At 69.4% G+C, this 45191-nt stretch carries 44 protein-coding genes; 18 read left to right on the plus strand and 26 right to left on the minus strand.

The window, feature by feature from the left end:
- The 8 genes from QMK34_RS32200 to QMK34_RS32235 all read right to left on the minus strand — a co-directional run.
- The coding region (locus QMK34_RS32200; protein ID WP_326418410.1) for an ABC transporter permease at positions 1–497 on the minus strand (497 nt) is incomplete at its 3' end.
- Entirely contained in the window at positions 490–1185 is a 696-nt protein-coding gene (locus QMK34_RS32205) for an ABC transporter ATP-binding protein (RefSeq protein ID WP_326418411.1), read from the minus strand. The genes QMK34_RS32200 and QMK34_RS32205, both read right to left, overlap by 8 nt.
- On the minus strand, positions 1182–2585 hold the full coding sequence (locus QMK34_RS32210) for a peptidoglycan-binding protein (protein ID WP_326418412.1): 1404 nt from the start codon (positions 2583–2585) through the stop codon (positions 1182–1184). Before QMK34_RS32210 ends, QMK34_RS32205 begins: the two co-directional genes overlap by 4 nt.
- Before the next feature lie 31 nt (positions 2586–2616).
- A complete protein-coding gene (locus QMK34_RS32215) occupies positions 2617–3558 on the minus strand; it encodes a hypothetical protein (RefSeq protein ID WP_326418413.1) in 942 nt (313 codons plus the stop codon).
- 111 nt (positions 3559–3669) lie between these two features.
- Positions 3670–3963: a hypothetical protein gene (locus QMK34_RS32220; protein WP_326418414.1), complete on the minus strand. Its 294-nt coding sequence runs from the start codon at positions 3961–3963 to the stop codon at positions 3670–3672.
- Between the two features lie 382 nt (positions 3964–4345).
- Entirely contained in the window at positions 4346–7321 is a 2976-nt protein-coding gene (locus tag QMK34_RS32225; protein ID WP_326418415.1) for a patatin-like protein, read from the minus strand.
- A 209-nt stretch (positions 7322–7530) separates the two neighbouring features.
- The gene (locus QMK34_RS32230) at positions 7531–8763 is read right to left on the minus strand and encodes a DUF445 domain-containing protein (protein WP_326418416.1); all 1233 of its coding nucleotides are present in this window, start codon (positions 8761–8763) and stop codon (positions 7531–7533) included.
- A gap of 11 nt (positions 8764–8774) precedes the next feature.
- A complete protein-coding gene (locus tag QMK34_RS32235; RefSeq protein WP_326418417.1) occupies positions 8775–9569 on the minus strand; it encodes an Abi-alpha family protein in 795 nt (264 codons plus the stop codon).
- Positions 9570–9670: 101 nt separating this feature from the next.
- Here QMK34_RS32235 and QMK34_RS32240 point away from each other — a divergent pair, with 101 nt between their 5' ends.
- Positions 9671–10513 carry a maleylpyruvate isomerase family mycothiol-dependent enzyme gene (locus QMK34_RS32240; protein ID WP_326418418.1) on the plus strand — a complete coding sequence of 281 codons (843 nt, stop codon included), beginning with the start codon at positions 9671–9673 and terminating at the stop codon, positions 10511–10513.
- 98 nt (positions 10514–10611) lie between these two features.
- Here the strand turns inward: QMK34_RS32240 and QMK34_RS32245 are convergent, their stop codons facing one another.
- Genes QMK34_RS32245 through QMK34_RS32260 form a run of 4 tightly spaced genes read right to left on the minus strand, consistent with a single transcriptional unit; the run spans position 10612 to position 13823 of the window.
- Positions 10612–11016 carry a LapA family protein gene (locus tag QMK34_RS32245; protein WP_326418419.1) on the minus strand — a complete coding sequence of 135 codons (405 nt, stop codon included), beginning with the start codon at positions 11014–11016 and terminating at the stop codon, positions 10612–10614.
- A 46-nt stretch (positions 11017–11062) separates the two neighbouring features.
- Positions 11063–12202: a dipeptidase gene (locus QMK34_RS32250; RefSeq protein ID WP_326418420.1), complete on the minus strand. Its 1140-nt coding sequence runs from the start codon at positions 12200–12202 to the stop codon at positions 11063–11065.
- 38 nt (positions 12203–12240) lie between these two features.
- Positions 12241–12849, minus strand: coding sequence for an alpha/beta hydrolase (locus QMK34_RS32255; RefSeq protein WP_326418421.1), 609 nt, complete (start codon positions 12847–12849; stop codon positions 12241–12243).
- Positions 12846–13823, minus strand: coding sequence for a ring-cleaving dioxygenase (locus QMK34_RS32260; protein WP_326418422.1), 978 nt, complete (start codon positions 13821–13823; stop codon positions 12846–12848). The genes QMK34_RS32255 and QMK34_RS32260 overlap by 4 nt, the downstream gene beginning before the upstream one ends.
- Positions 13824–13919: 96 nt before the next feature.
- On the opposite strand from QMK34_RS32260, the gene QMK34_RS32265 reads away from it, so the two are divergent.
- Complete coding sequence (locus tag QMK34_RS32265; protein WP_326418423.1) at positions 13920–14384, plus strand: MarR family winged helix-turn-helix transcriptional regulator; 465 nt, start codon at positions 13920–13922, stop codon at positions 14382–14384.
- 691 nt (positions 14385–15075) lie between these two features.
- Here the strand turns inward: QMK34_RS32265 and QMK34_RS32270 are convergent.
- From QMK34_RS32270 to QMK34_RS32290, 5 genes are read right to left on the minus strand one after another with little or no spacing between them, the layout of a single operon-like run.
- Entirely contained in the window at positions 15076–16653 is a 1578-nt protein-coding gene (locus QMK34_RS32270) for a benzoate-CoA ligase family protein (protein ID WP_326418424.1), read from the minus strand.
- Positions 16654–16660: 7 nt separating this feature from the next.
- Positions 16661–18082 carry a benzoyl-CoA 2,3-epoxidase subunit BoxB gene (boxB, locus tag QMK34_RS32275; protein ID WP_326418425.1) on the minus strand — a complete coding sequence of 474 codons (1422 nt, stop codon included), beginning with the start codon at positions 18080–18082 and terminating at the stop codon, positions 16661–16663.
- 6 nt (positions 18083–18088) lie between these two features.
- A complete protein-coding gene (locus QMK34_RS32280; protein ID WP_326418426.1) occupies positions 18089–19723 on the minus strand; it encodes an enoyl-CoA hydratase-related protein in 1635 nt (544 codons plus the stop codon).
- Positions 19724–19760: 37 nt separating this feature from the next.
- Positions 19761–20192, minus strand: coding sequence for a hypothetical protein (locus QMK34_RS32285; RefSeq protein WP_326418427.1), 432 nt, complete (start codon positions 20190–20192; stop codon positions 19761–19763).
- Between the two features lie 46 nt (positions 20193–20238).
- Complete coding sequence (locus QMK34_RS32290) at positions 20239–22656, minus strand: beta-glucosidase H (protein WP_326418428.1); 2418 nt, start codon at positions 22654–22656, stop codon at positions 20239–20241.
- Positions 22657–22756: 100 nt separating this feature from the next.
- On the opposite strand from QMK34_RS32290, the gene QMK34_RS32295 reads away from it, so the two are divergent.
- From QMK34_RS32295 to QMK34_RS32325, 7 genes are all read left to right on the plus strand, one after another.
- Positions 22757–23329 carry a TetR/AcrR family transcriptional regulator gene (locus QMK34_RS32295; protein ID WP_326418429.1) on the plus strand — a complete coding sequence of 191 codons (573 nt, stop codon included), beginning with the start codon at positions 22757–22759 and terminating at the stop codon, positions 23327–23329.
- Between the two features lie 182 nt (positions 23330–23511).
- Positions 23512–25371, plus strand: a complete 1860-nt coding sequence (locus tag QMK34_RS32300) for an ABC transporter ATP-binding protein (protein ID WP_326418456.1) — start codon at positions 23512–23514, stop codon at positions 25369–25371.
- A gap of 62 nt (positions 25372–25433) precedes the next feature.
- On the plus strand, positions 25434–26903 hold the full coding sequence (locus QMK34_RS32305) for a WS/DGAT/MGAT family O-acyltransferase (protein WP_326418430.1): 1470 nt from the start codon (positions 25434–25436) through the stop codon (positions 26901–26903).
- Positions 26904–26906: 3 nt separating this feature from the next.
- Positions 26907–27137 (plus strand): alpha/beta fold hydrolase, encoded by a 231-nt coding sequence (locus QMK34_RS32310; RefSeq protein WP_326418431.1) that lies wholly within the window; start codon positions 26907–26909, stop codon positions 27135–27137.
- Complete coding sequence (locus tag QMK34_RS32315) at positions 27119–27571, plus strand: VOC family protein (protein ID WP_326418433.1); 453 nt, start codon at positions 27119–27121, stop codon at positions 27569–27571. Before QMK34_RS32310 ends, QMK34_RS32315 begins: the two co-directional genes overlap by 19 nt.
- Positions 27572–27643: 72 nt before the next feature.
- On the plus strand, positions 27644–28216 hold the full coding sequence (locus QMK34_RS32320) for a hypothetical protein (RefSeq protein WP_326418434.1): 573 nt from the start codon (positions 27644–27646) through the stop codon (positions 28214–28216).
- 34 nt (positions 28217–28250) lie between these two features.
- Positions 28251–28655, plus strand: coding sequence for a CoA-binding protein (locus tag QMK34_RS32325; protein ID WP_326418435.1), 405 nt, complete (start codon positions 28251–28253; stop codon positions 28653–28655).
- A 59-nt stretch (positions 28656–28714) separates the two neighbouring features.
- Here QMK34_RS32325 and QMK34_RS32330 read toward each other — a convergent pair whose 3' ends face one another.
- Together QMK34_RS32330 and QMK34_RS32335 are read right to left on the minus strand one after the other, a co-directional pair.
- Entirely contained in the window at positions 28715–30118 is a 1404-nt protein-coding gene (locus tag QMK34_RS32330) for a phosphocholine-specific phospholipase C (protein ID WP_326418436.1), read from the minus strand.
- Positions 30115–31257, minus strand: a complete 1143-nt coding sequence (locus tag QMK34_RS32335; protein WP_326418438.1) for an NHL repeat-containing protein — start codon at positions 31255–31257, stop codon at positions 30115–30117. Before QMK34_RS32335 ends, QMK34_RS32330 begins: the two co-directional genes overlap by 4 nt.
- A gap of 149 nt (positions 31258–31406) precedes the next feature.
- On the opposite strand from QMK34_RS32335, the gene QMK34_RS32340 reads away from it, so the two are divergent.
- Positions 31407–31541, plus strand: a complete 135-nt coding sequence (locus QMK34_RS32340; RefSeq protein WP_326418439.1) for a hypothetical protein — start codon at positions 31407–31409, stop codon at positions 31539–31541.
- Here QMK34_RS32340 and QMK34_RS32345 read toward each other — a convergent pair.
- From QMK34_RS32345 to QMK34_RS32360, 4 genes are all read right to left on the minus strand, one after another.
- The gene (locus tag QMK34_RS32345; RefSeq protein ID WP_326418440.1) at positions 31520–32191 is read right to left on the minus strand and encodes a response regulator transcription factor; all 672 of its coding nucleotides are present in this window, start codon (positions 32189–32191) and stop codon (positions 31520–31522) included. The two genes, QMK34_RS32340 and QMK34_RS32345, sit on opposite strands and share 22 nt — an antisense overlap.
- Positions 32191–33585, minus strand: a complete 1395-nt coding sequence (locus QMK34_RS32350; RefSeq protein ID WP_326418441.1) for a sensor histidine kinase — start codon at positions 33583–33585, stop codon at positions 32191–32193. Before QMK34_RS32350 ends, QMK34_RS32345 begins: the two co-directional genes overlap by 1 nt.
- 105 nt (positions 33586–33690) lie before the next feature.
- Entirely contained in the window at positions 33691–34416 is a 726-nt protein-coding gene (locus tag QMK34_RS32355; protein ID WP_326418443.1) for a type 1 glutamine amidotransferase, read from the minus strand.
- Positions 34406–35641 carry a MurT ligase domain-containing protein gene (locus QMK34_RS32360; protein ID WP_326418444.1) on the minus strand — a complete coding sequence of 412 codons (1236 nt, stop codon included), beginning with the start codon at positions 35639–35641 and terminating at the stop codon, positions 34406–34408. Before QMK34_RS32360 ends, QMK34_RS32355 begins: the two co-directional genes overlap by 11 nt.
- 222 nt (positions 35642–35863) lie before the next feature.
- Between QMK34_RS32360 and QMK34_RS32365 the strand changes: the two genes are divergently transcribed.
- The gene (locus tag QMK34_RS32365) at positions 35864–36646 is read left to right on the plus strand and encodes an IclR family transcriptional regulator (RefSeq protein ID WP_326418445.1); all 783 of its coding nucleotides are present in this window, start codon (positions 35864–35866) and stop codon (positions 36644–36646) included.
- 490 nt (positions 36647–37136) lie between these two features.
- Here the strand turns inward: QMK34_RS32365 and QMK34_RS32370 are convergent, their stop codons facing one another.
- Entirely contained in the window at positions 37137–38291 is a 1155-nt protein-coding gene (locus tag QMK34_RS32370) for a C1 family peptidase (RefSeq protein WP_326418446.1), read from the minus strand.
- Positions 38292–38465: 174 nt separating this feature from the next.
- On the opposite strand from QMK34_RS32370, the gene QMK34_RS32375 reads away from it, so the two are divergent.
- Entirely contained in the window at positions 38466–39359 is an 894-nt protein-coding gene (locus QMK34_RS32375) for a hypothetical protein (protein WP_326418447.1), read from the plus strand.
- Positions 39360–39401: 42 nt separating this feature from the next.
- Here QMK34_RS32375 and QMK34_RS32380 read toward each other — a convergent pair whose 3' ends face one another.
- Positions 39402–40241: an alkaline phosphatase family protein gene (locus QMK34_RS32380; protein WP_326418448.1), complete on the minus strand. Its 840-nt coding sequence runs from the start codon at positions 40239–40241 to the stop codon at positions 39402–39404.
- Between the two features lie 205 nt (positions 40242–40446).
- Between QMK34_RS32380 and QMK34_RS32385 the strand changes: the two genes are divergently transcribed.
- Genes QMK34_RS32385 through QMK34_RS32405 form a run of 5 tightly spaced genes read left to right on the plus strand, consistent with a single transcriptional unit; the run spans position 40447 to position 43529 of the window.
- A complete protein-coding gene (locus tag QMK34_RS32385; RefSeq protein WP_326418449.1) occupies positions 40447–41010 on the plus strand; it encodes a helix-turn-helix domain-containing protein in 564 nt (187 codons plus the stop codon).
- Positions 41007–41225, plus strand: a complete 219-nt coding sequence (locus tag QMK34_RS32390; RefSeq protein WP_326418450.1) for a hypothetical protein — start codon at positions 41007–41009, stop codon at positions 41223–41225. Before QMK34_RS32385 ends, QMK34_RS32390 begins: the two co-directional genes overlap by 4 nt.
- The gene (locus tag QMK34_RS32395) at positions 41192–42241 is read left to right on the plus strand and encodes an MFS transporter (protein ID WP_326418451.1); all 1050 of its coding nucleotides are present in this window, start codon (positions 41192–41194) and stop codon (positions 42239–42241) included. Before QMK34_RS32390 ends, QMK34_RS32395 begins: the two co-directional genes overlap by 34 nt.
- A gap of 42 nt (positions 42242–42283) precedes the next feature.
- Entirely contained in the window at positions 42284–43147 is an 864-nt protein-coding gene (locus tag QMK34_RS32400) for a thermonuclease family protein (protein WP_326418452.1), read from the plus strand.
- A gap of 4 nt (positions 43148–43151) precedes the next feature.
- A complete protein-coding gene (locus tag QMK34_RS32405) occupies positions 43152–43529 on the plus strand; it encodes a VOC family protein (protein WP_326418453.1) in 378 nt (125 codons plus the stop codon).
- Between the two features lie 4 nt (positions 43530–43533).
- Here QMK34_RS32405 and QMK34_RS32410 read toward each other — a convergent pair whose 3' ends face one another.
- Positions 43534–44493 (minus strand): SDR family NAD(P)-dependent oxidoreductase, encoded by a 960-nt coding sequence (locus QMK34_RS32410; RefSeq protein ID WP_326418454.1) that lies wholly within the window; start codon positions 44491–44493, stop codon positions 43534–43536.
- A gap of 77 nt (positions 44494–44570) precedes the next feature.
- On the opposite strand from QMK34_RS32410, the gene QMK34_RS32415 reads away from it, so the two are divergent.
- Positions 44571–45047 carry a pyridoxamine 5'-phosphate oxidase family protein gene (locus tag QMK34_RS32415; RefSeq protein ID WP_326418455.1) on the plus strand — a complete coding sequence of 159 codons (477 nt, stop codon included), beginning with the start codon at positions 44571–44573 and terminating at the stop codon, positions 45045–45047.
- The last annotated feature ends 144 nt before the right edge of the window (positions 45048–45191 follow it).

Genomic DNA, 45191 nt, shown 5'->3' on the forward strand with positions numbered 1-45191 from the left:
AGCTCCGCGCGCGGCTCGCCGCGCTGCTCGTGGAACTCGCCGAACAGGGTGCCCGCGACGACCGGTGTGTGCGCGGCGGCCAAGGCCCCCGGCGAAACGGCGTAGACGTCCAGTGCCCGGGTGTCGCGGGGCGGGGGCAGGGCGCGGGCGCTGACCCTGGTGCCCGGCGGCAGCGGCACCTTCCAGTAGCGGCCGCCGTCGGCGACGCCGTTGATCGCGCGGACCCGCTGGTCCGAGTCCGGCGGGAAGTCCAGGACCGGGTCGATCGTGCGGGCCTTGGCGCCGGCGTCGGTCACCGTCACCTCGGTCGCCGACAGGACGGTGAACCGGGCGCTGATCTGCCCGGCCGTCGTCGCCGTGAAGCCGAGGATGGCGACCAGCGAAGCCGTGCCGATGATGGTGCCGAGCATGGTGAGCAGCGAGCGCGTCGGCCGTTGCAGCAACCCGGCGAGCGCCTCGGCGGCCAGGTCCTTCACCGCGAGCGCGGACCTAGGCATGGAGACCCCGTTCGCGGAGCGTGCCGTCGGAGATCTCGACGACCCTGCCCGCCCGCGCGGCGACGGCGTGGTCGTGCGTGATCAGCACGATGGTGAGCCCGTCCGAGTGCAGGCCGCCGAACAGGTCGAGCACGGTGCCCGAGGTGACGGTGTCGAGGTTGCCGGTCGGCTCGTCACACAGCAACAGGCTCGGCCGGTTCACCAGCGCTCGCGCGATGGCCACCCGCTGCCGCTCGCCGCCGGACATCGTCGTGGGCAGGGCGTCGCGGCGGTGGGCGAGGCCGACCCTGTCCAGGGCCTCACGGGCGCGGGTTCGGCGTTGGGCACGCGGGGTTCGGTTGTAGAGCATCGCCAGTTCCACGTTTTCCGTGGCCGTGCGGTGCCCCAGCAGATGAAACGACTGGAAGACGAATCCGAGTGCGGTGCCGCGAACCGTCGTGCGATCGGCGTCGGGCAACGCGGCGACGTCGACGCCGTTGAGCTCGTAGACCCCCTCCGTCGGCGCGTCGAGCAGGCCGAGCAGGTGCAGCAGCGTGGACTTGCCCGAGCCGGACGGCCCGACGATCGCGACGTACTCCCCGGCGCCGACGGACAGGTCCGTGGCGTGCAGGGCGTGCACCGGCGGCGTCCCCGGGTACGTGCGGCGGACCCCGCGCAGCGCGATCACCGGGCCCGCGTCGGCCGTCACCGTCCGATCACCACCTGGTCCCCCTCGGCCAGCCCGCCCGCGACCGGTTCGACCTCGACCAGGCCGCCACCGGACTTGCCGGCCCGGACCTCGACCGGACGCTGGGCCCCGCCCGCGCCGACGACCACGACGTGGGTCCGGCCGTCGGCCGAGGAGGTGACCGCCGAGGACGGCACCGCGAGCACCGGCCCGCTGGTCTGCGCGAACTTGAGCGTCAGCCGGACGTCCTGGCCGATGAGCCCCGGATCCAGCGGCGCGTCGGGCAGCACCGTCACCGGCACGAACGGCTGGCCGGACGCCTGCCCGGCCTGCCCCTGCGCCTGCCCCTGCTCGCCGGAGGCGGGCGCGGTGGGCTGGGCCTGCTCGCCGACGGCGGTGATCTTGCCGGTGCCGTGGAAGCCCGAGACCTCCGAGTCGATCTCGGCGGGCGCGCCTGCCTGGACCACGGCGCGGTCGGCCGGGTCGAGCCTGCCGATCACCTGCAGCTGCCCCGAGGAAAGGGTGACCAGCGGGGCCTCGACCGGGTTGCCGACATGGGCGTCGAACTTGGTGATCCGCGCCGGGAACGAGGGCAGGAAGACGACCTCGGCCAGCGGGACGATCGGGCCGGTCCGGGTGGTGAGGTCGGCCAGCCGCTTCTGCGCTGTCGCCAGGTCCGCGCGCGCGTCGTTCACTGCGTTGCCCGGCTGGCCCTGTGCCGCGTCGACCGCGTCGCGCAGATGGCGTTCGGCCTGGGTCACCGCGTCCTGCGAGGCCTGCAGGACCGACTGGTCCTCGCCGCTCGCGCCACCTGTCGTCGGCGCGCTGAAGCCGATCTTCTGGTAATACGCCTGCACGGCCCGCTTGGTCGCGGCGCCGAACACTCCCGCCTGGTCCCCGGCGGCGGAGAACCCCAGCTTTCCCAAGGCGTTGCGCAACTCGGTGACGTCCTTGCCGCTGTCACCCGGACGGAGGTCGCGGTACGCGGGTTCGTCGCCCGCCAGCGCGACCAGCGGCCGCCCGGACACCTCGACGATCACGTCGCCGGGGTTCACCAGCGCGCCCGCGGCCTTGGGGGTCGCTGTCACGAGCGGCTTCGCCGCCTGCTGCGGGCCGCCGCTCCCGGCAGGCGACGGCGTGGCCGTGACGTCCTCAGCGCCCGCGACGCTGCCGCGCAGCACGACCGTGGTGCCCACGACCTGTTTCTTCACCGCGGCGAGCAGCACTGTCGGCGCGGCCGGACTCTGTTCGGCGGCGACCTGCGCGGGCGATTTGACGAAGGCGGCACCGACCAGGCCGCCCGCGGTGAGGAGTACGACGGCACCGAGCGCGAGCAGAAGAATGCGCTTGCGCCGCCCCAGGACACTACCGGCGCCGGTGGTCTCCGGTGCCTTCGGCAGATCAGCCCCCGAGGCTTCCATACCCGTAATCATACCGACCCTGGAATTCTCCTCAGCCACCGTTCGCGATCACCTGTTCGGCCTGCTTGATGACCAGTTGCCAAGCGTCACGCAACTGATTGAGCGCGGGCGCGTTCTGATCGAGCAGCGCCTGCTGATAACCGCTTTCCACGGCGAGCCAGATACCGGGCAGATTCGTGTGCTGTTTGCACATCACATCGGCGACGGCGGTGGCGATTTCCGTCGAGCTTCGCGGCGTCGGCCATTTCTGCTGACGGGGTTCGAGCGGCGACTTGTACTGGAATCCCGATTCACCCATGCAGCCACTCCAAGCCGCCGTCACCGCGACCACCCGGCTGTCACCACGGGTGCGATCGGCCGCCTGCCCGGCGAGCCTGCCCGCCAGTTCCTTGTCGAGCTTGTCGTATTCGGGAACGGGCGGGATCGACGCTTCGAAACAGCCACCCGTCCCGTTCGTTTCCGGCGGCGCGAAGCCGTAGAGCGCCTTGACCCAGGCCGCGCCGTGTTTCTGGACGGCGTCATCGAGGGTGGGCACCTTGCCGCCCTGCTCGGCGAGCGACTGGAGGGTGCCGCTGCCGGGCGGCGTGTAGCCGGACTCCCTGGCCTGCTTGAGATCGTTGACCCCGTAGTCGGGCAGGGGCGCGACGTCCTTGGCCGAGCCGCCGGGGTTGTCCCCCGAGACGTAGTCGAATCCCTTGCCGCGCATACACTTCGCGGTCAGGATGTCGCCTGCCTTTGTCAGCGTGTCCTGCCTGCCCGCGGCGAGCCGGACGTACGGATCCAGCGGCAGGTGCACCGCGTCCGCGGCGGCCGGGGCCGGTGCCGGGCTGGCCGGAACCGTGGGTTCGGGCAGCGTGGCGGCCGCGTCGCCCGGGGCCGCCGGCTTGTCCGAGGAACAACCCGTGCCCAGCAGCAGTATCGCGCCGAGCAGTATCACGCCGAGGAGCGGCGCGAAGACGAAGGACTTCTTCATAGTGATCACGTTACCCGCGTTTGACGTGCGACGAAGGAGAATTGGCAGGGCTTTCCGGGGCGGGACCGCCGCCCCGGAAAGCCGTTCAGCAATGGTGCGTCAGCTCAGCGTTCAGCAGCCTCGGCCGTCGACGCTGAGGTAGTCCCCGCGGCTCCAGCCGACGACCCGGGTGGTGTCGTTGCGGTTATATCCCCAGTAGTAACCGTCGCTGGCCTTCTGTGCGACGGTGGTGCATTCGCCCTGCCCGGGATAGCCGCGTCCGTCGATGGTGCCGCTGACCGGCGACCGTCGGATGGCGATGCCCGAACCGAGGTAATCGCCGTGCACTCCGGCGGAGGCGACACCCGTGCCGAGCATCAGGAATGCCGAGGCCGCAGCGGCCACGGTGACGAAAGTTTTGCGCATTGTTCGATCTCCTGGTTTTTTTGGAAGGAATTTTCCCAGACGATGCCCATCGCGCCACCGGTTTCGTGCCGGTGGTAGAACTGTTTCTTCACTCCCCCTCGATTTCGCGGCTCGACGCGCGAACTGACGAGAGTGATCTGTAGTGCGCGCAGCGCAGGACTGCGCGAAAATGTCGGCATTCGCCGGCCATAAGCAGAATCCCCCTCGGATCCACGTATGTGACGCGGTCGGTTCAGTCGGCGCAATCGAACAGATTGTTCACATTGCTATCGCGACAAATCACCGTACTGACCAAGGTAGCAGTGGATCATCGAGGCCGACAACGCCTCCTGTCCGATTCACCCGATTGGCCGTCGACAGTTGCCGACGCGCAGGTCGCGCGTCAGCGGCGGGGCCGGACGACACGGACCAGCGCGGTGACCGGGGTGGCGAGCGCGGGCAGGATCAGCAGCGCCGCGACCACGAGCCACCAGACCGGGGCCTCGCCGCGTCGCCAGGACGCGACGACGTCGCCCAGCCAGCCGAAGAACGGCCCGCGGACCGGCGGCAGGAAGGCCGCGAACAGCAGGCAGGCCACGGCCAGCACACCGAGCACCACGAACAGCGCGCGCCAGGCCTTCCGCAGGTTCAGCAGGCTCACCACCAGGAACACCAGCGCGCCCGCCACCACGGGCAGCCCGACCCACTGCAGCACCGGCCCGCCCTGCCCGGTCAGCACGAAGCCGGCCAGCACGGTGACCGCCGCCGCGAGGATGTTCCACGGTTTGCCCAGGGTCTCCGCGCCCTTGGTGACCCACCACGCGCTGCGCCCGGCGGCCTGCGCGAAGGTCGCCACCGGCTGGAGGGCCTTCGGCATCGACGTCGCGCCGGTCAGCGCGTTGATGCCGGTCGCACCGGCCTTGACGAGCGTGCGGGTGAGCAGCGGGGAACCGAGTTCGCCCTCGAACCGCTCGGCGGAAATCCGGCAGGTCTGGAACGCGCGCCGCGCCGACTCGTCGTCGACCGGCGGGCTGTCCTTCAGCAGCTTGCGGAAGGTCTCGGACGGCTTCCCGTTGCCACCGACGTCTTTGTGCGCGTCCTTCTCCGCCCACTCGCCGACGATCGGCAGCTCCTCGCGCGCGATGGCGAGCTGCCGCGACCGGGCGAGCACCATCGCGGTGACCGGCATGCTGACCGGCAGTTCGTCGGTGAACCCGGCGTCGCCGAGGCCCGCGTCCAGCCCGAGGAACCGGAGTTCCTCGCGGAGCTGAACCAGCAGCGAGTCACGGTCGGACGCGGAGAGCCCGTCCTCGGCACACGGCGGGTGCCAGCCGATCGCGGTGAACGTCCCGCGCACCTGCTCGCGGAACGCCTCCGGCCCGGCGAGCCGTCGAAGCTGCATCAGCCGTTTCGGGTCGAGGAGACACTGGATCAGCCAGCCAGCGCCGTCGATCCGGCCCCACATCCAGTCGTTCGCGCGCCAGGACGCCTTGTAGAACGCGCCGAAGTAGTCGGCCTGCATCCCGGTCAGCTTGTCCCACGACCGCGGGCGCGCCATGTCGAGCAGCGTCCGGGAATCGGCGCTGACCTGCACCAGGTCCACCCGCTGATCGACCGACGGCGGCTGCGCGAGCAGCCCGCGCGTCGCGATGTGCAAGGTGATCAGCCGCGCGAAAACGGTGCTGTCACCGGCTTCCGGGAGGCCGAACCAGCGCAGCAGGGTCCGCACCGTGTCGGCGGCCTTGTCGTCGGGCGGGGCGGCCGCGGCGAGCTTCTGCAGGATCGGCGCGGCGGCACGCAACGCGTCGGCGACCAACGGCCAGGCGGTCCGCAGTTCCTCGACCCGGCCCAGTCCCGCCCAGTTCGTCGCGAGCGACCTGACCCAGTCGGACAACTCGATCCCGGGGCCCGGCGGGTCCTGCTCGGCGACCCACCCGATGAGCCGGTCCGCGCGCGCGGCGACGTGGCGCGCCTCGTGCAATTGCTCGCGATAGTTGTTGAGCAGAGCCGCTTGCGCGGGCGAGATCGCCAGCCGGAAACCGGCGTTGAGCAGTTGCAGCCCGGTCGCCACTGAGTCGTCGAGCGCGGTCGTGCGGTAGTTGACGAGCTCGTCGAGCGTGCAGGTGTCACCCGGCTTCGTCTTCGGCAGCTCGTCGCTCAGGCCCTCGGCGGCCGCCGTGCGCAGCTGCTCGGACGTGCCAGAGGCCCACTGCCTGCCCGGCCCGCCGACGTCCGCCCGGTCGAGCTTGCGCGTCGCTTCCCGCACGAGCGCGGTGGCGTCCTCCTGCACCCGGCGTTCGCGGTAGTCGTCCATCAGCCGCGGGTCGACGAGCTTGTCCGCGCCGCCGCGCACGCCCATCGCGGCCAGCGAAACCCGGGTGCCCCTGGTGCGGACGACGGCGTCGTTGTGGCGGGTGAGATCCTCGAGCTCGGCGGTGATCGTCTGGCTCATCACCGTCGACACCACCCGGCTCATCGCCCCGGCCAGCAGGGGCGGATTCTTTGCGTCACAAGGAACCTGCTCGGCTTCGCGCTCGCCGGTGGGCACGACGTAGAGCAGCAAGCGGCGGACGTCGGCGTGCGACTGCCGCTCGAAGATCTCGCGCAGCGCGGGCCGCAGCGGCTTGTTGAGCAGCACGCCACCGTCGGTGAGCCAGTGCGAACGGGCGACGTCGGTGTACTCGGCCATGTCGGGGTGCAGCGAATCCGCGCAGTCCTCGCCCACCGGCATCCGGGACAGCTCGAAGGCGCCCGGGAACGATGCCGTCGAGCGCACCGCGAGCGCGAGGTGCGCGGTCACGTCGTCATTCGTCCACAGTGGACCGCTGAAGCGGAACAGAAGCCGGTGTTCGGTGTCACGCACCAGGTTCCCGAGCGCGTCGTCGAACCGGGTGGTCTCGCCGTCGATCATCGTGCCGGTGAGCAGGACGGTGATGTCCGGCGGGTCCTCGGGCTTGCCGCACCCGGCGACGATGTGGTCCAGTGCCGCACGCACCTTTTCGAGCAGCACCTTGTCGCCGTTGAGGATCGAGCGAGGCACACGTTCGCCGGGTTCACGGATCAGGTTCTCGAACGAACCGGTCTCGATCCAGGTGTCCCGCAGCACCGCGGGCGTCGAGCCGTACGCCTCGGCGAGCCCGAGACAGGCCGCGTTGATGCCGCCCGCGCTGGTGCCGGTGAGGACGTCGATCGAGACGGTCGCGTTGAGCAGATCCAGCAACTTCCGGTACGCGGTGCCGTCCGCGGCCCGCGACTCGTGCAGCAGATTCGAGGTCTCGGTAGCGATGCCACCCATCCAGACGGCGAGACTGGACCCGCCGACCATGGTCATCGCCAGCCGGATCTCCTGCGGCCACGGGGCCGTCGTCTGCTCAGCCATGGCTCCCCGCCCGGTCGGTCAGTCTTGAGGCAGGGCCAGCGTAGACCGGGTGCCCGTCCGGGCGGCACCGCCGACCGTGCCGCCCGGACGGGCGGGAATTGCTGCCCGAGCGGGCAGCCCGCAACCCCGTCACGAGTGTCATGAAAGGGTCTTTGCGGACACTTTTTGCCCTGAAAGACCCTTTCATGACACTCACGGGCGGACGGGGGTCACCCGGCGAAGTGCTCCAGCAGCAGGACCTGGGCCTCGCCGACGGCGAAGCCGAGCACCGCGCCGGTGGCGATCAGGATCCACTCGTCCTGCTGGAACGCCGGGCGCAGGAGCGACTCGAACTCCTCCGGCTCGAGCTGCTTCATCTTGGACACCAGGACGTTGCGGATGTCCATCGCGTCGGTGGCGTAGTCCTCGATGTAGCGCATGGTGTCCGGCAGCTTGTCCATGATCTTCTCCGCGATGGACAGCTTCATGTCCTGGTAACGGCGGCTGCCGACGGCGAAGACGACCAGGGGTTTCGCCACGCTGGCCTGGTGGGCGAGCTCCGTGTCGAGCTGGCGCTGGATCAGCGCGAGGACGCGGTCGGACAGCGGGCCGCGCAGGACGGCCTCGATCACGTTGTGCGGGGTGATGATCTCCCTGGCGATCAGGTCGCCGTACGCCTCGGCGACTTCGTGGCGCCGCTTGAGGAACAGGCCCTGCCACTGGATGCCGAAGTACCGCTTGGGCTCCAGCGGGTAGAAGATCATCCGCAGCGCCAGCCAGTCGGTGAACCAGCCGGTGAACAGGCCGAACAGCGGCATGATCAGCGGGAACTTGAACAGCACCCAGACGGCCATCTGGATCACGCCGATGCCGAAACCGAACACCAGCCCGGCGCGCTGGATGAACTTGAACTCCTCGCGCCCGGCCTCCTGGAAGATCCGGTTGAGCAGCCGCTTGTCCTTGACCAGGCTGGTGACCACCATGCCCTTGAGGTCGAACACACTGTCCACATCGGACTTGATGAGCTCCAGCACGGCCTCGACCATGCGCGGCGACTCGGCCTGCACCCGGTGGATCACCAGCCGCTGCACGCGCACCGGCAGGGACTCCCACAGCCCCGGCTGGTAGTGCTCGGCGATGTCGACGACGATCTCCTCGACCGCCGCGAGCAGTGGTTTCTCGATCTCCTGCGCGACGCGCCGCGCGTCGAGCCTGTCCACGATCTCGGCCGGTTTGATCAGCTGCTGGGTCATCGTGTCGCAGGCGATGCTGGCCATCCGGGCGGCGCGTTTCGGGACCACGCCCTGCCAGCCGAGGAACGGCTTGATGCCGATGAACTCGACCGGCTGGAACATCATCCGGATCGCGACGATCTTGGTGCCGTACCCGATCAGCGCCGCGACGATCGGAATGGAGACGTAGAGCACCCAGTGCCGGGCGAAGTCGTCGAGGATGGCGCTCATGGGCGAGGAGCTCAGCGCAGGCTCGGGTCGCAGGCTCGCCAGAACGAGGCGCCGAGCCGCGAGATGTGGACCGTGCGCCGGATGAACTTCACGCGTTTGACCGCGTTCTCCGCCTCGCGGACGGTCTCGTCGGTCATCAGGATCTCGTACTGGGTCTCGAGTGACGGCACCTCTTCGTCGAGGTCGACCAGGCCGAGCCCGATCAGCCGCGTGAGGTAACCGGGCACCTGGTCGTTGAGCGACACCCCGGCCGCCTTGCCGACGGTGGAGGCGTTGCGGAGCACGATCCGCCCCGCCGCGCCCAGGCTCGTCCGCTCCGCGACGTCGATCAGCGGGAAGGGGGAGCCGTCGGACAGCGCGGAAAGGATGCGGGCCTCGTCCGGGGTGAGCTGACGCAGGATGATCGCGTACAGGTACTCCCTGGCGCGCTCGCGGCCGAAGCCGATGGAGTGGTTGAGCAGCTCGGCCATCGCGGCGCGCAGCGGCTCGATGTGGTTGTCGCGCGCCGGGACGAGGGTGACCTCGATCGAGGGACGGGTGCCGTTGGCGGGCGTCCGGTTCATCGCGGACGCGGCCGTCAGCGCGGCGTGGTACGGGTCGTCGACCTCGTCGAGGCGGCGGCGCAGCTCAGTGAGCAGCTGGCGCTCGACCGTGCGGATCCCGCGCTCGGCGGTGTCGATCCCGGGCAGGCGCTTGCCGAACTGGAAGCCCGTGCGGGCGGCCCAGCCCGCGAGCTGCCCGGCGCGCTGCACCAGGTTGGCCAGCTCATCACCGGTGCCCCGGTCGGCGGGTCGGTCGTTGGTCACGGGCGGCTCCCCTCGGTTCCGCGGTGATGCTACCTGTGAGTAGGCCAATCGGCGGCATGGTGGCGGCCGAATCGTGATCGCCCTGAGTGTTGAATCACCCCATGAGCCCGACCCGCTGGGGACCGCCGATCGACGTTCTGCCGCTGCTCGCCGGGGAGGAACAGGCGCTGATCGAGGTGCTCGGCGGCCTCGGCGCCGAACAGTGGGCGGCGCCGACGGCCTGTGCCGGGTGGACGGTGCACGACCTCGCCGCCCACATCCTGGGAGACAAGCTCGGCCTCCTGTCCCGCGACCGCGACGGCTACCGGACGACCGAGCCCCGGCCGGGCGAGGCGTTCGGCGCGTTCCTCGACCGGATCAACGCCGAATGGGTGCTCGCCTGCCGCCGCCTGTCGCCGGAGGTCCTGTTCGCGATGCTGGTGGACAGCACGTCCCAGGTCCCGCAGCTGTGGGGACGCCTGGATCTGGACGACCTCGGCGAGCCGGTGACCTGGGCCGGACCGGAACCCGCGCCGAGCTGGCTGGCCGCGGCGCGCGAGTACACGGAGTACTGGGTGCACCAGCAGCAGCTCCGTGCGGCTGTCGGCGCCCCGCCGCTCGACACGCCGACGTGGCGCGCGCCGGTGATCGACACCTTCATGCGCGCGCTGCCGTTCACCCTGCGAGAGGTCTCGGCGCGCGTCGGACGTCAGGTGTCCTACACGGTGACGGGCTCGTCGGGCGGCCGGTGGACGGCGGTCAGTTCGCCCGACGGCTGGCTGCTGGACCGCGCGACGCCGACTTCGCGCGCGCCGCTGGCTTCGGTCGCGACGGACGCCGACACGTTTTGGCGCCTCTGCACCCGCAACGTCCGTATCGACGACGTGCGCGACCGCGTCTCCCTGAAGGGTGACGAGGCCGTCGGCGAGACCGTCCTCCGGATGGTCTCGATCGTCGTCTCCTGACCACCCAACCCCGCAAGGCGAGTTGCCCCTGAAGGCCACCTTCACGGCGTAAAACGCCGTGAAGGTGGCCTTCAGGGGCAGTTGGGGGGAAGGCTGGGTCAGCGGGGTTTTTTGGCTTGTTTGCGGAGCTGGAGGATGCGGGCGCCGCCGATGAGCGCCACCAGGACGCCGCCGGCGATCACCGAGAAAAGCATCGCGACGCCGAGGGGCAGGCTGCCCTCGATGCCCAGGAAATGCACCGTCGCCGTGTCGAGGTTCTGCAGGATGAAGATCAGCAGGAACACCAGGACCACCAGCGCGACGATCACCGCGACCCAGGTGCCACTGACCCTGGTGTGCTTGATCTTGGCGACCGGCACGTGCTCGACCTTGCCGTGCTTGCCGTAGCCGACGGGCTCGATGGTCCCGGGATCAGTCGGGGCGGCCTCGGGATGAGCGGGATCCGGGTAGGCAGGACCGGTGGGCTCTACTGGGGTGGCGGCGCTGTCCTGCCCATGAGTCATGCGTTAATTCTCCGCCTATCGGGGGACTTTCGCCGGATTGAACCCACTAATGGGTGAACGAATCCGCGTCCCGGAGTACGCGCAAGGTGTTCTGCCCCGCGAGCTTCGCGCAGTCGGCCTCGCTCCACCCGCGCGCCAGGAGCGCCGCGAACAGCACCGGGTACTTCGAGACGTCCTCGAGCCCGGTCGGGAGTTTGCCGACGCCGTCGTAGTCGCCGCCCAGGCCGATGTGGTCGATCCCGGCCACCTCGCGGGCGTGCTCGACGTGCGCCACGACGTCTTCGACGGTCGACTCCGGCTTGGGCGGGCCGTCCCAGCTCTCGGCGAACTTCCCGCGCAGGTCGAGGCGCCGGTAGTCCTGGCCGTCGGCATTCATCGCGGCCTTCAGCCGTTCGTCCCACGCGGCGACGGCGGGCGACACGAACGCGGGCACGAAAGTCACCATCGCGACGCCGCCGTTGCCCGCGAGCCGCCCGAGCACGTCGTCCGGGATGTTGCGGGGGTGGTCGTTGACCGCGCGGCACGACGAGTGGCTGAAGATCACCGGCGCGACGCTGGTGTCCAGCGCGTCGCGCATCGTGGTGGCCGCGACGTGCGAGAGGTCGACCAGCATGCCGATGCGGTTCATCTCGCGGACGACGTCGCGGCCGAACTCGCTCAGCCCGCCGGAGGCCGGTTCGTCGGTCGCCGAGTCCGCCCACGGCGTGTTGTAGTTGTGCGTCAGCGTCATGTACCGGACGCCAAGGCGACGCAGGATCCGAAGCACCCCAAGGGATTCCGCGATGCTGTGGCCGCCCTCGGCGCCCAGCAGCGAGGCGATGCGGCCACTGGCGAACGCCGCCTCGGCCTCGTCCGCCGTGGTCGCGAGCGCGAGCCTGTCCGGGTAGCGCTCGATCATCTGGTGCACGACCTCGATCTGCTCCAGCACGGCCGTCACCGCGCTGTCGCCCTCGAACTCGCACGGCACGTAGACCGACCAGAACTGCATTCCCAGCTTGCCCTCGGCCAGCTTCGGGAAGTCGGTGTGCAGATGCGGCTGCCGGACGGTGAGGTCGGTTCCCGCCACCGCTTCGACCGGGTTGGGCCCGGACGTGTCCCGCAGTTCCCACGGCAGATCGTTGTGCCCGTCGGCCAGGATCACGGAGTCCAGCAACGCGGTGGCTCGAGCAAGCTCCCCAGAAGTCATCTGACGATCTTACGGTCGGGCCCCCGCGCAGCGCAGGGTCACCGGGTCAGCCACTCCTTCGCGGCCCGGACACCGTCGAGAGTGATCTGATGTCCGCCCGTATGACGATGCGTGACGACGTCGGCGGAGCGTTCCCGCAGTGACCGGACCAGCTGCTCGGTGGAGGCGAGCGGCGCCATCGCGTCCTGTTCGGCGTTGGACAGGAACACCCGCGAGCCCGAAAGGTCCAGCAGCGGCGGCGAGGGCACCGGCGACATCGCCGCGAACAGCGCGGCCTCGCGCACCGCGTCCGGCCTCAGCAGCGCCACGGCCGCCGCGATATTCGCGCCGTTCGAAAACCCGACGGCCACCAGCCGCCGGTCACCGAATCCGTACTCCTCCCGCGCGGCCAGCACGAAATCCGCCAGCTCACCGGCCCGCACGGCGACGTCCTCGTGGTCGAACACGCCCTCGGAGAGCCGCCGGAACCAGCGCGACGCGCCGTGCTCCGACACCGGACCGGCCGGAGCCAGCACCGGCGAGCCGGGGCTCAGCTCCCTGGCCAGGCCGAGCAGGTCGTCCGGGCCGCCGCCGGTGCCGTGCAGCACCAGCAGCACCGGGGACGAGGCATCGCCTTCCGCGTACTTGTGGTCGAGTGACAGCGTCATGACAGCTCCGGGTTGTTCTCCCCGGGCAGGTCGAGCTTCGGCAGCATCGCCTGGATCTGGTCGCGGTCCGGCTCGAGCCACGGCGGCAGCTTCAGCGCGCGGCCGAGCTCCAGCAGCGGCTCGTCGATCGCGAACCCGGGCTCGTCGGTGGCGATCTCCAGCAGCGTGCCGCCCGGCTCGCGGAAGTAGATCGAGCGGAAGTACTGCCGGTCCAGGATCGAAGTCACGCCGACGCCCTTGTCGAGCAGCTCGTCACGCCAGGCCGCCTGCGTCGGCTCGTCGGGCGCCCGCCAGGCGACGTGGTGCACGCTGCCCGCGGAGACCAAGCCGTTCGGCGCGTCCGGGGTCACCAGGACGTCGACCAGCGCTCCGGCCCCGCCCGCGCCCGCGGCGAACCGCAGGCGGTTGCTGTCCTGGTGGGAGAAGCCGAGGCCGAGGCCGTCGGTCAGCATCCCGGCCGTCGCGTCCTCTTTGGACACTGACAGCGTCACCGAGTGCAGCCCGCGCACGGCGTGCTCGGCGGGCACCAGCTTGGTGTCCCACGGGTCGCGCGGGTCGCCCTGCGGGTGCGCGACCAGCGCGAGCTGCAGACCGTCCGGGTCACAGAAGGTGAGCGTGTCCTCGCTGTCGGCATTGTTGTCGGCATCGCGCACCTGGCTCGTTTCGACACCGCTCGCCGCGAGATGCTGCTTCCACCACCCGATCGACGTCTCGGGCACGGACAGGGAGGTCGTCGTCGCCTGGCCGTTGCCGAGCCTGCCGGGCATCGCGCCCTTCCAGGGGAAGAAGGTCATCAGCGAGCCGGGCTTGCCGGAACCGTCGCCGTAGTAGAGGTGGTACGTGCCCGGATCGTCGAAGTTGACGGTCGTCTTGACCAGCCGTAGACCCAGGGTCCGCAGGTAGAAGTCGGCGTTGCGCTGGGGATCGCCGCCGATCGCGGTCACGTGGTGCAGGCCGGAGGTCTTGATCGGCATCGTGTCTCCTCAGGTGGGCCGGTGGAACCAAGCTAACCCGAGAACCTCTCGCGAGCAAGATATATTCCGGTGAGACTTTTGCGGTAGGCTGCCCCGGTGACGCCTGAACCCGACCCGTGCACCAATGACGACGAGATCATCACCTGGTGGGGCCTGGTGATCGAGGGCTACCTCGCGACCCAGGACAAACTGATGGGTGAGATCGCCGCGCGCTTCGGCCTCGCCCCCGCTTCGTTCGACATCCTCATGCGGCTGGTCCGCTCGCCGGAGCACCGGATGCCGATGACCCGCCTGGCCGGCGAGGCCGCGCTGTCCAGCGGCGGCTTCACCAAGGTCGCCGACCGGCTCGTCGCAGTGGACCTGATCTGCCGCGTGCCGAGCCCGACCGACCGCCGCGTCACATTCGCGGCCCTCACCGACCACGGTCTCGACATCGCCCAGCAGGCCAGAGCCGCAGGCGCCGAGATCCTACGCCGAATAGTGCTCACCCCACTAGGCCCGGACACCGCCACCCTAGCCAACGCAATGCGCAAACTCCGAACAGCAAACACAAAAAACTAAAACCCCACCAGCCCCTCAAACACCCCCAACACAAACCACCACCACCAGTTAACCGCCGCGCCTCACATACCCACAACACACACCACCACCAGTTAACCGCCGCGCCTCACATACCCACAACACACCACCAAAACCACCGCGCCTCACGTACCCACAACACGCACCACCAAAAACCCACCACAACAGTTCCGCCCCAACCACAGCGTCTTCCCGAGCTTTGCGAGGGAAGACTTCACCGCCGCGCGCCCTCTTTCACGGCCGCCAGGCCGTCCAGAATCGCGACGGCACCCCGGCCCCGTATCCGAGAACCGCACTTACGCTGGAACCAGGGCCGGGGTGGCGGCGCGATTATGTGAGCGCGCTGGCCAATAAACACAGGCTTCTAACCGCACCTTTGGACGCAACCACCGACCCGTGGTTGAGCCCTGAGACACGGTTAGAAGCCTGTGTCTTTTGGCCAGCGCGCTCACAAACTCGCGCCGCCAGGCCGCCCCGACCAGGTAGGTAAGTGCGACTTTGCTTGAAAGGGGGGCGACCTACCGTCGCGAGTTGGGAGGGCCTGGCGGCCCTGAAAGAGGGCGCGCGGCGGTGAAGTCTCCACTCGCAGAGCTCGCGGAGACGCTGTGGTTGGGGCGAAATTGTTGTGGTGGGTTTTTGGTGGTGTGTGTTGCGGGCACGTGAGGTGCGGCCGTCACCGGCGTTGAGTCACCACGCGGAGTGAGTCGCGGACCAGCTCCCTGATCACGTTGCGGCGGATCTTGCCGGTCGCGGTCTTGGGTAGTTCGGCGAGCTCGACCACGCCGCGCGGCCGCTTGAACGAGGCGAGGCCGACGCGGCAGAACTCGATCAGCTCGTCCGCGTCCAGGTGCTGCTCGGCCGCGAGGACCACGCACGCCACTGGCTTTTCGATCCCGTCGATGTCCGGCGCGGCCACCACCACGACCTCGGCCACGGCGGGATGCTGCAGCAGCCGCTCCTCGACCTCGGCGGGCGAGACCCAGATCCCGCCTGCCTTGAGCATGTCGTTGAGCCTGCCGAGGCAGGTGTACGTGCCGTCCTCGTTGCGCACGTAGCTGTCACCCGTGCGCACCCAACGGCCCTGGAACACGAGTTTCGTCGTCTCGTAGCGCGCCCAGTACCCGGTCGCGGTCGACGGCCCGGTGATGTACAACTCGCCCGGCTGCCCGGCGGCGGTGACCGGCTCACCCGCCTCGTCCCGGATCTGGGCCTCGTAGCCGGGCACCGGGATCCCGGTGCTGCCAGGCCGGACCTCGCCCGGCCGGTTGGACAGGAAGATGTGCAACGCCTCGGTGGAGCCGATCCCGTCGAGGATCTCCACCCCGAACCGCGCGAGGAACCGCTCGTAGACGGCCGCGGGCAGCGGCTCCCCGGCGGAAACCGCGTGCCGCACCGAAGCGAAGGTGTCGTCGGGGATGTCGCTGGCCAGGACAGCGGCATAGAACGTCGGCACGCCGAAGAACAGCGTCGGCTTGTCGGCCCTCACCCGCGCGGCGATCGACCCGGGGGTCGGGCGGCCGGGTTCGAGCAGCGTCGTGGCGCCCGCGGCCAGCGGGAAGAAGGCGGAATTCCCCAGTCCGTAAGCGAAGAACAGCTTCGCCACGGACAGGAACCGGTCGTGCGGGCCGGTGGCCAGCACGCCGCGGGCGTAGGTCTCGCACACCGCGCGGACGCTGCCGTGCCGGTGCATCGCGCCCTTCGGCTGCCCGGTGGTGCCCGAGGTGTAGAGCCACAGCGCGGGCGAGTCCTCCCAGGTGTCCATCGGGACGAACGGCGAGTCGTCCGTTGTGGACAGATCTGTCCACAAGTGAGTACGCACACCGGCGGGGAAGTCCGCGGGCTCCGCGCGGTCGAGTGCGACGTCGGTGGCCTCCGGCGCGAGCCCGAGCGCCAGCACGGCCTGGGCGGCGAACTCACCGGACACGCACAGGACACGCGCCCGCGAGTCGGCGAGGACCTTGCCCAGCTCCAGGCCGGTGGCCATGGTGGACACCGGGACCGCGATCGCACCGGCGAGCAATGCGCCGAGCAGGCCGGTGAGCAGCTCGACGTCGTCGACCATGCAGAACATGACGCGCTCTTCCGGCCGGACCCCGAGGTCTCGGAACCCGGCCGCGACACGATGGGCCTCGGCCGTCAGCTCGGCGTAGGTCAATGTGCGCCGGGCGGAGACGACGGCGATCTCGTCGCCCCGGCCCTCGGCGACATGCCGGTCGAGCAGATACCCCGCGGCGTTGAAGGCGTTCACCACGCACCCCTCAAGTCAGGTATACGTATTCGTAGTCGAACGGTTTCCCGTTGATACCTTGCCGCGGCGGCGCGACCCAGCTGGCGATCTTCCCCCGCTCGTACACCGGGCGCATCAGCGAGCGGACGAAGGTCAGGTCCTCGGTCGTGGGCAACCACTTGTTCTTGCCTGCCAGCCAGCTCCGCTCGTCGACGAGGGTGCCGTCGGGCGTCACGTGGTGGCCGGAGTTTATGCCGACTTCGCGGTTGAAACCAGGGTGTGGCAGCGCGAACCGGAACTCGATCCCGGCCTCGGTGAGGATCTTGTTCCAGCGGTTGACCCCGGTCTGGCAGTCCGCGGTGTACTCGCCGCGCAGGTCGAGGTTGAGCAGCAGGATGGCCTGCAGCTCGTCGGTCTCCCAGGTCCCGTCGCCGCGCGGGCGGTCGAGCGTGCGGCTGTCCTCGGTGAGCTGGTGGTCGTCCTTGCGGCGGGTCTCCTGCCAGCGGCCCTTGAGCCCGGCGGTGTAGTAGTTGGCCGCGTTGGTCGAGGTCTCGTTGCCGAACAGGTCGAGCGAGACGGTGTAATGGAAGTTGATGTACTTCTGGATGATCTCCAGCGGGATCCCGCCGTGCGCGGCGACGTCGGTCGTGTCGTGCTCACGGATCAGGTCGGCGGTGCGCTGCACCACGCGGTCGACACCGGTGGTGCCGACGAACATGTGGTGCGCCTCTTCCTTGAGCATGAATTCACAGGTGCGCGAGAGCGGGTCGAAAGCACTCTCTTTCAACGTCCCGAGCTGGTACTTGCCGTCCCGGTCGGTGAAGTAGGTGAACATGTAGAACGCCAGCCAGTCGGCGGTCTCCTCGTTGAACGCGCCGAGGATACGCGGGGCGTCCGGGCTGCCGGAGTTGCGCAGCAGCAGGCTTTCCGCCTCGTCCCGGCCTTCCCTGCCGAAGTAGGCGTGCAACAGGTAAACCATCGCCCACAGGTGGCGGCCCTCTTCGACGTTGACCTGGAAGAGGTTGCGCAGGTCGTAGAGGCTCGGCGCGGTGAGCCCGAGTAGCTTCTGCTGCTCGACCGACGCCGGTTCGGTGTCGCCCTGGATGACGATGAGGCGCTGCAGGTCGGCGCGGTACTCGCCGGGCACCTGCTGCCAGACCGGCTCGCCCCGGTGCTCGCCGAAGGCGATTCGGCGGTCGGCGTCGCGCTCGGCGAGGAAGATGCCCCAGCGGTAGTCGGGCACGTTGACGTGGTCGAAATGCGCCCAGCCCTCGCGGCCGACGCTGACCGCGGTGCGCAGGTAGACGCCCTGGGTCTCCAGCGTGGGGCCCATCTCGCCCCACCAGTTCATGAACTTCGGCTGCCAGCCCTCGAGCGCGCGCTGGAGGCGGCGATCGTCGGCGAGGTTGACATTGTTGGGGATCTTCGCGTCGTAGTCGATCTTTTCGGGCATGAGATGCTAGACCCGCTTCCTGTCGAAGACAGCCTTCTGGCCAGTACCGTAGCGGCGCAGCGCCCCTTCCGGCCCGGATGCGTTCTCCCGGGTGAAGATCCAGTTCTGCCAGGCGGCCAGCCTGCCGAAAATCTTGGTCTCGATGGTCTCCGGGCCGACGAACCGGTGGTTGGCCTCCATCCCGCTGAGCGCGTCGGGGCTGAGCGAGGCCCGGCTCTCCAGCACGATCCGGATCTCGTCCGCCCAGTCGAGGTCGTCGGGCGCGTCGGTGACCAGGCCGAGTTCGTTCGCCTCGGCGGCGCTGAGCGGCCGGTCGCGTTCGCGGGCGAGCCGGGCGAGGTGGTCGGCGTCGGCGTAGAAGCGGGATTCGAGGCGGGACAGGCCGTTGCCCATCGGGAACGCGCCGAAGTTGGCCTCGGACAACGTGATCGAGGCGCGTTCCTCGCTGTCCTCGTCGTCGGCCGAAGACCTGCTCGCAGGGTCGAGCGTAGCTACCGCCGGACCGTCCAAAATGTACTGACGGTCGGCGGCCAGTGCGAGCTCAAGCAGCAGTCCGGCGAAGCAGCCGCCTGGCTCGATCAGGGCGAACAGGCTACGGCTGGTGACGTCGAGGCGTTTGAGCGTGCGCTTGAAGTAGTGCAGGATCTCGGTGCTCAGCCAGTCCTTCGCGCCCAGCACCGCCTGCTCGTGCGCGAGCACCTTCGCCGGGTCGCCCTCGCTGCGGAGCACCCAGGTGCCGAGCTCGGGTTCGTTGGTGCGTAAGCGAAGGATCGCGTCGTCGAGCTCGCGGGTGAGGGCCAGCAGCCAGCCGTCGGCGCCTTCTTCGTGCAGGTCACCCGGCTCGGCCTCGATATGTCGATACTTGAGGCCGTCTTCGGTCACTTCGCAGTTCAGCGGCGTGAGCTCGACGCCGGTTTTACCGGGAAGCCGGGTGCTGCGCTGCGCGGCATCGGAAGCCCTGGCGCGCACGGTGTCGAGGAACCCCTGCCGCGGCACGAGCTCGTCGACCAGCCGCCAGTCGACCGCCGTCTTTCCCTTGACGCCGTCGGAGCGGGTGGCGAAGACGTCGGCGAGGTCGCGCCGGACGCGACGCTTGTCGACCACCCTGGTGAGACCGCCGGTGCCCGGCAGCACGCCGAGCAGGGGGACCTCGGGCAGCGCGACGGTCGAGGAGTTGTCGTCGACCAGCAGGATCTTTTCGCAGGCCAGCGCGATCTCGTAGCCGCCGCCCGCGCACGTGCCGTTGATCGCGGCGAGGTAGGTCTGCCCCGAATGCTCGGTGGCGTCCTCCATGCCGTTGCGGGTCTCGTTGGTGAACTTGCAGAAGTTCACCTTCCAGTGGTGACTCGACGCCGCGAGCATGCGGATGTTCGCGCCGGCGCAGAAGATCTTGTCCTTCGCGCTGGTCACCACGACCGCGCGCACTTCGGGATGCTCGAAGCGCAGCCGCTGTGTAGCGTCGTAGAGCTCGATGTCGACGCCGAGGTCGTAGGAGTTCAGCTTGAGCTCGTAGCCGTCGACGAGACCACCGTTCTCGTCGACGTCCAGCTCGAGCCAGGCGACCTCGCCGTCCAGCCGGAGCCGCCAGTGCCGATAGGTGTCAGGGTGACGCTCAAAGGTCACCGATCTGGTGGTGGTCACCTCTCAATTGTCTACATTTTCATGACCAACGTCAATGTTATGTAGAAACTTGATCTCCGGAGATCACCCGGTTGAGCTTCGAGGCCGCCCATGCGACGAACAGCCAGAGCAGGAGCGAGGCGAACACGTCGGTGAAGATCGTGGCGAACCAGAACGCGGGCACCTGCGGGACGCCGACCAGGAAGTGCCCGGCGCTGCCGATTCCCGACAGCGAGTAGACCAGCAGAAACGCCAGCGAGGGCCAATACCGGCCGCGGCGGTAAGCGCGGTAGCCGAGCGCGCCACAGGCAGTGGTCAGTACCCAGGTGAAGGCCACGAGGAACTGCGTGACGCCGAGGCTGATGCCCGCGACCGGCGGATAGCTCGCGGCCGAGATGACGTTTTGCGCGTAGTGCAAGGTGGTGCTCAGCAGGGTGAACCCGAGGATCAACCGGAGTGGGTTCAGGCCCTTTTCCCGCAACTCGTCCATGCTGCCTCCAGCACTAGATAGATCGCTCTAGCGTGAGACTAGCGGGTTACGGGACGGCTGGGAACCGTCCTCGCAGCGGCAGGTCGGCGTAGGAGCGGCCGACGTGGACGACATGGTCACCGGCCGCGCGGCGCCAGCCGTCGTCCCAGACCGAGAAGGCACGTTCCGGAAGGACGACCTCGGCCAGCACGGTCTCGCCGGGCCCTGCCTCGACGCTCGCGAAGCCCGCCAGCCAGCGGGCCGGACGTTCCGGGTCCGGGATCGCCGGGGCGACGTAGACCTGGACGACCTCGCGACCGGTCCGCTCGCCGGTGTTGCGTAGCTCGACGCGCACGGTCGTCCCCTCGATCGAGACCGATTCGTACGCCCATTCGGTGTAGCCGAGGCCGTGGCCGAACCAGTACGCCGGAGCCGTGCCCGCCCGCGCCCATGCCCGGTAACCGATGAAGACGCCTTCGTCGTAGGGCAGCACGCCGTTCTCCGGGGCCACCCGGGTCACCGGGCTGTCGGCGAGGCTGTCCGGCCAGGTCGTTGGCAGGCGACCACCCGGTTCGGCGAGGCCAAGGAGGACGTCGGCCAGCGCGGACCCGCCAGCCTGGCCGGGGAACCAGACCAGCAGCACCGCCGCGACGTCTTCGCGCCACCGCAACTCGACCGGCGAACCCGCGTTGACCACGACGATCGTGCGCGGATTCACCGCCGCGACCCGCGCCACGAGCTCGTCCTGCCTGCCCGGCAACGCCAGTGACTCGCGGTCGAAACCCTCGCTCTCGATCGCCTCGGTGGTGCCGACCACGACGACCGCGACCTCGGACTCCGCCGCGAGCGCCACCGCCCGCTCGATCGCGACGTCCGGATCCTCGGCGGGCAGTGCGTGCCCGAGCCCGAACGAGACCCAGGAGAAGCTGCCCTCCGTCAGCGCCCCGACCTCGTCCGGGACGCGATAAGAGAGCCGGACGTCGACCGTCTTCCCGGCGGTGAGCTCGACGTCGCGGCGCTGCTCCTGGACGTTCATGATCGCGGTCATCACGTCGGTGCCCGCGGGAATGTTGGGGCCGTCGAAGAGCGTCCTGCCGTCGACGGTCAGGGTCAGCGTCCCGGTCCCGACCAACCCGAACGTGTGTACGCCGGAGGCTTCCGGGGTGAAGGTGCCGGTGATCTCGACCGAATCCAGCTCCCGCGCGTCCAGCCCGGCGGGGAGCTGGCCGACCCACTTGACGGCCGCTTCGGCCAGCGCGAACGTCGCCAGCTCGGCGCCCGCGGCGTCCCGCGCGACCGCTCGCACGGCGAACCCGGCGGACGCCGTGCGCAGCGTGGTGCTGGGATCGACGCCGATGGCGTGGCGCAGCTCGACGTCGTCGGGCAGGGCCGCGCGAAGGCCGTCCAGCGGCGAAACGACCTGGTCCGCGAACACTGTTGCGCTGCCACCGCCGAGGATCCTCGGCTCCGTGGCGGCCGCACCGATCAGGGCGATACCGCGCGGCGACCGCAGGGGCAGGACGTTGTCTTCGTTGCGCAGCAACACGAACGACCGGCCCGCCACCTCGCGAGCCAGCGCATTACCGTCCACATCGGACTCCGTTGCCGAAGTCGGCACACCTTCGAGCGTGCCCGTTTTGGCCGCCAGCAACAGAACCCGGCGCACCATCGCGTCGACCGTCTCTTCGGCGACGTCACCGGCACGGACGGCCTCCGCCAGCCGCGGCCCGAAGACCGTCTTCGGGCCCGGCATCGCCACGTCCAGGCCGCCGTTCGCGTCACGGACGGTGTCCCTCGCGGCCAGCCAGTCGGACACGATGAGGCCGTCGAAACCCCATTCACCGCGCAGGACGCCGTTCTGGAGCCGGTCGTGCTCGGTCATCGTGGAACCGTTGACCCCGTTGTAGGCGGCCATGATCCCCCACGGTTTCGCGTGCTTCACGATGTACTCGAAGGGCGTCAGGTAGAGCTCGCGCAGCGTCCGTTCGGCGGCGCGGACGTCCAGGGTGAATCGCTCGGTTTCGGAGTCGTTCGCGACGAAGTGCTTGACCGTGGCGGCGACGCCGCCGCCCTGGACCCCGCGCACGTACCCGGCGCCGATATGCCCCGTGAGCAGCGGATCCTCGGAGTAGCACTCGAAATGCCGCCCGCCAAGCGGCGAGCGGTGCAGGTTGACCGTCGGCGCGAGGAGCACGTGCACGCCCTTGCGCCGCGCTTCCTGCGCGAGAAGTCCGCCCACGCGTTCGGCGAGCGCAGGATCCCAGGTCGCGGCCAGCGCGGTCGGGCTGGGCAGCGTCACCGACGGGTCATCCGCCGTCCAGTTCACCCCGCGGACGCCGACCGGGCCATCGGACAGCACGAGCGGGCGGAGCCCGATCTCCGGCGCCGCGGGCAGCGTCCAGACGTCCTGACCGGCGAGCAGCCTGGCCTTGGCGTCCAAATCCAGCCTGGCCAGCAGGGTTTCGACGAGAGCTTCGATGCTCATCCGGCGGCTCCTTCTCGCATGACGTGGCGTCTCCGACAATACCTGGTGATGAGTAGGTGACGTTATTGATCTGTGATTTTTGCTCACGTAGGCTCACCCCATGAGCAGGCCCCGAGGCAGCGACCGTCGCGACGGCATCATCCGCGCCGCGTTCGACGTCCTCGCCGAACGCGGCTATCGCGGCACCTCGCTCGCCGCCGTCGCGGAGCGGGTCGGCCTCACCCAGCAAGGGCTGATGCATTACTTCCCCACCAAGGAAAACCTGCTGGCCGCGGTGCTGGAAACGCGCGACCAGTGGGACCTGCTGAACTTCACGCGTTCGAAGGACCCGTCCGCGATCGGCGCGACGGAACTCGCGGAACTGGTGGACTACAACGCGACCAGGCCCGGCATCGTCCGGACGTACACGGTGCTTTCCGCCGACAGCGTGACCGAGGACCACCCGGCACGGGAGTACTTCCACGACCGCTACGCCCGCGTCCGCCAGCTGGTGGCGCAAATGCTGGAGCGCTACGCCGACGACCTCCCCGCGGGCCTCACCCCCGCGCAGATCGCGCCCATCGCGGTGGCCGTACTCGACGGCCTGCAACTGCAATGGCTGCTCGACCCCGACGAGGTCGACATGCCCCAGGACTTCCGCAACTTCCTCGCCCTACTGGGCATCAAAACCTAACTTGCAACTGCCCCTGAAGGCCACCTTCACAGCGTTTTACGCCGTGAAGGTGGCCTTCAGGGGCATACGACGTCCCCACGCGACCGGGATTGTCGGACCTGCGGAGTAGAGATGTAGGGGTGCACAGAACCGGCGATCCGCCCGCTTCCTCCGCCCCGCTCATCGGGGTGGAGAACGTCAAGATGCCCGCGTGGGCCCAGGTGGACGAGCGGGTGGCGGCGGCCGGGTTCGGCCAAGCGGTGCGCACGCTGCCCGCCGCCATCGCCGTCGTGGCCCGGCTCGCTTGGCGCAGTTCGCCGAGGCTGACGCTGCTGGCGGGCCTGGTGCACGTGGTTTCCGGCGGTGTCACGGCTTTCGGCCTGCTCGCCACGGCGAACGTGTTCACCGCTCTGCTGCAGCGCGGGCCGACGCCGGAGCGCGTGCTGGAGTCGCTGCCGTCGATCGCGGTGGTCATCGCGTCGTACGCGGTGCGGGCCCTGCTCGACACGGCGGTCGCCGCGGTCGAGGGCGCGCTGCGGCCCCGGGTCACCACGGCGGCGGGTGACGACGTGACGGCCGCGGTGGTCCGGGTGCGGCTGCTCGCCTTCGAGGACGCCGATTTCCGCGAGCTGGCAAGGCAAGGAGCGAACCACGGCGTCCGGGCGATCGAGTCGAGCGTGCGGATGCTGGCGGATCTCACCTCCTCGGCGATCTCGCTGCTGGCGGCGATGATCACGGCCGGGCTGCTCAATCCCTGGCTCGCACCGGTGCTGCTGCTCGCGGCGGCCGCCGACGGCTGGGCCTCGGCGCGGGTGGCCAAGCTCAACTACCGGCACTACCTCGACACGGTCGGCAGGCATATGCGCAAGGGCATCGTCGAGGAGGTCGCGACCTACCGGACGCTCGCACTGGAACGGCACGCGCTGACACTGCAGGAGCCGCTGCTCGGCGAGTACCGGCGAATCACCGAAAGCCTGCGAGACGAGGAGATCACGCTCGCGCATCGCAGCAATGTCGTCCGGCTGACGGGCCGCGCCGCGGCCGGGCTGGGCACCGCGGTCGCGTATCTGGTGCTGGGCTGGCTGCTCTATTCGGGCGAGATGCAGCTCGCGCTGGCGGGCACGGCGGTGCTCGCCATGCGGACGGCGTCGAACTCGCTGTCGAACACCATCCGCGCGGTCAACATGCTCTACGAGGACTCGTTCTACATCTCCTTCCACAGAAAGCTGCTCGAAGAGTCGGCGGCTCGCAGCCCCGCGCCGGGCGGGGTCGCCGTCCCACCGGACCCGGCCGAGATCCGGCTGGACAACGTCACGTTCACCTATCCGGATCAGGAGAGTCCGGCACTGCGCGACATCAGCACGACCATCCGGCGAGGGGAGGTCGTCGCGCTCGTCGGGGAGAACGGCTCCGGCAAGACGACGCTGGGCAAGCTGCTGACCGGGCTGTATCCGCCGTCGGCGGGTGCCGTCTACTGGGACGGCGTCGATCTGGCGGAGGCGGATCCGGCGTCGGTGCACGAGAACATCGCCGTCATCGCGCAGGAACCCGCCGAATGGCCGATGACGGCGGCGAACAACATCACCGTCGGGAGGCTCGGCAGGCCGGATCCCGGCCGCGCGGCCTGGCTGGCGGCGATCAGCTCCTCCGGCGCGGACGAGGTGATCGATTCCTTGCCCGCCAAGGAAAACACCATGCTGTCGAAGAAATTCAACGACGGCCAGGACCTGTCCGGCGGCCAGTGGCAGCGGATGGGCATCGCCCGCGGGATCTACCGGGACGCTTCGGTGCTGGTGGCCGACGAGCCCACGGCAGCGCTCGACGCACGGGCCGAAGCGCGGGTGTTCGCCGGGCTACAGCACGCGAGTACGTCCGGCGCCGGGCGGCGGACGACGATCCTGGTCACGCACCGGCTGGCGAACATCCGCCGGGCCGACCGGATCCTCGTGCTGGACAAGGGCAGGCTCGTCGAGCAGGGCACCCACGGCGAACTGATCGCGGCGGGAGGGGTGTACCACGAGCTGTACGAGATCCAGGCAAGCGCTTACCGGACACCCTCCTAGCGGATTTACCGCGGGCCCCGGCCCGAGCAGACTGACGGGCCGGGCATCATCAGGAGGCTTCAATGCGGCAGTTGACCCCGTTGGACGTGCAGTTTTTGAACGCCGAATCGACGACGACCACCGGGCACGTGGGTGGGCTCTCGATCTTGGACCCGTCGACGGCTCCCGGCGGGGACGTCACGCTCGACGACCTGCGCGCGCTGATGGAGCAGCGGCTGCACCTGGCGAAACCGCTGCGCTGGAAGCTGCTGCGAGTGCCGCTGGGGCTCGACCACCCCTACTGGATCAACGACCCGCATTTCGACATCGAATACCACGTCCGGGAGATCGCGCTACCCGCTCCTGGGGACGAGCGCCAGCTCGCCGAGCAGATCGCGCGGCTGACCGCCCGGCCGCTCGATCGCCGCCGCCCGTTGTGGGAGGTCTACCTCGTCCACGGCCTGCAGGACGGCAATCTCGCGGTGTACACGAAGGTCCACCACAGCGCGATCGACGGTGTCTCCGGCGCGGAGCTGCTGGGCGTGCTGATGGACGTCTCGCCCGAGCCGCGGGCGGTCGAACCGGCGCTGAGCGGCCCGCCGCAGGAGGTGCCGGGGCCACTGTCGCTGGCCGTCGGCGGGGTGCGGCGGATGGCGATGCACCCGATCAAGACGGTCCTCAAGGTGCCGAAGCTGCTCCCGCACGTCGACGAGCTGCCAGGGCTGGCCCGCGTTCCCGGCGTCGACCTGCTCGCGAAGGCGGGAAGCGCGCTGAGCCGCCTGACGCGCCAAGGGCCTGGCAGGCATGAAGCGGAACGGCCGCGGCTGATGGCGCCCGACACACCGTTCAACGGCCCGATCAGCCCGCACCGGCGGCTCGCATACGGCTCTCTGCCGTTGGAGGACGTGAAGCAGGTCAAGCGGGCTTTCGGTGTCACGGTGAACGACGTCGTCATGGCCCTGTGCGCGACGGTGATGCGCCGCTGGCTGATCGACCACGACGCGCTCCCGGCGGATCCGCTGGTCACGCTCGTCCCGCTGTCGGTGCGCACGCCCGAGCAGGCGAAGTCGGCCGGGAACCAGATCTCGGTGATGCTCGCGCCACTGCCGACCCACATCGCCGACCCGGCCGCGCGGCTGGCGCATACGGCGCAGTCCATGGTGTCGGCGAAGAAGCGCTACCAGCCGTTGCCCGCGTCGTGGCTGGTGGACTTCAGCAGCATGCTGCCCGCCGCGCTCGGCGGGCTTTCCGCGCGGGCGCTGATGAAGTTCCTCGGCGCGACCGCGCCGGTGGTGAACCTGGTGGTGTCGAACGTGCCCGGCGCGCAGCTCCCGCTGTTCCTCGCGGGCGCGCGGCTGCTCGGCAACTACCCGGTGTCGGCCATCACCGACGCGAGCGGCGGGCTGAACATCACCGTGATGTCGTACAACGGGCAGCTCGACTTCGGGATCGTGGTGTGCCGGGAGCTGATCCCGGACGTCTGGAACCTGATCGGCTACCTTCACGAGGCGATGGCCGAGCTGCTCAAGCTGGCCGGCGAACGGGAGGACTAGCCGATGGCGGAGCGCATGGCCGGCGTCAACGGGCTCGAGCTGTGCCACGAGACCTTCGGGGAGGCGTCGGGCCGTCCGCTCCTGCTGATCATGGGGCTCGGCTCGCCGATGATCTGGTGGGACGAACAGTTCTGTGAAAACCTTGCAGCACAAGGGTTCTACGTCATCCGCTACGACAACCGCGACACCGGCAAGTCCACCCGGATGCACGGGCGTTGCGCGAGAAGCACCTGAAGCCGGTCGAGAGCCGCCCGGAGACGTTCGGCCGCGGCATCCACCACACCGCGCTGATCTCGAGTGACGTCGAGCGGACGATCGAGTTCTACCAGGGCGTGCTGGGCTTCCCGCTCACCGAGCTGTTCGAAAACCGCGACTACCCCGGCTCCAGCCATTTCTTCTTCGACGTCGGCAATGGCAACGCCGTCGCGTTCTTCGACCTGCCCGGCCTCGACCTCGGCTCGTACGCGGAGGTGCTCGGTGGTCTGCACCACCTCGCCCTGTCCGTGACACCGGAGAACTGGGCGCGGCAACGCGCGCGGCTCGACGCCGCCGGGGTGGAATACCTGCAGGAGAGCGAGACGTCGATCTACTTCACCGACCCGGACGGCGCCCGCGTCGAGCTCATCTCCGACCCGCTCGGTGAGATGTACGGCGAAAAGATCGGCTGAAACCGCTTGCGGGCGCCCACTTTTCGCCTACCCTGTCCGCAACCCGATGGGGAAGCGAAGGACGGGAGTGGCATGTCCGACTGGTCGAAGTCACGGGCGAAGGCGCGCATCGATCGCCGCGAACTGCTCGACGAGTTGACCGCCCGCACCAGTTTCGAGGTGCGGGTCCAGCTCAACGGCACCCCGGCCGTCGGCTACGACGATCCTGCCGACATCTTCGGCATCGGGCACACCGAATGCGCCGCGCTGCTGGCACACCGCCGCGTCCTGCCCCTCTGGGAACGACTGCTCCTGGCTCGTTACGCACGCCGCGTCCACGGCCGGGCCATCGTCGGCAGCGTCGCCGAAGTCCCCACCGGCGGCACGCCCGCTCCGCTGTCGGCCGCCTTCCCCCACGAGATCGCCGCACTCGCGTCGCGCTCGGGGGACACCGGCGCGAAGTACGACATGCAGGGTCGCGGGCTGCTGACGGTGTTCCGCATCGCCGTCGGGAAGGGCGGCGAAGTCTGGGCCGACCGCGAGGACGTCGCGACGACCTCGGCCCGCAACATCCTCACCTGTACGTCGACGTTCACCCGGCGCAAGCCGTGGCACGTGCTGTGGCCGGTGTACCGCGTCCGCGGCCTGCGGGTGTGGAAGCTGTAGGAATTCCGCCGGTCACGCCGGTGTTGAACCCGGCATGAGCAAGACCGCGGAAGAAGTACTCGCCGCAGCGCGGACCATCGCCGTCGTGGGACTGAGCCGGGACCCGGCCAAGGCCGCCCACTGCGTCCCGGCGGTGTCGCAGGCCCACGGGTTCCGGATCATCCCGGTGCACCCGAGCGCCACCGAACTGCTGGGCGAGAAGGTCTACCGGACCCTCGCCGACATCCCCGAGCCGGTCGACCTGGTGGACGTCTTCCGCCCGTCGCCCGAAGCCGCCGGGATCGCCGAACAAGCCGTCGCGATCGGCGCCAAGGCCCTCTGGCTCCAGCAGGGCATCGTGTCCGCCGAAGCCCGCCGGATCGCCGAGTCGGCAGGCCTGGACTACGTCGAAAACCGCTGCACCGCGGTCGTCCGCGCCACCCAAAACCTCACCGTCTGATTGCCTCTGAAGGCCACCATCACGGCGTATTACGCCGTGATGGTGGCCTTCAGGGGCAATCAGGGAAGGTGCTGGGGGCCGGTGGGGACGCCGGGGGCCGGGTTGTTGCGGACCTCGGTTTGTGCCTTGCGCAGCTTCGTGACCGTCGTCCGGTAGCGGAGGTCGTCGCGGTCGCGCGGGAAGCGGGATGGCGGGCGGTCGAAGCGGAACGTCGAGGTCAGGTCGCCGACGGTCTTGCGCCGCCAAGCGCTGATGTGCGGCTCGGGCACCCCGAAACGCTGCTCCAGCAGGCGGATCAGCGACGAGTGGTCGAACGTCTCCGAGGAGACGAAACCGCCGGTCGTCCACGGCGAGACCACGATCGTCGGCACGCGGAAGCCGAGGCCGATCGGCACGCCGCCGACGAACTCGTCCGGGGTCCCGGCGGGCGGGGTCGGCGGGAGGACGTGGTCGAAGTACCCGTCGTTCTCGTCGTAGGTCAGGATGAACGCCGTTTTCGCCCAGACGTCCGGGTTCGCCGCGATCGCGTCGATCTTGGACGCGATGTACTGCGCCCCCGCCGCGGGCATCCAGTTCGGGTGCTCGGTCTGCGCCGACGGCGCCACCAGCCACGACACCGCGGGCAGGTTGTCGTTGCGAGCGTCGTGCTCGAACCAGCCAGCGGACTTCTTCACCATCGCGTTGCGGTACAACGGAGAAGACTTCGGCGCGTCGGCGAACTGCCGGAACCACGCCAGCGAGTTGTCGTCGTAGTTGTCCTCTTCCTGGTAGATACGCCAGGAAACGCCCGCGTCGGTGAGCCGCTCGGGATAGGTCTTCCACGAGAGCACCGGCTCGTCCGAGGACATGTAGTTCGTGTTCGCGGGCCCACCCGCGGTGCCCTGCGGGTCGATCCAGCCGGTCCACATGTACAGCCGGTTCGGGTTCGTGGGCCCGATCACCGAACAGTGGTAGTTGTCGCAGACGGTGAACGCCTCGGCCAGCGCCCAGTGGAACGGGATGTCCTCGCGGTCGTAGTACGCCATCGTCTTGGCGCCCTTGGCCGGGATCCAGTTGTCCATCTTCCCGTTGTTCCACGCCGCGTGCTGATCCGACCAGTTGTGCGGCAGGCCGGGCGTGGCCTGCGCGTTCGTCGTCGACGTGTTGTACCGGAACGGCAGCAGATACCCGTCCGGATGACCCGAGAAGGGTTGCTGGAACACGGAATTACCGTTCGGCAGCTTCATCGCCGTCGGGTCCTTGAAGCCGCGAACGCCTTCCAGGTTCCCGAAGTAGTGGTCGAAGCTGCGGTTCTCCTGCATCAGGATGACGATGTGCTCGATGTCGCGCAGACTCCCCCGTCCCGGCCGGGAAGACGGTTCGGCGAGCGCCTTGCGGACGTTCGGCGGCAGCACCATCGCGCCCATCGCGGCGGCGGCCGCGGCGGCGGTGCCGAGCACCCGGCGCCGGGTCAGGTCGGTCACGACACTCCAAAGTGGACTATGCGGTTGTTGCCCGTGTCGGCGACGAACACGCGATTCTGCGCGTCGACGGCGACCCCCAGCGGGAAGCTCAGCGTGCCCTTGCCGTCCAGCCCGAACTCGGCCCGGTAAGGCCCCGCGGTCCGGAACTGGGCCACCCAGCAGTAGTCCGGCACGGTGATGTAGGCGTCGCCGGTGCTGTTCACCGCGACGTCGGACGGGTTGGACAGGCCGCCGAACTCGCTGCTCTGCCCGTAGCCGATCGAGCCGATCACCTTGCCCTCGGCCGAATAGCGGACGACGGCGACGCTCCCGCTCGCGGCGCGCCCGTTCTGCGCGACCCAGAAGCCGCCCGCGCCGTCGGGCGTGATGCCCTGCGGGGAGCTGACTTTCTCGGTGATGGCGGCGAGTTCCGCGCCGGTGCGGGTGTCATACCGCGCGATGCGCTGGTGGCCGGTGTCCGAGACGACCAGCCGCCCGGCCGCGTCCACCGCGACTCCGCGCGGATTGTCCAGTTTCCCGGCGCCGAACTCGCGCACGAACCCGCCCCACCAGGCGTACTGGGCGACGCGGTTGTTGCCGGTGTCGGCGACGTAGACGTTGCCCCCGCCGTCCACCGCGACGGCCTGCGGGGCCTTGAGCCGCCCGGCCAGCACGCGGACGAGACGGCCGTCGCGGCTGAAGGCCTGCACCCGGTCGTTGCCGGTGTCCGCGACCCAGACCTGCCCGCGCGCGTCGACGGTGATCCCGGACGGCGCGGCGAACTGGCCGGGACCACGGCCTTCGCAGCCGAACGCGTCGCGGAACACCGGCGGCTCGGTCTGCGGGGTCGGCCTGACGCTGAACTTCACCGGGTCGGCGAGCCAGCTGTAGCCATCGTTCGAGAGGTAGAAGGCGATGTAGTCGCCCGCCCCGAGCGCGCCCGAGCCGAACGAGACGGCGCCGCTCGCCTGCGGGACGTACTCCCAGAGTGTGGAAGCGCCGACGTAGCGCTGGTCGACGGGGCCGTTGCCCGGATCGGCGTAGAGACCGACCCAGTTCTTCGGCGTGACGGACGCCGGTGGCGTCGAGTAAGTAAAGGCGATCGGCTCGCCCTGCTCCACTGAGGAAGCGCTGCCGATCAAGGTCCCGGTCACTGGCACGGCCTCAGGATCCCTGTAGGCGACGTCCAGGTCCACCGCCGAAAGTAGGTCCGCGACCTTGTTCAGGCACTGTTCCGCCCGTGCTCACGCGGAGGATTCACAGCGCATGCTCAGCGTCCCCACAGCGCCGCGGGCATAGTCTCACCGGCATGTCGACGACCTCCGCGCTGATACTGACCGCACTGGTGGTCGCGCTGGTGGCGGTGCTCGTGTGGGGTTTCCGGCGGGCGGGCGACGGGCCGGAGACGCCGATCGAGTCCGATCAGGATGCCGAGAGGCGGTAGCCCACGCCACGCACGGTTTCGATGGTGTGCGTGCCGAACGGGGTGTCGATCTTGCGCCGCAGGTAGCCGACGTAGACCTCGACGACGTTCTCGTCGCCGTCGTAGTGCGCGTCCCAGACGTGCGTGAGGATCTCGTTCTTGGTCAGCGCCGAACCCGCGCGCCGCAACAGGAACTCGAGCAGCCCGAACTCCCTCGCGGTCAGCTCGATCCGCTTCTCTCCCCTGTGGACGGTCCGGGCGGCGGGGTCGAGCAGCAGGTCCCCGGCGGTGAGCACGGCCGGGCGCGCGGGGGCGCCGCGCCGCAGCAACGCGCGCAGCCGCGCGATCAGCACGACGAACGAGAACGGCTTGCTCAGGTAGTCGTCGGCGCCGAGGTCGAAGGCGTCGGCCTCGTCGTACTCGCCGTCCTTCGCGGTCAGCATCAGCACCGGGGTCCACTTGCGCGCCGCGCGCAGCCGTTTGAGGACCTCGTAGCCGGACATCTCGGGCAGCATGATGTCGAGGACCACGACGTCGTAATCGTGCTCGGACGCGGACCACAGTCCGTCCGGCCCGGTGTGCGCGACGTCGACGGTGAAGCCCTCGGCCATCAGGCCCTTGCGCAGGGTCTCGGCGAACTCGCGCTCGTCCTCGACGATCAGCAGCCGCACTAGTCCTCCTCGATGACCGGCAGTTCGATGACGAAACACGCGCCGGGGTAGCGGGAGTCGTCGCTCTCGACGTACCGGGCGCGGCCGCCGTGGCGGGTCGCGATCCCGGCGACGATCGGCAGCCCCAGCCCGGTGCCGCCGTGGTGACGCTGGCGCGACGCGTCGAGCCGGACGAACCGCTCGAACACGCGCTCGCGGTCGACGGCCGCGACGCCGGGACCGTCGTCGCTGACCTCGACCACCGCGTACCCGCCGGTGACCCGGCTGACCACGCGCAAACGTTTGCGAGCATGGTCACGGGCGTTGTCGACCAGGTTGCGCACGGCCCGGCCGAGCTGGGCCTCGCTGCCGTGGACCTTCGCGGGCCCCGCGCGGACCTCGATCTCCAGCTCAGCGCCGGGCGAGACCCGCTCGGCCTCGGCACGCACGATGTCGTCGAGGTCGACCTCGGTGTTCGACGGCCGGTCGGTGGTGTCGTCCGTGCGCGCCAGCACGAGCAGGTCGTCGACGAGCTCGCGCAGCCGCGCCGTCTCCCTGGCGATCACGGGCACCAGCTCGTCGGTGCCGAAACTCTCCGGATGCTGGCTGGAGACGTCGAGCGCGGTGCTGATGGTGGACAGCGGTGAGCGCAGCTCGTGGCTGGCGTCGGCGACGAACCGGCGTTGCGCGGACTGTGCCGAAGCGAGCCTGCCGAGCATGCTGTTGAGCGTGGTGGCCAGCCGGTGGACCTCGTCGCGGCCGGGCGGCAGGCCGACGCGGGCGGTCAGGTCGCGGGTGGAGATCTCCGCGACCGCGCGCCGCATCCGCTCGACCGGGCGCAGCGCCGAGCCGACCGCGCGGTACACCGCGAGCCCCGAGATCGCGAGCAGCGGCAGCGCGATGACGCCGAGCAGCAGGGTGAGCCGGGTGGACGCCTCCGTCACCGGTTCGAGTGACCTCGCGGAGACCACGGTGTACGGCCCGCCCGGACCGTTGACCAGCTGGGAGACCACGCGGTATTCGGCGCCGTCGCCGTTGAGGCCCAACGGCAGGGTCTCGACGATCTCGTTGCCCTGCACCGGGCGTGCGCCGGTCAGCGCCGGGCGGCCGACGATGGCCGGGTCGCTCGCGATGGGGCGGCCGCGCATGTCGAGGACCTGCGTGACGGCCTCGGTGTCGCCGGTGCTGGCGACGTCGCTGGCGGACAGGTCGCGCGCGCCTTCACGGGCGAGCTGGATGGCGACCTGACGGCCGGTGCTGCGAGCGCTTTCGGTGACGCTGCGGTCGAGGGACTCCTCCAGCAGCACGACGACCACCACCCCGGCGGCGGCCATCGCGAGCGCGAGCGCCACGACCGCGACCGCCGTCGTGCGCATCCGCACGCCGGTCGCGGCCAGCAGCCGCCGCCACTTCATCGCGTCACCTTCATGAGCGCAGCGTAACGATGCTGAAGGTCGCCTTCAGTGCGTTGGGTGCACCAAAGGCGACCTTCAGCAGGTCTGACGCACCAAGGGCGACCTTCAGCCACGGCGGCGGCGACGGGGCGTGAGCAGGCGTTCGGTGCGCAGCTGGGTGACCTCGGCGAGGTCCAGCGGCGGCAGCGGGTGGCCGACGAGCCAGCCGAGCAGGAGGTCGGCGAGCGCGGGGTTGCGGGCCAGCACCGGGCCGTGCAGGTAGGTCGCGACGACCTTGCCGGTCACCGCGCCCTCGGTGCCGTCGCCGTTCCCGGTCCCGCGCACGACGCGGCCCAGCGGCTTGCTCGACGGGCCGAGGGTGGTGTGCCCCAGATGGTTTTCGAAGCCCGTCAGCAGTTCGCCGCCGAGCAGGTCCACCGGCTCCGCGACGAGTTCCGCGACCGCGCGGCGCTCCCCCGGCTCGGTGGTCACGTCGATCAGGCCGAGGCCCTCGTGCACGACGCCGTCGGTCCCCCGGAACGCGGCGCCGAGCACCTGCAGCCCCGCGCACACCCCGAGCACGACGGCGCCGTTGCCCGCCGCCCGCTGCAGCCCGGGATGCTTGCGCAGATGCGTCGCGGCCAGCGCCTGCGCGTCGTCCTCGCCGCCGCCGAGCACGTAGACGTCCAGCCCGGACGGCACCGGCTCGCCGAGGCGGACCGACACCGTCTCGGCCTCGAAACCCCGCCACTGCAAGCGTTTGCGCAGCACCTCGGCGTTGCCCGAGTCGCCGTAGGTGCCGAGCACCTCGGGCAGGACGAGTCCTATTCGGACGGTGGAATCAGGAACCATCCGGCAACCTGCCCAGCAGGTCGCGGAACGCCGTGTAGTTGGCCACCAGCTCGACGCTGCCCGCCTCCAGCAGGTCCACCGCGCGGACCGGATCGGCTTCCGCCCGGTACGGCACCTCCGCGTACCGCAGGCGCACGGCCAGATCGGCGCATCGCTCACCCGCCGCGACGACCTGCCTGCCGCGCAGCCGCTCGAACGGGACGTCCCACAGCCACGACATGTCCCGTCCGTCCGCCTCCTGGGCGTTGACCGCGATGACGACGGGCGTGTCCTCGGTCAGCACCGGCAGCGTTTCCGCCCAGCCTGCCGGGTTCTTCGCCAGCATCAGGTGCACGGAGTGGCGGGTGCGGCGAATCGTGCGGTAGCGGCCGCCGATGTCACTGATCGTGCGCAGCCGGGCCGCGGCGGTGTGCGGCGGTACGCCGATGCTGTCGGCGGCGGCCAGCGCGAGGGCGGCGTTGGCGCGGTTCGCGTCACCCGGCAGGCGCAGATCGAGGTCGACCACGGTGTTGTCGCGCACCCGGACGAGCAGATCGCCGTTGAGCGCCCAATCCGGCTCCGGCCGGGTGAGCCCGCACGAGCAGCTCCACTGATCCAGCACGTGACACACCGCGCGGCCACACCGGGGACACGCCACGGAATCCTCGGTCCAGCGCCGCCCGGTGCTCACCCACACCTTGTTCGCCGCACCGGAGGCGGCCGAGGTGATCATCACGTCGTCGCAGTTCGCGACCACGACTGTGGTGGGCAGCGCTTCCATCGCCGCGCGCAGTTCGCGTTCGGTGGACCGGACTTCGCCGACGCGGTCGAGCTGGTCGCGGCTGAGGTTGAGCAGCACGACCACGGCCGGGTTCACCTGCTCGGCGACCCACGGCACGTACGTCTCGTCGACCTCGAGCACCGCGTACGGCGCGGCCGGGCTGGAGGTCAGTGCGGCGAGCACGCCGTCGGGCATGTTCGCGCCGTCGCTGTTCGACGCCACCTCGGCGAGCGCTTCGAGCGCGCGGGTGAGCATCAGCGAGGTCGTCGTTTTCCCGTTGGTGCCGGTGATCAGCACGACGGTCCGCTCGCGGCCGAGCCGTCGCAGCGCCAGCGGATCGAGCTTGAGTGTGACGCGGCCGCCGATCATGCCCCCGCTGCCGAAGCCGGCGCTGCGCGAGAGCCAGGCGGTCAACCGACCGGCGGCAACGGACGCGCGGGTACGCAACGGGTTTCGAATAGTCACTGACGCACGGTGCGCCTCCGGCGCTGTGAGGACCCTGAGAGCGTGTCGCGGGTCTCTTGACCACCGACAGTCATCGGAGGTTGGACCATTCTCAGCAGGGCGTTACCTTGCCATGTGCAAAATAATCAGAGATCTTCCCCACAAAGGTCGGAGGTGTTAACGTCCGAAACCGCTTAGCGGAAACAGGTACCACTCAGCGGGACAGGCCCAAAGGAGCGCATCGTGGGGGTTGAACGCGAGCTGGACTCGAGCGGCACCCTGGAACGGGGGCTCGCCGTGCTCGAACACGTGGGCCAGCACCAGGAGATTTCCACCAACGCGATCGCCCGGCAACTCGGGCTTTCCCGCAGTGCCGCCTATCGCATCGTCGCGACGCTCAAGAAACTCGAATACCTCGAAGCCGACCGCACCACCGGCCGCGTCCGCCTCGGCACGCGGCTGGTCGAGCTCGGCGCCCGTGCGATGGCCGCCACCGACCTGCACCGCTGCGCCCCGAGGTACCTCGCGTCGCTGGCGGAACGGTCCGGCGAGACGACGTATCTCGCCGTGCCGGACGCCGACGCGATGGTCTACGTCGCGACCGAGCGCAGCGCCAGCGCGGTCACCCTGGCCTGCCGGCTCGGCACCCGGCGGCCGCAGCACGCGACGTCGCTGGGCAAGGCCTGGCTCGCCGCGCTGCCCGAGCCGGACCGCGCCGAGCGGGTCCGGCGGATGAAGCTGGAGAGCCTCACGCTCAAGACGATCATCGACCCGGTCCGGCTGCTCGACGAGCTCGTCAGGACGAGCCGCCGCGGCTGGGCGGTGGACGAGGTCGAGAACGAGCCGGACGTCGGCTGCGTCGCCGCGGCGGTCCGCGACCACACCGGGCGGCCGATCGCCGCGATCAGCGTCGCCGGGCCTGCCGTCCGGGTGCTGCGTAGGCTGGACGAACTCGGCTCGACGGTGGCGGGCACCGCGGCGGCGTTGTCGCTGCGGCTCGGGTACGCGCGAACTCAGCGGGGTTGAGCGTGACCTGGATAGGACTGCTGCCCCCGATCCAGAGGTCCCTGAAGGCCACTGTCTCTTCTAAGAACGCGTCTGAGAACTGACGTAGTAGCCGCCGCTCGAAGCCTCGGGTGCCTGGCCTTCGAAGCCGCCTACCCTCCACAAAGGACGGAAAGTCTGCCCATTCGCCCGTTTCATACCGCCATGACCGTTTTATGCGTGCCCCTGAAGGCCACCATGACGGCGTTAAACGCCGTGAAGGCTCCCATCAGGGCACACGGCAAACCTGGGGTCGCGACCGAAGGGGACTTCCCTCCACTCAACCTCGCAAAAGTCCCCTTCACCAGAACAGACCGCGTGACAGTCCCCGTCAGTCAACACGGCCCTAGGCACCAAACTGGACGCCATGACATCAGCTTCCGGACGCCCTCTCAGGCCCGTCGCCTCGTCGGCGACGGGCCTGACAGCGTTATACGCCGTCATGGTGGCCTTCAGGGACCGTCAGCGAGGCTCAGCCGTAGATCTGGAAGGAGAAGCTGGCCGAGCCGCTGGTGCCGTTGGACTCCTTGGCCGTCACGGTCACCGCGAAGGTGCCGCCCGCGGTCGGCGTGCCGGAGATCATGCCCGAGGAGCTGATCGACAGCCCGGCGGGCAGGCCGCTCGCCGAGTAGGTCAGCGCGCCGCCGTCGCTGGCGTTGCCCGACACCTGGATCGTCTGGAACAGCGGGTTTCCGCGGAAGCCCCACTGGTCACCGGGGCTGGTCACCGACACCGTGCCGCCGGGCGTCGGGCCGGGGCCGGGATCGGGGGTGGGGCCGTCGGCGACCAGCTTGCCGACGGCGTGGGCCTCCTCGATCTGGTTGGTGACGAACTTCCACGGCAGGTTGACGTAACCGCCATCGCCCCAGCCGGTCCCCCACGAGTTCTCCACCCGCACGCCCTGGTCGTTGTAACCGACGATGGCGATCTCGTGGCCACCCAGCGACTGCCCGTTCAGCTCACTCTGCGTCGGGTAATAGCCGTAGTTGCCCGCCGTGGAGGAGTTGAGGTTTTCGAAGCTCTGGTACACCTGGAACGCGAAAACCACCGGCATCCCCTGCGCGAGCGAGTTTTTCACGTCGTTCTGCAACTGCGAACCGGTGTGCAGCGCAGTGGCGCCCGAAAGCTTCCACTGTGCGGCGTTTGCCCGTTCCTTACTGTCGGGCTGGGTGGTGTAGTCGAAGTCGCCCTGCCAATAGTCGGCCTTGGTGTCGAGGCCCTGGCTGGTCAGGATGCTGAAGTGGTCACGGGCGTAGCTGCCCTGGTCGTTGCCCTTGGCGATCTGCGCGTAGGTGTACATCGGGGCGTGCGGAGCGCCCTTGATGCCCTGCTCGCCCTCCAGGATGGAGTAGGACGAATAGTCGATCGCCCAGGCCACGCATGAACCGACTTTGCCCTGGTCGCCGGGGGTCAGGCCGTACTTGCTGAGGTCCACGCTGGTCGGCACGGTGGCCGCCGCACGCAGGGGCAGCGCGGCGCCGACACCGGCGGGATGCCGGTCGACCAAGGCGCCGTAGGCGTGGTGCGGGACAGCGGGAGCGGCGGCGGCCATAGCCGGGGCCGCCGCGCACACGGTACCGGCCACCGCGAGCCCGGCAACAATGCGGGCGCATTTCTTCGCATTCATGGAATACCTCGTTTTAAGTGGGGAAAAGGAGACAAGATTCGTTCGCGACGGCGAATTCGATAAGATGACGATAGACAATGAATTCGGCGACAAGAAGGTACTTTCGTAGGGCGGGGATAACTTTTAAGGCGGCGGAGGGTGCGAAGTGGCCGCCGGGGGTGATAATCACCGGCGATGACCGAACAACCCGCCACCTCGTTCGCGTCGGCGCTGCACGGCGCGATCCTCGCGCGCGGCCTGACGCTGGAGAGGCTCGTCCACCGGCTGGCCGAGCGAGGGTTCACGCTGAGCACCGCGACGCTGAGCTATTGGTCGCGCGGCCGCAGCCGGCCGGAGCGGCCCGAATCGCTGGCCGCGCTGTCCGCGCTGGAGGAAATCCTCGAGGTGCCCGGGGACTCACTGCGCGGACGCCTGGTCGGGCGGGTCCGCCGCGGCCGGGCGGGCCCCGGCCACGCGGTGCCGCTGACCGAACTCTGGGGCACCGCGGCCGAGGACGTCGACGACATGATCGCCCAGGTCGGCCTGCCGCCGGAACACCGCCGGGTGCTCAGCTTCCACGAGCGGTACGAACTCGACGCCAACGGCACGGAGCTGTTCTGCCGGGTGATCATCGTGCTCGAGGCGACCAGCGGCAACGCCGACCAGATGATGCTGGTCTTCCGCGACGACGCGGGCGGCTCCTCGCTGCCGTCGATCATCCCGGTGAACGGCGTGCGGCTCGGCCGGGTCGGCCGCGACGAGTCCACCCACGTGCTCGTCGCCCAGCTGTGGTTCGAGCAGTCGCTCGTCAAGGGCGAGCGGACCGTGGCCGAATACGAGCTCGAATTCGGTCCTGGCGGGAAACGATCGTTGATGTGCGAGCGGCGCTTCACCGCCCCGATCAGGCAGTACGTGCTGGAGATCGGCTTCGACCCGGCCGCGGTGCCCGTCCGGTTCCGGGCGGCGGACGAACCAGCCGACGCCGAGCACACCGACCGGCCGCTGTCGGCCGACGGCACGAACACGGTCCGCCAGATCTGGCTCGACCGGCCGCCCGGCATCTACCGGATCGACTGGGAATGGGACTGAAAGCCGCCTCCCACACCGGCGGAAGGCGACCTTCAGCGGGGACTACTGCCAGCTGTCGGTGATGCTGGTTGCGCTGCTCGCGTTGCCGAGGTGCGTCAGGCCGTACATGTCCTCGATGGTGCGCAGGACGCTGTAGTGCGTGATCTTCTCGCTGTAGTCGCCGGGCTTGACCGGCTGGCCGTAGAAGACCGTCGGGATGCGGTTGGCGGTGGTGAAGTCGTCCTCGTCGAAGTCGACGACGAGCAGGCTGTTGTGCGTCGCGGCCCAGTCGGCGTAGCTCTTGAGGTTGTTCTTGAGCCAGGTGTCACCGGTGGATACCGAGCAGTCGTGCATGTCGTTGCACAGGTCGGGGATCACGTAGGAGACGGTCGGCAGGGTCGAGTAGTCCGACGGGAAGGCCGTGTACGGCTTGTTCGTCGAGGTGGCCAGGTTGCTGAAATTGACCCACGGCGCGTGCTTGCGCGCGTACTTGCCCGTGCTGCAACCGGTGTAGCCGGTCGAGGGCAGGCCTTCGGAGTAGCCGGCGAACGTGCGGCCGGAGTCGACGAGCTGCTTGCCGAGGTTGTTCGCGGTGAAGGTGTGCGGGCAGGAGTCGTTGCTGACGCCCTGCGTGCTCCCGCTGAACTGCGCGAGGTAGTTCGGCTGACTCGGGTGCGTCACCGCGTAGGACTGCGTGAAGTTGGCGCCCGTCTTGGACAGCGAGGTGATGTACGGGGCGCTGGGGCTGTCGATGACCTGGGGCTGCTGGTGGTTCTCGAACAGGACGATCACCACGTGGTCGGGCGTCGGCACCGCGCCGGCGGCGGACGACGTGGTCGCCGCGGTCATCGAGACGGCGGCTGTCGCCGCGAGGGTCAGGCCGAGGAACTTTCGTAGACGCACGGTCTCTCCCGGTGGGGTTAGGGGAAACTTCGGTTCGGACCTCGAACGAGCGCTGTGCAGCGTCTCGGCCGAAGACGAACGCGGCGTGAGCCTGGCATGTCCACCCGTGGAACAGTGACCAATTCACTCATTCAGCCGCACAGTTTGCCATCCTCTAACCGAAGACTTCTTCGCGAAGATGTCTTCGGAAGTATAGAGTGACGGCATGGAGCCGAAGTTCGCGAAGAAACTGGACGCGCGCAGCCTGCGCGGCCTCGCCCACCCGCTGCGCATGCGGATCCTCTCGATCCTGCGCGGCAGTGGCCCGGCCACCGGCGCGCACCTGGCGAAGCAGCTCGGCGAGGACAGCGGGAACATCAGCTGGCACCTGCGCCAGCTCGCCGAGTACGGGTTCATCAGCGAGGACGAAACCCTGGGCACCAAAAGGGAACGCTGGTGGCGCGCGGAGCACAAATACACCGAACTCGACGTCTCGGAGTTCGTCACGGACCCGGAGTCACAGATCTCGTTGCGCACGTTCCTGGCCGAGGCCGCTGGCCAGCAATACGAACGCGCCTCGGGCTTCCTGCGGGAGGAGTGGAGTGTCGAGTGGCGCTCCACGGCGGCGTTCTCCAACTGGCGGCTCAGGCTCACTCCCGCCGAGCTCGAGGCCGTTCAGGTACAGGTTCGAGAGATCCTCGACCGGCGGGAGGGGAGCGACGGCGAAGGCACCGAGGAGGTCCTCATCCAGCTCCAGGCCTTCCCGCACAGATTCGCGCCCGAGGCGTGAATCGCGACTTCCGGCTGCTGTGGCTGGGTGAGACGGCGAGCCAGGCGGGCACGGCGGTCACCGCGGTGGCGTTGCCGCTGGTCGCGATCGGGGCGCTGCACGCGAGCACGTTCGCGGTCGCCGCGCTGGAGGCGGCGGTGTGGCTGCCGTGGCTGCTGATCGGCCTGCTCGCCGGGCGTGGGTGGACCGCCTGCCGCCGCGCAAGGTGCTGGTGATCGGCAATCTGACGGCGTTGGCACTGCTCGCGAGCGTCCCGGTCGCGGCGTGGGCGGGCGTGCTGAGCTTGGCCCAGTTGCTCGTGGTGGCTCTGCTGCTGGGCGTCGCCTCGATGTTCTCGCAGACGGCGTACCAGGTGTTCCTGCCCTCGGTCGTCCCGGCCGAGGACCTGGCGCGGGCGAATTCGAGGGTCCAGGGCAGCGCGTCCGTCGCGCTGATCGCCGGGCCGGGCGCGGGCGGACTGCTCGTGCAACTGCTGGGCGCGGTGAACGCCCTGATCGCCGACGTCGCGAGTTTCGCGGCGTGCGCGCTCTGCCTGCTCGGCGTGCGGACTCCGGACAGCGCACCCGCGCGGCCGGAAAACCGGAACCTGTCGCGGGAGATCCGCACCGGGCTGCGGTTCGTCGCGCGGGACCCGTTCCTGCGCGGGCTGACCCTCTACAGCGCCGCCGGGAACATGGTCGACGGCGCGCGCGAGGCGATCCTGATCGTGTTCCTGGTGCGGACAGTGGGTGTCGACCCGGCCGGGGTGGGCGTGCTGATCGCCTCGATGGGGGCGGGCGGCGTGCTCGGCGCGTTCCTGTCGAGCCGGATCGCGAACCGGCTCGGTACGGCACGGGCGATCCTGCTCGCCGAACTGTGCGCGATTCCCTTCGTCCTGCTCATCCCGCTGACCACGGCCGGGGCCGGGCTGGCGTACTTCGTGGCAGGCAGGCTGGTGGTGAGCGCCGGGGTCACGGTGTCCAATGTGGTCATCGGCAGCTTCCGCCAGAGCTACTGCCCGCGGGAACTGCTCGGCCGGGTCGTCGCCGCGGGCCGGTTTCTCGCCTTCGGTGCGATCCCGATCGGCGCGGTGCTCGGCGGCGCGCTCGGGACCGGGCTCGGCGTCCGCGAGACTATGTGGATCCTCGCCTGCGCCCAGATTCTCTGCGTCGGGATCCTGCTGGCTGGTCCGCTCAGGAAAGTGCGCGAGCTCCCGGTCCGCTGCGAAACCGTGACTGCTCTGGATGGATGAACTACGTTCGGAATTCCGGCGTGGAGTCCTACCGTTTGAACCATGCCACTGACGCTGATCAAAGGAACGTTCCAGCTCGTCGGCGCTTCACCGGATGGTGATTCGGTGCGTTTCTATCCCGACGACCCGATGGCCACGGCGAAAGCGGGGCTCAAGGTCCGGCTCAATTCCCGGGGCGGTATGCAATTGCGGCTCGACGCGATCGACGCGCTGGAGACGCACTACCGGGCGGGCGCGATGTGGCACCAGCCCGTCGAGTTCGGTTCCGGCGCGGCCGCGAAACTGCTGACACACCTGGGTTTCAAGAAAGTCGAGCGGAACGACAAGGGCATCGTCACCTCGGCGACGCCGGAGCAGGTCCCCGGCCACATCCTCACCCGGTTCGCCGACAAGTACGGCCGCGCGGTGGCCTTCGCGCACGCCGGTCAACGGCCGGGGCGTTCGGTGGACGGCGCCCAGGTGCGCGTGGACGTCAAGGCACTCAAGACTTCCGCGAACTACAAGCTCGTCGCCGAAGGGCTCGCGTATCCGACGTTCTACTCGCTGCTTTATCCCGACCTGCGCCAGGCACTCGCCGACGCGGCGGTGGCCGCGCGCACAGCGGGCTCCGGACTGTGGGCGCAGGACGTGACGAACAAGGGATTCCGGCTGAAGTCCCGCAAACAACTCAGCGAGGAACTGGTGATCCTGCCGAAGCTGTTCCGCCGCTTGGCCGACTATCTCGCGCTGGACGAGAGCGGCGGCGTTTCGCTGACCGGTTTCGCGCACTACCTCGACACCCGCGATGACCGGCTGTTCACCGTCCCGGATGGACACTCGACGGAGTTCGCGACGCTGGTGACCGTGCAGCGGCAGACGATCACGCTTACCGTGGAACCCGAACGGATCGTCTTCGCCGAAGGGTGACCGCGTGACTTCGAGACCACGGCTGAGCCTGTCGGGCATCGTGCTCGACACCCCCGACACGCACACGCTCGCGGACTTCTACCACCGCCTGCTCGGCTGGGCGGTCAAGACCGACGAGCCCGGCTGGGCGAAACTCACCGCGCCCGAGGGCGGCGCGGGCCTGTCGTTCCAGCACGAACAGGCATACGTCCGGCCGGTGTGGCCCGCCGGGCCCGGCGACCCGCGGGTGCAGGTCCACCTCGACATCCTGGTCGACGACCTGGACACGGCAGGGGCGCACGCGATCGCCCAGGGCGCGGCGCTGGCGGACCACCAGCCGCAGGACGGCGTCCGGGTCTACTTCGACCCGGACGGCCACCCCTTCTGCCTCTTCGTTTCGTAGTGCGTCAGGCGAAAGCGTCGACGCCGGTGAGCTCGGCCGACAGCGTCCACAGCCGCGCGGCGCTCGCGGGATCGATGGCGTAGTCACGCACGCGAGTCAACTCTCCCGCGTCCGCGGGAGCGGGCTCGGCGATGTCGCAGTCTTCGCAGTAGACACCGCCCAGACCGTCGAGCCGCGGCGAAGTCACGGCCCAGACCGCGGTCGACGCACCCTGTTCCGGCGTCTTGAACGCGGGGTTCAGGGCCTGGCCATCGGCGTCGATCCAACCGGCGTCGACCATTTCCTGCTGGGGCAGATGCCGCTGCAGCGGGGTCAGGATTCCACCGGGATGCAGCGAAAACGCCCGCACACCAACATTTTTCCCCAGCGCGTCGAGCTGGACGGCGAACAGCGCGTTGGCCGTTTTGGCCTGCCCATAGGCCTGCCACTTGTCATAACCCCGCTCCCACTGCACGTCATCCCAGCGGATATCGGCGAAGTGATGGCCGGACGACGACAGCGCGGCGACGCGAGCGCCACCCCGCGCGATCGCGGGCCAGAGCCGGTTGACGAGCGCGAAATGACCGAGATGATTGGTCGCGAACTGCGCCTCCCAACCCGGCCCGACGCGCGTTTCCGGGCAGGCCATGATCCCCGCGTTGTTGATCACGAAATCGATGTCGCGCCCGAACGCGAGAAACCGCTCGGCGAAGTCACGGACACTCTCGAGGTCCGCCAGGTCGAGCTCATCGACCTCGACGCGCTCGATCCCGTCCACCGCCTCCAGCGCGGCCGCCCGGCGCCGCGCGGGCACGACGACGTGAGCACCGGCCTTCGCGAGCGCGCGGGTGGTCTCAAGCCCGATGCCCGAGTAGCCACCGGTGACAATGGCGAGCTTGCCGGACAGGTCGATCCCGCGCAGCACTTCGTCCGCGCTGGACTTCGCGCCGAATCCGGACCCGATCTTGTGCTGAGGCGTAGTCATGCCCCGAATGCTACGAACTGGAGCGCACTCCAGGTCAAGTTGACCTCCACCACGGTGGAGGGTGCACCCTCCCGTCCATGGGCACCTCGGACTTCGACCTCTTCAGCTTTCTCGACGAGCCGGGCCGCCCGGCAAGCCTCGCAACGGTCACCACGAGCGGGAAACCGGCGCTGGGCATGATGTGGTTCGCGTTCGAGGACGGGCGTTTCTGGTTCCACACCCCCGATCAGGCGGGCCGCCCGGTACCGTTCCTGAACGCCGCGCGCGCCGGGCGCGACGTCGCGGCGATGGTGGCCACGTTCGACCCGCCGGACGTCCGGCAGGTGCGCGTCACCGGCCCGGCCCGGATCGAATACCGCGATGTGGCCAGGATCGAGCGGATCTACCATCGGTACGTCCCCACTTGGACGCCGGAGTGGGCAGCACAGACGACCAGCGAGGAACTACACCTCTGGTCCCTCTCACCCGAGCGCGGCATGGCCGTCACCTTTCCCGGCCTCGAGAACCGCCCGTCGTACCGCTGGTCCACCGCCGCCGACCTGCTAGCCCACTGAACCGACGCGGACGCGAGCAGTACCCCTGAAGACCACCTTCACGGCGTCTAAACGCCGTGCCAGGACCTAAGCGAGGGCCGCCCAGGCAGGCTATCCGTCCACAAAGGACGAACTTGCCGCACGGTAGTCCGTTTGATTCCGACT

The organism is Amycolatopsis sp. H20-H5, from assembly GCF_035828755.1.
Taxonomy (GTDB): domain Bacteria; phylum Actinomycetota; class Actinomycetes; order Mycobacteriales; family Pseudonocardiaceae; genus Amycolatopsis.

What these genes read in the sequence shown, in the direction of transcription:
- QMK34_RS32210 (WP_326418412.1), bottom strand. Translation starts at nt 2,585, where the DNA reads ATGGAAGCCTCGGGGGCTGATCTGCCGAAGGCACCGGAGACCACCGGC.
- QMK34_RS32215 (WP_326418413.1), bottom strand. Translation starts at nt 3,558, where the DNA reads ATGAAGAAGTCCTTCGTCTTCGCGCCGCTCCTCGGCGTGATACTGCTC.
- QMK34_RS32220 (WP_326418414.1), bottom strand. Translation starts at nt 3,963, where the DNA reads ATGCGCAAAACTTTCGTCACCGTGGCCGCTGCGGCCTCGGCATTCCTG.
- QMK34_RS32225 (WP_326418415.1), bottom strand. Translation starts at nt 7,321, where the DNA reads ATGGCTGAGCAGACGACGGCCCCGTGGCCGCAGGAGATCCGGCTGGCG.
- QMK34_RS32230 (WP_326418416.1), bottom strand. Translation starts at nt 8,763, where the DNA reads ATGAGCGCCATCCTCGACGACTTCGCCCGGCACTGGGTGCTCTACGTC.
- QMK34_RS32240 (WP_326418418.1), top strand. Translation starts at nt 9,671, where the DNA reads ATGAGCCCGACCCGCTGGGGACCGCCGATCGACGTTCTGCCGCTGCTC.
- QMK34_RS32245 (WP_326418419.1), bottom strand. Translation starts at nt 11,016, where the DNA reads ATGACTCATGGGCAGGACAGCGCCGCCACCCCAGTAGAGCCCACCGGT.
- QMK34_RS32250 (WP_326418420.1), bottom strand. Translation starts at nt 12,202, where the DNA reads ATGACTTCTGGGGAGCTTGCTCGAGCCACCGCGTTGCTGGACTCCGTG.
- QMK34_RS32255 (WP_326418421.1), bottom strand. Translation starts at nt 12,849, where the DNA reads ATGACGCTGTCACTCGACCACAAGTACGCGGAAGGCGATGCCTCGTCC.
- QMK34_RS32260 (WP_326418422.1), bottom strand. Translation starts at nt 13,823, where the DNA reads ATGCCGATCAAGACCTCCGGCCTGCACCACGTGACCGCGATCGGCGGC.
- boxB (WP_326418425.1), bottom strand. Translation starts at nt 18,082, where the DNA reads ATGCCCGAAAAGATCGACTACGACGCGAAGATCCCCAACAATGTCAAC.
- QMK34_RS32285 (WP_326418427.1), bottom strand. Translation starts at nt 20,192, where the DNA reads ATGGACGAGTTGCGGGAAAAGGGCCTGAACCCACTCCGGTTGATCCTC.
- QMK34_RS32290 (WP_326418428.1), bottom strand. Translation starts at nt 22,656, where the DNA reads ATGAGCATCGAAGCTCTCGTCGAAACCCTGCTGGCCAGGCTGGATTTG.
- QMK34_RS32295 (WP_326418429.1), top strand. Translation starts at nt 22,757, where the DNA reads ATGAGCAGGCCCCGAGGCAGCGACCGTCGCGACGGCATCATCCGCGCC.
- QMK34_RS32300 (WP_326418456.1), top strand. Translation starts at nt 23,512, where the DNA reads ATGCCCGCGTGGGCCCAGGTGGACGAGCGGGTGGCGGCGGCCGGGTTC.
- QMK34_RS32305 (WP_326418430.1), top strand. Translation starts at nt 25,434, where the DNA reads ATGCGGCAGTTGACCCCGTTGGACGTGCAGTTTTTGAACGCCGAATCG.
- QMK34_RS32310 (WP_326418431.1), top strand. Translation starts at nt 26,907, where the DNA reads ATGGCGGAGCGCATGGCCGGCGTCAACGGGCTCGAGCTGTGCCACGAG.
- QMK34_RS32320 (WP_326418434.1), top strand. Translation starts at nt 27,644, where the DNA reads ATGTCCGACTGGTCGAAGTCACGGGCGAAGGCGCGCATCGATCGCCGC.
- QMK34_RS32325 (WP_326418435.1), top strand. Translation starts at nt 28,251, where the DNA reads ATGAGCAAGACCGCGGAAGAAGTACTCGCCGCAGCGCGGACCATCGCC.
- QMK34_RS32340 (WP_326418439.1), top strand. Translation starts at nt 31,407, where the DNA reads ATGTCGACGACCTCCGCGCTGATACTGACCGCACTGGTGGTCGCGCTG.
- QMK34_RS32350 (WP_326418441.1), bottom strand. Translation starts at nt 33,585, where the DNA reads ATGAAGTGGCGGCGGCTGCTGGCCGCGACCGGCGTGCGGATGCGCACG.
- QMK34_RS32355 (WP_326418443.1), bottom strand. Translation starts at nt 34,416, where the DNA reads ATGGTTCCTGATTCCACCGTCCGAATAGGACTCGTCCTGCCCGAGGTG.
- QMK34_RS32370 (WP_326418446.1), bottom strand. Translation starts at nt 38,291, where the DNA reads ATGAATGCGAAGAAATGCGCCCGCATTGTTGCCGGGCTCGCGGTGGCC.
- QMK34_RS32375 (WP_326418447.1), top strand. Translation starts at nt 38,466, where the DNA reads ATGACCGAACAACCCGCCACCTCGTTCGCGTCGGCGCTGCACGGCGCG.
- QMK34_RS32385 (WP_326418449.1), top strand. Translation starts at nt 40,447, where the DNA reads ATGGAGCCGAAGTTCGCGAAGAAACTGGACGCGCGCAGCCTGCGCGGC.
- QMK34_RS32400 (WP_326418452.1), top strand. Translation starts at nt 42,284, where the DNA reads ATGCCACTGACGCTGATCAAAGGAACGTTCCAGCTCGTCGGCGCTTCA.
- QMK34_RS32410 (WP_326418454.1), bottom strand. Translation starts at nt 44,493, where the DNA reads ATGACTACGCCTCAGCACAAGATCGGGTCCGGATTCGGCGCGAAGTCC.
- QMK34_RS32415 (WP_326418455.1), top strand. Translation starts at nt 44,571, where the DNA reads ATGGGCACCTCGGACTTCGACCTCTTCAGCTTTCTCGACGAGCCGGGC.